The organism is Novosphingobium guangzhouense, assembly GCF_002896965.1.
Lineage (GTDB): Bacteria > Pseudomonadota > Alphaproteobacteria > Sphingomonadales > Sphingomonadaceae > Novosphingobium > Novosphingobium guangzhouense.
In genome coordinates, this window is the sequence record NZ_LYMM01000021.1 from 56,751 (window position 1) to 114,421 (window position 57,671).

The 57,671-nt window shown below is 66.5% G+C and carries 49 protein-coding genes (1 of these 49 only partly in view); 32 read left to right on the top strand and 17 right to left on the bottom strand.

What is annotated here, in order from left to right; translation table 11 throughout:
* From A8V01_RS05220 to A8V01_RS05280, 13 genes are all read left to right on the top strand, one after another.
* Window positions 1–1,163, top strand: the 3' portion of a protein-coding gene (locus tag A8V01_RS05220; RefSeq protein WP_103094872.1) for a M13 family metallopeptidase. The gene continues 1,003 nt to the left of window position 1, outside the view; only the last 1,163 of its 2,166 coding nucleotides appear in the window; the start codon falls outside the window, past its left edge; the stop codon is at window positions 1,161–1,163.
* Between the two features lie 119 nt (window positions 1,164–1,282).
* Window positions 1,283–2,095, top strand: coding sequence for an undecaprenyl-diphosphate phosphatase (locus tag A8V01_RS05225; protein ID WP_103094873.1), 813 nt, complete (start codon window positions 1,283–1,285; stop codon window positions 2,093–2,095).
* A 4-nt stretch (window positions 2,096–2,099) separates the two neighbouring features.
* Entirely contained in the window at window positions 2,100–2,888 is a 789-nt protein-coding gene (gene ppk2 / locus A8V01_RS05230; protein ID WP_103094874.1) for a polyphosphate kinase 2, read from the top strand.
* Window positions 2,889–3,044: 156 nt separating this feature from the next.
* Window positions 3,045–3,212, top strand: a complete 168-nt coding sequence (gene rpmG, locus A8V01_RS05235; protein ID WP_008831595.1) for a 50S ribosomal protein L33 — start codon at window positions 3,045–3,047, stop codon at window positions 3,210–3,212.
* Window positions 3,213–3,254: 42 nt separating this feature from the next.
* On the top strand, window positions 3,255–3,911 hold the full coding sequence (locus A8V01_RS05240; RefSeq protein ID WP_103094875.1) for a LolA family protein: 657 nt from the start codon (window positions 3,255–3,257) through the stop codon (window positions 3,909–3,911).
* A gap of 531 nt (window positions 3,912–4,442) precedes the next feature.
* Window positions 4,443–5,231 carry an exodeoxyribonuclease III gene (gene xth, locus A8V01_RS05245; protein ID WP_103094876.1) on the top strand — a complete coding sequence of 263 codons (789 nt, stop codon included), beginning with the start codon at window positions 4,443–4,445 and terminating at the stop codon, window positions 5,229–5,231.
* Between the two features lie 26 nt (window positions 5,232–5,257).
* A complete protein-coding gene (gene ribA / locus A8V01_RS05250) occupies window positions 5,258–6,301 on the top strand; it encodes a GTP cyclohydrolase II (RefSeq protein ID WP_425437268.1) in 1,044 nt (347 codons plus the stop codon).
* Window positions 6,302–6,338: 37 nt separating this feature from the next.
* On the top strand, window positions 6,339–7,151 hold the full coding sequence (mutM, locus tag A8V01_RS05255; RefSeq protein ID WP_103094877.1) for a bifunctional DNA-formamidopyrimidine glycosylase/DNA-(apurinic or apyrimidinic site) lyase: 813 nt from the start codon (window positions 6,339–6,341) through the stop codon (window positions 7,149–7,151).
* Between the two features lie 143 nt (window positions 7,152–7,294).
* A complete protein-coding gene (rpsT, locus tag A8V01_RS05260; protein ID WP_103094878.1) occupies window positions 7,295–7,555 on the top strand; it encodes a 30S ribosomal protein S20 in 261 nt (86 codons plus the stop codon).
* Between the two features lie 588 nt (window positions 7,556–8,143).
* The gene (gene dnaA, locus A8V01_RS05265; RefSeq protein WP_103094938.1) at window positions 8,144–9,577 is read left to right on the top strand and encodes a chromosomal replication initiator protein DnaA; all 1,434 of its coding nucleotides are present in this window, start codon (window positions 8,144–8,146) and stop codon (window positions 9,575–9,577) included.
* A gap of 220 nt (window positions 9,578–9,797) precedes the next feature.
* Window positions 9,798–10,649: a GGDEF domain-containing protein gene (locus A8V01_RS05270; RefSeq protein ID WP_103094879.1), complete on the top strand. Its 852-nt coding sequence runs from the start codon at window positions 9,798–9,800 to the stop codon at window positions 10,647–10,649.
* Between the two features lie 46 nt (window positions 10,650–10,695).
* Window positions 10,696–11,112 (top strand): DUF983 domain-containing protein, encoded by a 417-nt coding sequence (locus tag A8V01_RS05275; protein WP_103094940.1) that lies wholly within the window; start codon window positions 10,696–10,698, stop codon window positions 11,110–11,112.
* Entirely contained in the window at window positions 11,109–11,888 is a 780-nt protein-coding gene (locus A8V01_RS05280) for a HesA/MoeB/ThiF family protein (RefSeq protein WP_211294962.1), read from the top strand. Before A8V01_RS05275 ends, A8V01_RS05280 begins: the two co-directional genes overlap by 4 nt.
* A gap of 25 nt (window positions 11,889–11,913) precedes the next feature.
* Here the strand turns inward: A8V01_RS05280 and A8V01_RS05285 are convergent, their stop codons facing one another.
* Window positions 11,914–12,627 (bottom strand): NAD-dependent deacylase, encoded by a 714-nt coding sequence (locus tag A8V01_RS05285; protein ID WP_103094941.1) that lies wholly within the window; start codon window positions 12,625–12,627, stop codon window positions 11,914–11,916.
* 94 nt (window positions 12,628–12,721) lie between these two features.
* On the opposite strand from A8V01_RS05285, the gene dapB reads away from it, so the two are divergent.
* The 3 genes from dapB (at window position 12,722) to A8V01_RS05300 (ending at window position 14,591) form a co-directional block, all read left to right on the top strand.
* A complete protein-coding gene (gene dapB / locus A8V01_RS05290; protein WP_103094880.1) occupies window positions 12,722–13,450 on the top strand; it encodes a 4-hydroxy-tetrahydrodipicolinate reductase in 729 nt (242 codons plus the stop codon).
* A gap of 10 nt (window positions 13,451–13,460) precedes the next feature.
* Entirely contained in the window at window positions 13,461–14,120 is a 660-nt protein-coding gene (gene nth / locus A8V01_RS05295; protein WP_103094881.1) for an endonuclease III, read from the top strand.
* 81 nt (window positions 14,121–14,201) lie between these two features.
* Window positions 14,202–14,591 (top strand): hypothetical protein, encoded by a 390-nt coding sequence (locus A8V01_RS05300; RefSeq protein WP_103094882.1) that lies wholly within the window; start codon window positions 14,202–14,204, stop codon window positions 14,589–14,591.
* A 64-nt stretch (window positions 14,592–14,655) separates the two neighbouring features.
* On the opposite strand, the gene A8V01_RS05305 is transcribed toward A8V01_RS05300, so the two are convergent.
* Complete coding sequence (locus A8V01_RS05305; protein ID WP_103094883.1) at window positions 14,656–15,975, bottom strand: dicarboxylate/amino acid:cation symporter; 1,320 nt, start codon at window positions 15,973–15,975, stop codon at window positions 14,656–14,658.
* A 150-nt stretch (window positions 15,976–16,125) separates the two neighbouring features.
* Window positions 16,126–17,295 (bottom strand): succinyl-diaminopimelate desuccinylase, encoded by a 1,170-nt coding sequence (gene dapE / locus A8V01_RS05310; protein ID WP_103094884.1) that lies wholly within the window; start codon window positions 17,293–17,295, stop codon window positions 16,126–16,128.
* A 162-nt stretch (window positions 17,296–17,457) separates the two neighbouring features.
* Between dapE and msrB the strand changes: the two genes are divergently transcribed.
* Window positions 17,458–17,853: a peptide-methionine (R)-S-oxide reductase MsrB gene (gene msrB / locus A8V01_RS05315; protein ID WP_103094885.1), complete on the top strand. Its 396-nt coding sequence runs from the start codon at window positions 17,458–17,460 to the stop codon at window positions 17,851–17,853.
* 117 nt (window positions 17,854–17,970) lie between these two features.
* On the top strand, window positions 17,971–20,226 hold the full coding sequence (locus tag A8V01_RS05320; protein WP_103094886.1) for a transglycosylase domain-containing protein: 2,256 nt from the start codon (window positions 17,971–17,973) through the stop codon (window positions 20,224–20,226).
* 105 nt (window positions 20,227–20,331) lie between these two features.
* On the opposite strand, the gene A8V01_RS05325 is transcribed toward A8V01_RS05320, so the two are convergent.
* From A8V01_RS05325 to hflK, 3 genes are all read right to left on the bottom strand, one after another.
* Window positions 20,332–21,876 carry a Do family serine endopeptidase gene (locus A8V01_RS05325; protein ID WP_103094942.1) on the bottom strand — a complete coding sequence of 515 codons (1,545 nt, stop codon included), beginning with the start codon at window positions 21,874–21,876 and terminating at the stop codon, window positions 20,332–20,334.
* A 184-nt stretch (window positions 21,877–22,060) separates the two neighbouring features.
* The gene (hflC, locus tag A8V01_RS05330; protein WP_103094887.1) at window positions 22,061–22,912 is read right to left on the bottom strand and encodes a protease modulator HflC; all 852 of its coding nucleotides are present in this window, start codon (window positions 22,910–22,912) and stop codon (window positions 22,061–22,063) included.
* Window positions 22,912–24,096, bottom strand: coding sequence for a protease modulator HflK (gene hflK / locus A8V01_RS05335; protein WP_103094888.1), 1,185 nt, complete (start codon window positions 24,094–24,096; stop codon window positions 22,912–22,914). The genes hflC and hflK overlap by 1 nt, the downstream gene beginning before the upstream one ends.
* Window positions 24,097–24,373: 277 nt before the next feature.
* On the opposite strand from hflK, the gene A8V01_RS05340 reads away from it, so the two are divergent.
* The 6 genes from A8V01_RS05340 (at window position 24,374) to A8V01_RS05365 (ending at window position 32,577) form a co-directional block, all read left to right on the top strand.
* Window positions 24,374–25,369, top strand: a complete 996-nt coding sequence (locus A8V01_RS05340; RefSeq protein ID WP_103094943.1) for an Mrp/NBP35 family ATP-binding protein — start codon at window positions 24,374–24,376, stop codon at window positions 25,367–25,369.
* Window positions 25,369–27,651 (top strand): xanthine dehydrogenase family protein molybdopterin-binding subunit, encoded by a 2,283-nt coding sequence (locus tag A8V01_RS05345; protein WP_103094889.1) that lies wholly within the window; start codon window positions 25,369–25,371, stop codon window positions 27,649–27,651. Before A8V01_RS05340 ends, A8V01_RS05345 begins: the two co-directional genes overlap by 1 nt.
* Entirely contained in the window at window positions 27,648–28,664 is a 1,017-nt protein-coding gene (hemH, locus tag A8V01_RS05350; RefSeq protein WP_103094890.1) for a ferrochelatase, read from the top strand. The genes A8V01_RS05345 and hemH overlap by 4 nt, the downstream gene beginning before the upstream one ends.
* A 59-nt stretch (window positions 28,665–28,723) precedes the next feature.
* A complete protein-coding gene (locus A8V01_RS05355) occupies window positions 28,724–29,701 on the top strand; it encodes a helix-turn-helix domain-containing protein (protein ID WP_103094891.1) in 978 nt (325 codons plus the stop codon).
* Window positions 29,702–29,764: 63 nt separating this feature from the next.
* Window positions 29,765–31,405 (top strand): NAD(P)/FAD-dependent oxidoreductase, encoded by a 1,641-nt coding sequence (locus A8V01_RS05360; protein WP_103094892.1) that lies wholly within the window; start codon window positions 29,765–29,767, stop codon window positions 31,403–31,405.
* Entirely contained in the window at window positions 31,402–32,577 is a 1,176-nt protein-coding gene (locus A8V01_RS05365) for a BaiN/RdsA family NAD(P)/FAD-dependent oxidoreductase (RefSeq protein WP_103094893.1), read from the top strand. Before A8V01_RS05360 ends, A8V01_RS05365 begins: the two co-directional genes overlap by 4 nt.
* A 27-nt stretch (window positions 32,578–32,604) precedes the next feature.
* Here the strand turns inward: A8V01_RS05365 and A8V01_RS05370 are convergent, their stop codons facing one another.
* From A8V01_RS05370 to A8V01_RS05385, 4 genes are all read right to left on the bottom strand, one after another.
* Window positions 32,605–34,359 (bottom strand): hypothetical protein, encoded by a 1,755-nt coding sequence (locus tag A8V01_RS05370; protein WP_103094894.1) that lies wholly within the window; start codon window positions 34,357–34,359, stop codon window positions 32,605–32,607.
* Window positions 34,295–36,001: an Hsp70 family protein gene (locus A8V01_RS05375; RefSeq protein ID WP_103094895.1), complete on the bottom strand. Its 1,707-nt coding sequence runs from the start codon at window positions 35,999–36,001 to the stop codon at window positions 34,295–34,297. The genes A8V01_RS05370 and A8V01_RS05375 overlap by 65 nt, the downstream gene beginning before the upstream one ends.
* A gap of 120 nt (window positions 36,002–36,121) precedes the next feature.
* Entirely contained in the window at window positions 36,122–37,177 is a 1,056-nt protein-coding gene (locus tag A8V01_RS05380; RefSeq protein WP_103094896.1) for a LacI family DNA-binding transcriptional regulator, read from the bottom strand.
* A gap of 60 nt (window positions 37,178–37,237) precedes the next feature.
* Complete coding sequence (locus A8V01_RS05385) at window positions 37,238–38,566, bottom strand: MFS transporter (RefSeq protein WP_103094897.1); 1,329 nt, start codon at window positions 38,564–38,566, stop codon at window positions 37,238–37,240.
* 180 nt (window positions 38,567–38,746) lie between these two features.
* Here A8V01_RS05385 and A8V01_RS05390 point away from each other — a divergent pair, with 180 nt between their 5' ends.
* From A8V01_RS05390 to A8V01_RS05400, 3 genes are all read left to right on the top strand, one after another.
* On the top strand, window positions 38,747–39,913 hold the full coding sequence (locus tag A8V01_RS05390; RefSeq protein WP_103094898.1) for a glycoside hydrolase family 68 protein: 1,167 nt from the start codon (window positions 38,747–38,749) through the stop codon (window positions 39,911–39,913).
* 5 nt (window positions 39,914–39,918) lie between these two features.
* On the top strand, window positions 39,919–40,821 hold the full coding sequence (locus tag A8V01_RS05395; RefSeq protein WP_103094899.1) for an ROK family protein: 903 nt from the start codon (window positions 39,919–39,921) through the stop codon (window positions 40,819–40,821).
* A gap of 193 nt (window positions 40,822–41,014) precedes the next feature.
* On the top strand, window positions 41,015–45,781 hold the full coding sequence (locus tag A8V01_RS05400) for an NAD-glutamate dehydrogenase (RefSeq protein ID WP_103094900.1): 4,767 nt from the start codon (window positions 41,015–41,017) through the stop codon (window positions 45,779–45,781).
* A 59-nt stretch (window positions 45,782–45,840) separates the two neighbouring features.
* Here the strand turns inward: A8V01_RS05400 and A8V01_RS05405 are convergent, their stop codons facing one another.
* Complete coding sequence (locus tag A8V01_RS05405) at window positions 45,841–46,302, bottom strand: Lrp/AsnC family transcriptional regulator (RefSeq protein ID WP_103094901.1); 462 nt, start codon at window positions 46,300–46,302, stop codon at window positions 45,841–45,843.
* A 106-nt stretch (window positions 46,303–46,408) separates the two neighbouring features.
* Here A8V01_RS05405 and phhA point away from each other — a divergent pair, with 106 nt between their 5' ends.
* From phhA to maiA, 4 genes are all read left to right on the top strand, one after another.
* On the top strand, window positions 46,409–47,263 hold the full coding sequence (gene phhA / locus A8V01_RS05410) for a phenylalanine 4-monooxygenase (RefSeq protein ID WP_103094944.1): 855 nt from the start codon (window positions 46,409–46,411) through the stop codon (window positions 47,261–47,263).
* A complete protein-coding gene (gene hppD, locus A8V01_RS05415) occupies window positions 47,260–48,360 on the top strand; it encodes a 4-hydroxyphenylpyruvate dioxygenase (RefSeq protein ID WP_103094902.1) in 1,101 nt (366 codons plus the stop codon). Before phhA ends, hppD begins: the two co-directional genes overlap by 4 nt.
* A gap of 104 nt (window positions 48,361–48,464) precedes the next feature.
* Entirely contained in the window at window positions 48,465–49,019 is a 555-nt protein-coding gene (locus tag A8V01_RS05420; RefSeq protein WP_103094903.1) for a VOC family protein, read from the top strand.
* Between the two features lie 5 nt (window positions 49,020–49,024).
* Window positions 49,025–49,675 carry a maleylacetoacetate isomerase gene (gene maiA, locus A8V01_RS05425; RefSeq protein ID WP_342747342.1) on the top strand — a complete coding sequence of 217 codons (651 nt, stop codon included), beginning with the start codon at window positions 49,025–49,027 and terminating at the stop codon, window positions 49,673–49,675.
* Between the two features lie 3 nt (window positions 49,676–49,678).
* On the opposite strand, the gene A8V01_RS05430 is transcribed toward maiA, so the two are convergent.
* The 6 genes from A8V01_RS05430 to A8V01_RS05455 form a co-directional block, all read right to left on the bottom strand.
* The gene (locus tag A8V01_RS05430) at window positions 49,679–50,365 is read right to left on the bottom strand and encodes an HAD family hydrolase (protein WP_170065840.1); all 687 of its coding nucleotides are present in this window, start codon (window positions 50,363–50,365) and stop codon (window positions 49,679–49,681) included.
* Window positions 50,366–50,444: 79 nt separating this feature from the next.
* Window positions 50,445–51,710 (bottom strand): N-succinylarginine dihydrolase, encoded by a 1,266-nt coding sequence (locus A8V01_RS05435; protein ID WP_103094904.1) that lies wholly within the window; start codon window positions 51,708–51,710, stop codon window positions 50,445–50,447.
* A gap of 60 nt (window positions 51,711–51,770) precedes the next feature.
* The gene (locus A8V01_RS05440; RefSeq protein ID WP_103094905.1) at window positions 51,771–52,781 is read right to left on the bottom strand and encodes an arginine N-succinyltransferase; all 1,011 of its coding nucleotides are present in this window, start codon (window positions 52,779–52,781) and stop codon (window positions 51,771–51,773) included.
* Entirely contained in the window at window positions 52,778–53,983 is a 1,206-nt protein-coding gene (locus A8V01_RS05445) for a hydrolase (protein ID WP_103094906.1), read from the bottom strand. Before A8V01_RS05445 ends, A8V01_RS05440 begins: the two co-directional genes overlap by 4 nt.
* The gene (astD, locus tag A8V01_RS05450) at window positions 53,980–55,404 is read right to left on the bottom strand and encodes a succinylglutamate-semialdehyde dehydrogenase (protein WP_103094907.1); all 1,425 of its coding nucleotides are present in this window, start codon (window positions 55,402–55,404) and stop codon (window positions 53,980–53,982) included. The genes A8V01_RS05445 and astD overlap by 4 nt, the downstream gene beginning before the upstream one ends.
* Window positions 55,401–56,435 carry a 2-oxoadipate dioxygenase/decarboxylase family protein gene (locus tag A8V01_RS05455; RefSeq protein ID WP_103094908.1) on the bottom strand — a complete coding sequence of 345 codons (1,035 nt, stop codon included), beginning with the start codon at window positions 56,433–56,435 and terminating at the stop codon, window positions 55,401–55,403. Before A8V01_RS05455 ends, astD begins: the two co-directional genes overlap by 4 nt.
* Before the next feature lie 160 nt (window positions 56,436–56,595).
* Here A8V01_RS05455 and A8V01_RS05460 point away from each other — a divergent pair, with 160 nt between their 5' ends.
* The gene (locus tag A8V01_RS05460; protein WP_103094909.1) at window positions 56,596–57,645 is read left to right on the top strand and encodes an NAD(P)H-dependent flavin oxidoreductase; all 1,050 of its coding nucleotides are present in this window, start codon (window positions 56,596–56,598) and stop codon (window positions 57,643–57,645) included.
* Window positions 57,646–57,671: the final 26 nt, after the last annotated feature.

Sequence of the window (57,671 nt, forward strand, 5' to 3'; positions counted from 1 at the left end):
TCAAGCTGATCGACAGCACCCCGGTCGCCACCTGGCAGGCCTATCTTGCCGCGCATTTTCTGAGCGACAACGCCGCCGTGCTGCCTTCGGACATCGATAACGCGCGCTTCGATTTCTACGGCAAGACGCTGTCCGGCCAGCCGGAGCAGCGCCCCCGCTGGAAGCGCGGCATCGCTGCGGTCGAAGGGATGGCCGGTGAACTTCTCGGCAAGCTTTATGCCGCGAAGTATTTCCCGGCCGAACAGAAGGCGGCGATGACCGATCTGGTCGCCAACTTGCGCAAGGCGATGGCGGCCAATCTCAAGGATCTGGCATGGATGAGCCCGGTCACCCGCGTCGAGGCGGAGAAGAAGCTGGACGCCTTCACCCCCAAGATCGGCCAGCCCGACGTGTTCAAGACTTATGAAGGGCTGACCTTCTCCGCCACCGATCCGCTTGGCAACGGCATCGCCGCGGGCAAGTGGCAGACCGCGTTCGACATGAACCGCATCGGCGGCCCGGTTGACCGCAGCGAATGGGGCATGCTGCCGCAGACGGTGAATGCCTATTACAACCCGCCGATGAACGAGATCGTCTTCCCGGCCGCGATACTGCAGCCGCCGTTCTTCAACCTCTCGGCCGACCCGGCGGTAAACTATGGCGGCATCGGCGCGGTCATCGGCCATGAAATGAGCCACGGCTTCGACGATCAGGGCGCCAAGTACGACGGCACCGGCAACTTGCGCGACTGGTGGACCCCGCAGGATCTGGCCGCGTTCCAGAAGCTGCAGGACGCACTGGCGAAGCAGTATGATGCCTTCTGCCCGTTCGACGACGGCAAGACCTGCGTGAACGGCCGCCTGACCATGGGCGAGAACATCGGCGATATCGGCGGCCTCAGCCTTGCCTACCGTGCGTACAAGCTGTCGCTGAACGGCAAGGAAGCCCCGGTGATCGACGGGTTCACAGGCGACCAGCGCTTCTTCATGGGCTGGGCGCAGGTCTGGCGTTCGAAGGTGCGCGAGGCGCAGGCGCGCCAGTACCTTGTCACCGACCCGCATTCGCCGCCGCAGTACCGCGTCAACGGCATCGTGCGCAACTTCGACGAATGGTACAAGGCGTTCGGCGTGAAGCCGGGCGACAAGCTATACGTCGCGCCCAGGGACCGCGTGCGGATCTGGTGATCGCGCAACTCCTCCCCGAGCCCGTCTCGGGGAGGAATTTGCTCTGCTTACCTCACAATTCCGCAATGCAGCACGTCCCCGGTTGACTTGGCCGCACGGTACGGCATGACCTCCAACCCATGGACCTTACCCTTACCGCGATCCTCCTCGGCATTGTCGAGGGCCTCACCGAGTTCCTGCCCGTCTCATCGACCGGCCATCTCATCCTTGCCACCCGCCTGTTCGGCTATGATTCGGCGCTCTGGTCAACCTTCAACATCGTCATCCAGCTGGGCGCGATCCTGGCCGTGATCGTGCAGTTCTGGCGCACGTTCTGGGCGGTGGGCATGGGGCTGCTCAAGCTCAACCCCACTTCGATCCGCTTCGTGCGCAACGTGCTGCTGGCGTTCATTCCTTCCGCCATCCTCGGCCTGCTGCTCAACGACTTCATCGAGGGACTGCTGGGCGAACCCGGCGTGGTCGCATGGGCGCTGATCATCGGCGGCATCGCGATCCTGGGCATCGAAAAGGTGGCCAAACCCGGCCCGCTTACTGGCGTTGCCGAACTTCCCGCCCGCCAGTGCATCGGCGTCGGTCTGGCGCAGTGCCTGGCGATGGTGCCCGGCGTCAGCCGTTCGGGCGCGACGATCATGGGCGCGCTGTTGATGGGGATCGAACGTCGCACGGCGGCAGAGTTCAGCTTTTTCCTGGCCGTTCCCACCATGATCGGCGCGACGACGCTGGAACTGCTCAAGCATCATGACGCGCTGATGAGCGGCGCCGGCCCGGTCGGCTGGAACGAGATCGCGATCGGCTTCGTTGTGTCGTTCATCGTCGCGCTGGTGGTGATCAAGGCGTTCATGGCCTTTGTCAGCAAGTCCGGTTTCGCCCCCTTCGCATGGTATCGCATTGTCGCCGGCGTCATCGCGCTGGTCCTGCTTTCGAGGGTGTAAGACCATGAGCAACGGGGAGAAACTCGGCCGCAAGGACTACGAGAAACTCCTCGACCCGATGGAGCAGGAGCTTGTCGGCATGGCGCGCTGGGCACAAGTGTCCGGCGCGCGCATCGTGGTCCTGTTCGAAGGACGCGACACGGCGGGCAAGGGTGGCGCCATCAAGGCCGTGTCCGGCCAGCTCAACCCCCGCCAGTGCCGCACCGTGGCCCTTGCCGCGCCGAGCGAGCGTGAAAGGGGGCAGTGGTACTTCCAGCGCTATATCGAACACCTGCCCAGCCGCGGCGAGATCGTGCTGTTCGACCGTTCGTGGTACAATCGCGCGGGCGTGGAACGGGTGATGGGCTATGCCTCTCAGGCAGAAGTAGAGGCGTTCCTGCGCCATGCGCCGACTTTCGAGAAGATGCTGGTTGATGACGGCATCCACTTGTTCAAGTACTGGCTGGCCTGCGATCAGGAGAAGCAGGAAGAACGCCTGCACGAACGGCTGGAAGACCCGCTCAAGCGCTGGAAGCTGTCGCCCGTCGATATCGCCGCGCGGGAGAAGTACGCCGACTACACCCTTGCGCGCGAGGCGATGCTGGAAGCGACGCACACCGCGCATGCCCCCTGGACGCTGGTGGATTTCAACGACCAGCGCCTTGGCCGCCTGACCCTGATTCGCGACCTGCTGGCGCGGCTGCCCGATACGAAGGTGGAGGCGCCCGAACTGGACCTGCCGCCGCTCGACACGGACCCCCGGCACGAGAAATTCGGCGTTCTTGAGCCGTTGAAGCCGTTTCCGATCTCCTGAATTGCAGGCGAATCGGCGGCGCGCGCTTGACTTTGCAGGGCCAATCCAGCAAGGGGCGCAACCTTGAAGGGCGGCGCCTTGGTGTCGCCCCTTTATGATTTGTCGTAACGCCGGCCTGCCAGGGCGGCTGCAACTTAGAAAGTACAGGATACCGCCATGGCGAAGCCCGCAACCGTCAAGATCCGTCTTGTCTCGACCGCCGACACCGGCTTTTTCTACGTGACCAAGAAGAATCCGCGGAACACGACCGAAAAGTTCAGCTTCAAGAAGTATGACCCGGTCGTGCGCAAGCACGTCGAGTTCAAGGAAGCCAAGATCAAGTAAGGTTCACGGTCGGTTCAAGGCTGTGCACCCAACGGGAAAGCCATGAACCACGTGAAGAAAACCTTTCGATCCTGCGTAAGCGCGGCCGCTTTGGCCGCGCTTTCCGTTCCTGCCACACTGATTCCGGTTCAGGCGATCGCTGCCGCTCCGGACGATGCCAAGCAGCTCGACCAGGCGGTCGCGGCGTTGCGCGCCATCGATTCGATGAAGGCGGACTTCGTGCAGACCGACCGCTCGGGCGGGTCGGTCAGCGGCGTGCTGACCCTCAAGCGTCCCGGCAAGATCCGCTTCCAGTACCAGAAAAGCGCCGAGATGCTGATCGTCGGCGACGGCAAGGCGCTTACCTTCATCGACTATTCGGTGCGGCAGGTGCAGCGCTGGCCGATCAAGAACAGCCCGCTCGGCGCCCTGCTCGATCCCAGCCGCGATGTGGCGAAGTACGGCAAGGTGCTGCAGACCGGCAATCCCAACGTCACCAGCATCGAAGTGCGCGATCGCTCGCATCCCGAATATGGGGTGATCACCCTGATCTTCACGCGCAAGCCCTCCGCACCGGGCGGGCTGGAGCTGACCTATTGGGTCGCGCTCGATTCGCAGAACAAGCGCACGACCATCAGCCTGTCCAACCAGCGTTACGGCGTGCCGGTCACCGATAACGACTTCCGCTGGACCGACCCGCGCCCGCGCAATCGTCATTGACGACCCGCGGCGACAATCGTCGACCAAAAGGGGCGCTTTGTCGCTGAATGTGCGCTGCTGGCGACAAACGGCGACAGTTTTCTGAACTTCGTTCACTTGGCAGTCAGGAGACGCACCCCATATAGGTCTTGTCAGAACGGTTTGAGGCGGGTTTCCCCCCTGTTGCCCGCGCCTCCTGAGTGACCGTTCTGATAAACTAGCGTGACGAACGCTTACAGGAACCCTCGAGCCTCTGCCCCCGGCTCGAGGGTTTTCTGTTGGGTGGCCGTATTTTGCCCCATGCCGGGCTGCGAACGGCACCGTTCTGCGCTTCCGGTGCTCACGGCCAGAAGGCCGCTGCGCTCCGGTTCTCGACCGGCACCATTCTCGCTCCGGCCTGAGACAAAATCCGGCCACCCAACCCGCCGCGGCGATTCCCGCTGTCTTGCCGGGACAGGCTTACCGGGGCAGGCTTACCGGCAGCGGGGCACCCTCGGTTTACGCGAGGCCGGGGACTGGCAATTCCCCCAAGCCGTCCCTAAAGCCACGCCCATGAAGATCGCCACCTGGAACATCAATTCCGTCCGCCTGCGCATCGACCAGGTCGAACGTTTCCTTACCGAGCAGGCGCCCGACGTGCTGTGCCTGCAGGAGATCAAGGTCGCGGAGCATCTGTTCCCGCACGAGATGTTCGAGCGCCTCGGCTATACCCACCGCGCGATCCATGGGCAGAAAGGCTACCATGGCGTGGCGACGGTCTCGAAAGTGCCGTTCCGCGATTTCTCGAAGCATGACTGGCAGGACAACGGCGAGGCCCGCCACATCGGCGTGGAGCTGCTGGGGCCGGGGCAGGGCATGGTGCTGGAGAACGTCTATATCCCTGCCGGCGGCGATGTGGCCGACCGCGAGGTGAACCCCAAGTTCGGCCAGAAGCTGGACTTCCTCGAACGCATGACCCGCTGGGCCGACCGGATCGATCGCCCCACGCTGATAGTCGGCGATTTCAACATCGCCCCGCTGGAATGCGATGTCTACGATCACAAGGCCCTGCTCAAGGTCGTCAGCCATACGCCGATCGAGGTGGAGACGCTCAAGCGGCTGCAGGACGCGGCAGGCTTCGACGATCTGGGCCGCCGCTTCATCCCGGCGCCCGAACGCAACTATTCCTGGTGGTCCTACCGCAGCTACTGGCGCCAGAAGGACCAGGGCCGCCGCCTTGACCACATGTGGGCCTCGCCCGATCTGGCCCCGCAGGCACGCGGGCATCACTTCGTCGAAGAAACCCGCCGCTGGGAACAGCCGAGCGATCATATCCCGCTTGTCACCGAGTTCGAACTCTGAACGCGGGTCCTGCCTCCACCCGCCGCGTGGCGCTGGCGCTCGATGCGCTGCGTCATGGCTGGCCGATTCGGGTTGCGGGGCAAGTCCTGCTGCCTGCAGAGACGGCATTCGCCCCCGGCGCCACCGCGCCGCGCATGCTGATTTCCGCCGCGCGCGCCGTCACGCTGAAGCTGGCCAACCAGCGCGAGGCCGCCGTGCCCGAAGCGCCGGTCCTGATTCGCGCCGCCGAGCCTTTCGACCTCGACACCGCGCGCGCGGTGGCCGATCCGGCGCTGGACCTTGCCTATCCGATGAAGGGCCCCTTCGCGGCCGAGCCTATCGAGGATGCAGATGCCGCGCGCACCGCGATGGAACTGGCGCGACTGGCAGGCATCCTGCCCGCCTTCCTGGTAGTGCCGCCTCATGCGGACGAAGTGCAGGACGTATCCGGCGCCGATCTTGCCGCGTGGAAGGACACCGCGCACCTTGCGATCGCATCGCGCGCGCGGTTGCCGGTGGCGGCGGCGGAGAATGCCGAGATCGTCGCCTTCCGTGCGCTCGACGATCTTCGCGAACATGTCGCGCTGGTCATCGGGACGCAGGACGGCGATCGGCCGCCGCTGGTGCGCCTCCATTCCGAATGCCTGACGGGCGACATCCTGGGCAGCCTCAAGTGTGACTGCGGGCCGCAGCTGAACGCGGCGCTGCGGGCCATGGCGGCGGAAGCGTCGGGGGAGTCCGGGCAGGGCGGCTGGGGCATACTGCTGTACTTGCGGCAGGAAGGGCGCGGCATCGGCCTCGTCAACAAGCTGCGCGCCTATGCGCTGCAGGATGTCGGCTATGATACCGTGGACGCCAACAACCGCCTTGGCCTGCCGACCGAGGCACGCGATTTCCCGGTGGCCGCACGAATGCTCGACCTGCTGGGCGTTCCCGCGATTCGCCTGATGACGAACAACCCGGCCAAAGTCGCCGCGTTGCAGGGCGTCGGCGTCGAAGTGGTGGAGCGGGTGCCGCACCAGCTGCCGCCCAACCCGCACAACGCCCGCTACCTGGAAACCAAGCGCGATCGCACGGGGCATATCCTCTGAGATTGCGCAGGGCCGCGAACGCCCTATCTAGCGCCTGATGCCTGAACTTCCCGAAGTCGAAACCACGGTGCGCGGCCTTGAGCGTTTTCTCGATGGCGAACGCATAGCGCGCGTCACGCTCAATCGCGCGGACCTGCGCCGTCCGTTCCCGCCCGATCTTGTGCAGGTGCTGACCGGCGCGCGCGTAACCGGGATGGGGCGGCGCGCGAAATACGGTCTTATCCATACCGACCGCGAACAGACCATGGTGTTCCACCTTGGCATGTCCGGTCGCTGGCGGATCGAGCCCGAGGCGCCTGACAAGCATGATCATCTCGTGCTGGAGACGGGGGCGGGCCACGTACTTGCGCTTAACGACGCGCGGCGGTTCGGTTCGGTGGACCTTGTGCCCACGGCGGGGCTGGATGCCTGGGGCGCCTTCGCGACGCTGGGGCCCGAGCCGCTGGGTGATGACCTGACCCCGGCGCATCTGCGCGCCGCCTTCGCCGGGCGTATCGCGCCGATCAAGCAGATGCTGCTTGATCAGACGATCGTGGCGGGGCTGGGCAACATCTATGTGTGCGAGGCGCTGTTCCGTTCGGGCATTCGGCCGGACAAGGAAGCCGGGCGCGTAAGCGGACCGGCGCTGGGCAGGCTGGTGCCCGCGATCAAGCAGGTGCTGGGCGAATCGATCGCGGCGGGCGGATCGACGATCAAGGACTACGCGCAGCCCAATGGCGAACTCGGCTACTTCGCGGCGTCGTGGCAGGTCTATGGGCGTGAGGGCGACCCTTGCGGCTGCGGGGCGCCGGTGCTGCGCTTCGTGCAGGGCGGCAGGAGCACGTTCTGGTGCCGCAAGTGCCAGAAATAGGCGGTTTCGCGCCAATGCCTCGGGTTGACGGAACCCGGCTTGAACTGTAAGGGGCGCGCTTTCCGGCGAGTCCGTTCGCCGAATAGATTCGTTAGGCAATTGGGGCCGCTCACCGTGTTGGCCGCCCGAACAGAGGAATATCGATGGCCAATACGCCGCAAGCCCGCAAGCGCATCCGTCGCAACGAGCGCCGTGCAGAGATCAACACCAACCGCGTGAGCCGCATCCGCACCTTCCTGAAGAAGGTCGAGAGCGCTCTGGCCGGTGGTGACAAGGATGCCGCTGCTGCTGCCCTCAAGGAAGCCCAGCCCGAGCTGGCTCGTGGCGTTGCGCGTGGCGTGCTTCACAAGAACACCGCAGCGCGCAAGATGTCGCGTCTGACCAAGCGCGTCGCTGCTCTCTGATTCGAAGCACTCTCCTTACTAAAGGGAGAGTGATTCGCAGAGTGAGACAGATGCTGGCCATCTGTCTCAGGACGAAACAAGAACGGAGCCGAGGTCATTCGACCTCGGCTCCGTTCTTGTTTTTGCTGCATCGCAGTATGCTCGAAAGCAAAGGCCCGGAAATACTGCGATTCGGGATGCCGCACTGCGCAACCAACTGATTTTGCAGCGCATTACACTTTGGCTACGGATTTTAGGCACTCCCACGTGAGTCAACCTTCATAATTTTTTTTATTTGGGGAGTGCCGTCTTGCCTGCCCGGCAAACGGGTTTCTAAAAGGGTTCCCGGCCGTTGCGGAACGAGCCGGGGAACACAGCGATTCACAAGTGGAACAATCCCCGCGAACATGCGTTCGCGGCACGGGGAACTTTTCACTCTGCGCGCCGCTGCCTCCCCACGTTTCGCGTCACCAGCGGGATCACGTGAGCAACAAGGGGTTCGAAACGATGTCGAATACATCCGCAGGACAACCCTCCGTGACCCCCCCGGTGAATCCGATGGTCGAAGGAACAAACTTGAACAGGAAGTCGAAGGCGGTGCGAGTGGCGATGGAAGAGGATCAGGAAGCCGTAAATCTGGCGGCGGACTGGGCTGACATCAGCCAGGGCCTGCGCAAGGACCTTGGGCACCAGGCGCACAGCCAGTGGATCAAGCCGATCCAGCCGGGCAACTGGTGCAAGGAAACCGGTACGCTCGACCTGTACCTGCCCACCGAATTCTCGGCGAACTGGGTGAACGATCGTTTTGCCGATCGCCTCTCGCTGGCATGGAAGATCGCGCGCCCTGACGTGCGTCACGTGCGCATCCTCGTGCATCCCGGCCGTCGCCAGCTGCCCGAACTGCGTCTGGGTAACGGCGGTCGTCCGGCCAGCGCGCCTGCCAATGATTCGGCAGTCAGCGCCGCAGACCCGCTTTCGGTCGCGCTTGCAGGCGAATCGTTCGCCTCGCTCGGCCAGGGCCCGGCAGGCATCGACGCCTCGCAGACCTTCACCAGCTTCGTGACCGGCGCGTCGAACGTGCTAGCGTGCAATGCCGCGCAGCGCATGGCCGCAACGGAAACGCCGCAGTTCTCGCCGCTCTATCTCAAGGCCGCCACCGGGCAGGGCAAGACGCACCTGCTGCATGCGATCGGCCACGCCTATCTGGCGGCGCACCCGCATGCGCGCATCTTCTACTGCTCGGCAGAGCGGTTCATGGTGGAATTCGTTCAGGCGCTGCGGCAGAACCAGATGATCGAGTTCAAGGCGCGCCTGCGCGGCTTCGACCTCCTTCTGGTGGACGATATCCAGTTCATCATCGGCAAGGCTTCGGCTCAGGAAGAGCTGCTCTACACGATCGATGCGCTGCTGCAGGAAGGCAAGCGCCTGGTCTTCGCCGCCGATCGTGCGCCCCAGGCGCTGGACGGCGTCGAACCGCGCCTGCTTTCGCGCCTGTCGATGGGCCTTGTCGCCGATATCCAGCCGGCCGATATCGAACTGCGCCGTTCGATCCTTGAGAACCGCCTTGGCCGTTTCGCTTCGATCGAAGTGCCTTCGGACGTCATCGAATTCCTTGCCCGCACCATCAATCGCAACGTGCGTGAACTGGTCGGCGGCCTCAACAAGCTGATCGCCTATGCGCAGCTGACCGGGCAGGCCGTGTCGCTGCAACTGGCCGAAGAACAGCTGACCGACATCCTCTCGGCCAACCGCCGCCGGATCACGATCGACGAGATCCAGCGCACGGTCTGCCAGTTCTACCGCATCGACCGCACCGAAATGAGCTCGAAGCGCCGCGCCCGCGCGGTCGTGCGCCCGCGTCAGGTGGCAATGTATCTTGCCAAGGTTCTGACCCCGCGCTCCTATCCGGAAATCGGCCGCAAGTTCGGCGGGCGCGATCACTCGACGGTGATCCATGCGGTGCGTCTGATCGAGGAACTGCGCACCCGCGATGCCGATATGGACGGCGACGTGCGTTCGCTGCTGCGCCAGCTCGAAAGCTGAACGCTTGCCCGGCAAAATGCCGGGATCCGGGGCTTTTGCACCAGGTTATGAAAAGGGGCCGGAGGCATTGCTTCCGGCCCCTTTTCATTTGGTCGCTGGCGCAGGTTAACTCACCGTTTCATCACGTAATTTAGCTTTCGCAAAAGCTTCCGCTCCGTAAGCGGGTCGGGTACGCAGTCGCGTTTCATTCTCAGATCCAGCAGAAGAGGCATTTCCCCCCATGCGCTTCTACCAGGCTACGACTTTCCTTTTTCCCCGAAGTTACGAGCGGCGGATTCTCTTCGTCTGCTTCGGTGCGGTACACGTCCCCCTGATCGCATGCGTCGCATTCCAGGCGGCGACCGGGCACTGGCACCTTGGCACGTTGTTGACGCTGCTGGTCGCCACGCTGGTCGGCACCGGGCTTGGTCTGGCGGCGATCCATGCGTTGCTGGCGCCGATCGGACAGGCAACGATGATGCTGCAGTCGATCCAGATGGGCGAGCGGGTTGCCGTGATCCCGCAAGGGGCGGATGATCTGGTCGGCCGTCTGCTGAACGGGGTGACCACCGCCGCCCATGAAACCGCAGCCCGGATCGAACGTCTTGTCGATGCGGCCGAGCGCGATCCGCTGACCGGCATCCGCAATCGTCGCGGTTTCCTCGATTCGGCGAAGCAGGTTCTGCGTGGCCGGTCGAATGCGGTGCTGGCGTTGATCGATATCGACCACTTCAAGCGCATCAACGATGATCTTGGCCATGCCGTGGGCGACGTGGTGCTGAAATCACTGGCCCGCCGGATCGAGGACCACTTGCGCCGCAGCGACATTGCCGCACGCTGGGGCGGAGAGGAGTTCGCCGTCCTGCTGCCCGACACTACGCTGGATGAGGCGCGGCTGGTCATGGAAAGGCTGCGCGCCACCGTTGCGCTCGACACCGGGCTTGGCGTGCAGGACCGCGCGGTAACCTTTTCTTGCGGCCTTGCGCCGGTGCGCGATTTCTCGCTGCTGCAGGATGCCACCCGGCAGGCGGACGAGGCGCTCTATGCTGCCAAGCACGGCGGCCGTAATCGCGTCCACGTTCTGGGTTTCTGAGCGCATCCCCTTCACCACGTCGCCTGCATGCTGTAGGCGCTTGGGCATGATTCCCGCCACGTTCTCGCAGGCCCTGCTTCGCGGCCTTCGCAGCCGTTGCCCGCGTTGCGGTGAAGGCAGTCTGTTCCGAAAGTGGCTCAAGCCGCGCGAACGCAGCCCGGTCTGCACGATGGACCTGACCCCGCAGCGCGCGGACGATTTCCCCGCCTACATCGCGATGATCGTGACCGGGCACCTGATGGCGCCGCTGATCATCGCGCTTTCGGTGGATTACGATCTGGGGCCGCTGGCGATGTTTGCGATTCTGGTGCCGCTGGCGATCGCGATGATGATCGGCATGCTCCAGCCCGCCAAGGGCGGCGTGATCGCCACGCAATGGTGGTTCGGCATGCATGGCTTCGTCAAGGAACGGCTGCCCGAAACGCCGGTGCAGGACGCGCCCGGAGACGAGCGCCCGCAATGACCCTGACTGCCGACCGCCTTGGCCGCTTTGCGCGGCATATCGTGCTGCCCGAAGTCGGCGGCGTGGGGCAAGTTGCGCTCAGCGATGCGCATGTGGTGCTGGTCGGCTGCGGCGGGATCGGCAGTCCATCCCTGCAATATCTCGCCGCAGCCGGCATAGGCCGCCTCACGCTGGTGGATGATGACGTGATCGACGTCAGCAACCTGCAACGCCAGACGATTTATACGCCGTCGGATGTCGGCAGGCCCAAGGCGGAAGCGGCAGCCGAGTGGGTGCGGCGTTTTGATCTTGGCCTCAAGGTGGAACCCGTCGTTGCGCGGCTGGGGGATGGCAATACGCATGACGTCCTATCCGGCGCGGACCTCGTACTGGACGGCTGTGACAACTTCGCGACTCGGCTGCTGGTGTCAGATACCTGCGTAAGTCTGGGCATCCCGCTGACGACGGCGGCGATCGGGCGGTTCCAGGGCCAGGTGGCGAATTTCGCCGGGCACCTTGAAGGGCAGGCCTGCTATCGCTGCTTCGTGGGCGATGCCTTCGACGCGGTGGACTGCGATACCTGCGCCGCCGACGGCGTGCTGGGGGCGATGGTGGGCATGGTCGGCACTTTCGCGGCGATGCATGCGATGCGGGTGCTGCTGGCAGGGCACACCGCGCTGGGCGAGCCCCAGTTCGGCACATTGCATCTGATCGACGGGCTGGCGCCATCGATGCGCCCGCTCAGGATCGCGAAGGACCCTGCGTGCCGGGGCTGCAATTCGACGGCGGCGGCCTGACACTTCGAGAAGTTCGGGGCGCGCATTACCGCTCCAGTACTTGCTCCACCCAGGCCGGCACCAGTTCGGTCGCAGGCCCATGCCGCGCCTCGTCGAACCATGCGGTTCCTTGCGAGGGTTCAAGGTTCAGTTCCAGCGTCTCGATCCCCAGTTCGCGGGCATTGCGCACGAAGCCCGCAGCCGGATAGACCGCGCCCGACGTGCCGATCGAGACGAACAGGTCGGCCTGTTCCAGCGCGGCGAAGATTTCCTCCATGCGATAGGGCATTTCCCCGAACCAGACGATATCGGGGCGCAGCGCCGCTTTTCCGCATTCGGGGCAGGCGGGGCGGTCGATCAGCGGGCCGGTCCAGCGCGGGCGGGCGTCGCAGGCCGTGCACCAGGCGTTGAGGTGTTCGCCATGCATGTGGAGCACGCGTTTTGCCCCTGCGCGTTCGTGCAGGTCATCGACGTTCTGGGTGACGATGAGAAGTTCGCCCTCCCATTCGGCATCAAGCTTGGCCAGAGCGCGGTGAGCGGCGTTGGGCGCCTTGGTCTGGATCGCCTCGCGGCGCATGTCGTAGAAGCGCAGGACAAGATCGGGATCGCGCGCGAAGGCTTCCGGGGTGGCGACGTCCTCTACCCGGTGTTGCTCCCACAGCCCGCCGCGCCCGTCGTTGGCGTCACGAAAGGTATCGATGCCGCTTTCGGCGGAAACGCCCGCGCCGGTCAGGATAACGATGTTGCGGATGCTGCTCATGCGGTCACCATAGCCTGCAGCCAGAGGTTGTCGAAGGGCCGCGTTTGCGCCATGCGGCGCCGACAGCATTTTAGGCCCGGACGGAGACAGCAGCGTGGCACGAATCGGTATCATCGGCAGCCAGGGGCGCATGGGGCAGGCGATCGCGGCGGCCATCGCCGATGCGGGTGAGGACTTCGCGGGCGGCGTCGACAAGGGCGGCGACGTTACCGCCATCGCCGGCAACGCCGATATCCTGATCGACTTTTCGAGCCCGGCGGCACTTGAAGGCAATCTTGATGCCGCGATGGCTGCAAAGCTGCCCATCGTCATCGGCACCACCGGACTTGAAGAGCGCCACCACTGGCTGATCGATGCGGCGGCGGAGCATATTCCGGTGCTGCAGACCGGCAACACCTCGCTCGGCGTTACCCTGCTGGCGCATCTGGTGCGCGAGGCAGCGTCGCGGCTGGGCGAGGACTGGGACATCGAGATCGTCGAGACGCACCACCGCATGAAGGTGGACGCGCCTTCGGGCACCGCGCTGCTGCTGGGCGAGGCGGCGGCAAAGGGCCGCGCCGTTGATCTTGCCGCCAATGCCGTGCGCGGCCGCGACGGCATCACCGGCAAGCGCGAAGCGGGCACCATCGGTTTCGCGGCCCTGCGCGGCGGCTCGGTGGCGGGCGATCATACCGTGCACTTCCTGGCCGACAACGAACGGCTCTCGCTCTCCCACCTTGCCGAGAACCGGGGCATCTTCGCGAAGGGTGCGGTGCGCGCGGCGCAGTGGCTGATCGGCAAGGGGGCAGGGCGCTATACCATGCCGGAAGTGCTGGGCCTGTAAGGAGGGGCCTTTGAAGAAGGACCAGATCTTCGAATTCTTCCGCCGTCTGGCCGAGGCCAATCCCTCGCCCGAAACGGAGCTGGAATTCGGCAATACCTATCAGCTGCTGGTGGCGGTGACGCTTTCGGCGCAGGCGACCGACGTGGGCGTCAACAAGGCGACGCGCGCGCTGTTCGCAAAGGTGAAGACGCCCCAGCAGATGGTGGACCTCGGCGAAGATGGGCTGAAGGAGCATATCAAGACCATCGGCCTGTTCAACACCAAGGCGAAGAACGTCATCGCCCTCTCGCAGATCCTTGTCGAGCGTTACGGCGGCGAGGTTCCGGCGAATCGCGATGCCATGGTCGAACTGCCCGGTGTCGGACGCAAGACGGCCAATGTCGTGATGAACTGCGCCTTCGGGGCAGAGACCTTCGCGGTCGACACGCATATCTTCCGCGTCGGCAACCGTACCGGGCTGGCCAAGGGCAAGACCCCGCTGGCGGTGGAAAAGCAGCTGGAGAAGAAGGTGCCGCAGCCGTTTCGCGTCGGTGCGCATCACTGGCTGATCCTTCACGGCCGCTACATCTGCAAGGCGCGCACGCCCGAATGCTGGCGCTGCCCGGAGGTGGACTTGTGCGCCTTCAAGGACAAGGTGCTGGACCGGGGCGGCAGAAAGGCTGCCGCCTGACGGCTACGTCCTCTTGACGAAGGCAGCGTTCGGGGAGCCAATGGGCACCGCCGGACGTTCGCCCAACGAGAGGATGAGCCGATGAAGACACCCGCTGCCCTGCTGTTTTCCGCTTTGACGCTGGCCGCCTGTTCGCAGGAAGGGCCGGGCGAAACGCCGGCGCCCCAGCCTGCCGCCGAAGTGACGGGCGCTGCCGTCGATTGCCTGACGGTGAACCGCTTCAACACCACCCGCATCCGTGACGACAACACCATCGATTTCATCGGCGGTGCAGGGGGGCAGGTCTGGCGTGTGACGCTGCCCAATCGCTGCAACGGGCTGAAGTCGGCCGGGACGTTTACTTATGAAACGTCGCTATCGCAGCTGTGCCGTCAGGATATCATCTACCCCTTGCAGCAGATCGGCGGGGGCTGGCAGCGCATGGGCGGCTGCGGGATGGGGCCGTTCGTGCCGGTGAAGCTGGCGAAGTAACGGAACTCTTCGATCAGCGAATGGTGAAGGGGGCTTCGACAGGCTCGGCCCCCTCGCCCTATCTTTATCCCTCGTACTGCTCGGGATCGATGTTAAGGCCCCGGCGACCGTCGGCAACGGTGTGGTGGGGGGAATGCAGCACTTCCGCGTCCGGGTCGGTCAGCGGCTGGAGCATCCCTTCCGAACGCGTGATGACGGCGGTGGCGACGGCGTTGCCCACCACGTTGGTGGCAGAGCGGCCCATGTCGAGGAACGTATCCACGCCCAGCAGCAGCGCGATGCCTTCCACCGGCAACCCGAACTGGGTGAGGGTGGCCGCGATCACCACAAGGCTGGCGCGCGGCACGCCTGCGATGCCCTTGGAACTGACCATCAGCGTCAGCAGCATCAGGATCTGCGTCATGATCGGCACGTGAATGCCGTAAGCCTGCGCGATGAACATCGACGCGAAGGTCATGTAGATCATCGAGCCGTCGAGGTTGAAGCTGTAGCCCAGCGGCAGGATGAAGCCCGACACGCGGCGCGGAACGCCGAAGCGGTCCAGCTGCTCGAACAGCTTGGGCAGGCTTGCTTCCGAAGACGCGGTGGAGAAGCTCAGCAGCAGCGGTTCGCGGATGTAGCGGAACAGCGTGACCACGCGCTTGCCCAGGAACAGGCCGCCGGCGCAGAACAGGATCACCCACAGCAGCGCCATGGCAAGGTAGAACTCGCTCACCAGCACGCCGTAAGTGACGATGATGCCAAGGCCCTGCGTGCCGATGACGGCGGCGATCGCGCCGAACACCGCGAAGGGCGCAAAGCGCATCACGTAGCCGGTGATCTGCAGCATCAGTTCCGACAGCGCCTCGGTGCCGCGCACGATCGGCGCGCCCTTTTCGCCAATCGCGGTCAGGCCGACGCCGACGAAGACCGAGAAGACCAGGATCTGCAGGATGTTGTTCTCCGCCATGGCCGCAAGCGGGCTAGCGGGGAAGATTTCCAGGATGAAGTGGCGCAGCGTCAGCTCGCCCATCTCAAGGTCGCCCACGCTCTGGCCCGTGTCGAGGCCGACGCCGACGCCGGGCTGGAACAGGTTGACCAGCACCAGCCCGAGGCTGAGTGAGACAAGGCTGGCGGTGATGAACCAGCCCAGCGCCTTGCCGCCGATGCGGCCAAGGGCAGTGCTGTCGCCCATGCCGGCGATGCCGGTCACGATGGTCGCGAAGACCAGCGGCGCAAGGATCATCTTGATCAGCTTGAGGAATACGTCCGGCAGCAGGCGGAAATATTCGGTCCACTGCTTGAGATGCGGATCGTCTGCCGGAAGGCTCGCGTGGAGTACGTACCCCGCCACGATGCCAAGGACCATGCCGATCAGAATATAGAGCGTCAGGCGCCTGCCCATTGCGAACCCCTTGTTAATGGTGGCGTCGTGAAAGCGCCGGAACCTATCAGCGTGGCCGGTGCGGTCAATGACGAGAGCGAAAAGGTTGCGCCCGGATGCAAGACGCAAGGCTTCGCGTTTCGCCCCGCCAGCGCCTGAAACAAATTCGCGTCAGCCCGCCAGCGCCGCCAGCGTCACCCGTTCGAAGATCCGGGCCAGCGCATCAAGGTCGGCCACGGCGACGGCTTCGTCGCGCTTGTGCATGGTGGCATTGCACAGGCCGAATTCGATGACCGGGGACAGATCCTTGAGGAACCGCGCGTCGGACGTGCCGCCGCTGGTCGACAGTTCGGGCTCCACGCCGGTTTCGGCGCGGATCGCGTCGGCCAGCATGGTGGAGAACGCGCCCGGCTGGGTCAGGAACGCCTCGCCCGAGATCACCGGACGGGCCGTGCCGCCGTGCCTTTGCGCGATCTGCGCGACCCGCTCGGACAGGCTTTCGCCGGTGTGCAGGTCGTTGAAGCGGATCGAGATTCGCGCGGCGACCTTGGCCGGGATCACGTTGGTGGCGGGGTTGCCGCAGGAAACGTCGGTGATTTCCAGATTGCTCGCCTGGAACCAGTCGGTCCCTTCGTCGAGGACGATGGCATCCAGTTCGGCCAGCATCGCAACCAGCCGGGTGATCGGATTGTCGGCAAGGTGCGGATAGGCGACGTGGCCTTGCTGCCCTTCGACCTCAAGCCAGATGTTGACCGAACCGCGGCGGCCAACCTTCATCATGTCACCCAGCCGGTTCACCGAAGTCGGTTCGCCCACCAGGCACAAGTCGGGGATATCGCCCCTTTCGCGCATCAGGTCGATCAGGGCGAGGGTGCCGAAGCGGGCGGGGCCTTCCTCGTCGCCGGTGATGATGAAGCTGATGGTGCCTGCGTCCTGCGGCACGCGCCCGGCTGCCGCCACCATGGCCGCGATCGAGCCCTTCATGTCCACCGCGCCGCGCCCGTAGAGCATTTCCTGTCCTTCGGGGCCGCGCCGTTCGGGCAGGAAGGGTGCGCTGGTCCAGCCTTCGCCCGGCGGCACCACGTCAAGGTGCCCGGCATAGGCGAAGTGGCGCGCGCCTGCCGGGCCACGCCGGATCGCGAAGAGGTTCTCGACCGGCCCGTCGGGCGCTTCGCCTGCAAGGAAGCGGGTGACCTCGAAGCCGAGCGGCGCCAGCTGGCCCTCCAGGCAATCGAACACCGACCCGGTGGCGGGCGTGACGCTGGGGCACGCCATCAGCGCTTCGGCAAGATCGGCGACGCTGGCGGAAGGGGCTGCGATGAGAGGGGCGGTCTGGTCCATAAGTGCAGGGCCATCGCAGAAAAGCCCGGCGTTGGCTATAGGTGGGGCTATAGGCGGGGCTGCAGGGTGGGGGCATAGGGCGGGCCATACCTCGGCGCGGACGGGTTCACTGGAAACTTGCCGGGCGATGCCCCATATCCGCGCCGAAGGAGAGCCTCCCCGATGACCGACAAGATCCACCTGACCGACGAAGAATGGCGCGAAAAGCTTAGCCCGGAACAGTACTACGTGTTGCGCCAGGCAGGCACCGAACGGGCTTTCACCGGCAAATACGATGGCAACAAACAGGAAGGGCTCTATACTTGCGCGGGTTGCGGTGCGCCGCTGTTCGAATCCGATGACAAGTTCAATTCGGGTTGCGGCTGGCCAAGCTACACCGCGCCGGTGGACGAAGCCGCGATCGACGAGCACCGCGACACCTCTCACGGGATGATCCGTACCGAAGTGACCTGCGCGAAGTGCGACGGCCATCTTGGTCACGTGTTCCCCGACGGCCCCGCGCCCACCGGCCTGCGTTACTGCATCAACAGCGCCTCGCTGGATTTCGAGCCCAAGTGACCCGCGCCTCCCCGAGCCTGCCTCGGGGAGTATGCGTTCACCTCGGGTTACAAATCGTCATGCAAGGTGTAGGAGCGAGCCCGTACATCCGTCCTCATTGGGGTTTGCATCCTACCCATGGCCAAGAATTCCGGCCCAAAAAGCTCCGGGGGCAACCGTGCCCCGCGTGCAGCTTCATCTTCCGCCGCCAAGAAGCCCCTGTGGCGCCGCATCGTGCGCGGCGTTTTCATATGGGGCGGCGCGCTGGCGCTGCTTGGCGCGATCTTCCTGGGCACCGCCGTCTTCTTCACGATGCGCGAACTGCCCGATTACAGCGCGCTCAAGAGCAGCCAGAACGGCCAGATGATCGTAGTGCGCGCGCGCGACGGGCGTGAACTTGTCTCGCTGGGGCCAAGCTACGGCAGGTGGCTGCCTTATGACCAGATTCCCCAGATCATGCGTGATGCCATCGTCTCGGTCGAGGATCGCCGCTTCCGCGAGCATCCCGGCGTCGATCCGATCGGCCTGGCTCGCGCGGTCTACGTTTCGCTGACCACCGACAGCCGCGCCAAGGCGACCTCGACGCTGACGCAGCAGCTGGCGCGCAACATCTTCCTCAGCAATGCGCGTTCGTGGAACCGCAAGGCGCGCGAGATGGTGCTGGCGCTGGCGCTGGAGCGCAAGTTCAGCAAGGACCAGATCCTCGAACTCTATCTCAACAAGGTGTATTTCGGCGGCGGCGCCTATGGCATCGACGCGGCCAGCCGCAAGTTCTTCGGCCACCCGGCCACCGAGCTGTCGACCGCGGAATCGGCGATCATCGCAGGTCTTGTGAAGGCGCCGTCGAACTACTCCCCCACCGCGGACGTCGAGGCTGCCAAGGGGCGCGGCAAGGTCGTGCTTGGCCTCATGGCGCGCGAAGGCGTGATTTCGCAGAGCGAGGCCGACAGCGTCGACTTCTCGGACGTTAAGGTCGCCAAGGAAAAGGGCCAGAATTCGGTCCGCTACTTCACCGACTGGGCGCTGCCGCAGCTCGACATGCTGCTGCCCGAGAACAACGAGCCGATCGAGGTCTGGACCACGCTTGACCCTGCGATGCAGGATGCGGCGACGAAGTCGATCGATCGCAACGTTCCCGCAGGGGCGCAGGGCGCACTCGTCAGCCTCGACCGCGACGGCGCGGTGCTGGCGATGGTCGGCGGCACCGATTACGTGAATTCGAACTATAACCGCGCCACGTCGGCGCTGCGCCAGCCGGGTTCGGCGTGGAAGCTGTTCGTCTACCTTTCCGCGCTTGAGGCAGGCTATACGCCTGACGATGCGGTGGTCGACCAGCCGGTGACGATCCAGGGATGGAGCCCGCAGAACGATGGCCGCAACTTCGCGGGCCAGATCGACGTGCGCACCGCCTTCGCCTATTCCAAGAACACCATCGCGGCCCAGCTGGGCAACGAGGTGGGCTTTGGAACCGTGGCCAGCATGGCCAAGCGCTTCGGCATCACCACGCAGATCAACACCAAGCCCGCGATGGTGCTGGGCACGTCCGAAGTGCGCGTGATCGACATGACGCGCGCCTTCGCGGCGGTTTCGGCGGGCGGGACTTCGGTGGAGCCTTATGGCATCACCAAGGTCACCACGACTTCGGGCGAACTGCTCTACGAACACAAGTCCGTGCAGGGGCAGGTGCTGGTGCCGCATTACGTGGCCGCCGGGATCACCGACCTGTTGCAGACCGCCGTGGCCATCGGCACCGGCCGCGCCGCGCAGATCGGCCGTCCGGTGGCGGGCAAGACCGGCACCACCAGTTCCAACAAGGACGGCTGGTTCCTGGGCTTCTCCAGCGGCATCACCACCGGCGTGTGGATGGGCCGCGACGACGCCAAGCGGGTCGGCGGTCTGTCGGGCGGCCATGCCCCGGCACGCGCCTTCGCGGATTACATGAAGGTTGCCGTCGCCAAGCGCCCGGTCGAACAGTTCGACACCCAGCTGACCCTGCCCGAATGGCAGCTTGAGCCGGACGACGAGGCCATGCAGGGCAATCCGGAGGACTATTACTACACCGACGAGAACGGCAATCTGGTCCACCCGGACAGCGCCGCGCCCGATCAGCCGCCTTATGGCGAAGGGCAGGGCGTACCGCCTCCTAACGGCGGCATGGTTCCGCCCGATTACGCCCCGCAGGGCGGTGGGCAGGGCGGTGGGCAGGGGGCGCCGCCTCCGGCCGCCGGCACCGACTTCCTTGATCGCGCCACCGGGCGTGAGCGGGAAGAGCAGGGGCTGCGTTCACCGGGGCAGGTGCAGGGCGCCTATCCGGGCGCGCGGCCCACGCCGACCCCGCGCGTCACGCCTGCGCCCCGTCCGCTGCCGACCCGCACACCGGGGCTGCAGCAGTAGTTTGGCCAGTCCCTCGGCTGTTCGGTCCGGGGGGCGCAAGCACACACGAAAAGGCCCGCCGGATCGCTCCGGCGGGCCTTTTCCTTTTACGCCTTCAGCGTCGTGTCAGCGCAGGCGCACCGGCACGAAAGTCGCCTGCTGGCCGCGCGGCTGGACGCGCAGGAGCAGGGCCGAGCGACCTTCCGCCTTGGCGGCGTTGATCGCTGCGGTCAGGTCGGCGGCGGTGGTCACCGGACGGCCGTTTGCCTGCAGGATGATGAAGCCGCGCTGGAAGCCCTTCTGGCCCGCATCCGAGTTCGGATCGACGGCCACGATGACCACGCCCTTGGTGCCTTCCGCCGCGCCCAGCTGGCGTGCGATGGTGGCGGTCAGCGGGGTCACGGTCAGGCCCAGCGAGTTCTCGATGACGCCCTTTTCCTGCTTCTGGGGCGGGTTGTTGAAGGCATCGCCGTCTTCATCGCCATCGGGGGTGAAGGACTGCGAAAGTTCATCCTCGCTCGGGCGCTTGCCGACCGTGGCGGTGACCGTCTGGCGCTTGCCGCCACGGATCACCTCGACCGGGATACGCGCGCCGGGCTTGGTGTTGGCAACGATGAAGGACAGCGTCTGGTCCTTGGTGACTTCCTTGCCGTCGACAGAGACGACGACGTCGCCCGCCTGCAGACCGGCCTTGGCTGCCGGGCCGTCCGGCTCGACCAGCTGGATGAATTCACCCTTGTTGTGAGCGATGCCCAGCGAATCGGCGATGTCTTCGGTCACCGGCTGGATGCGCACGCCAAGGTAGCCGCGCTCGATCGCTTCGCCCTTGATCAGCTTCTGGACGAGCGGGGCCGCGATTTCCGCCGGAATGGCAAAGCCGATGCCGACGCTGCCGCCGGTGGGCGAGAAGATCGCGTTGTTGATGCCGATCACCTGACCGCTCATGTCGAACATCGGGCCACCCGAGTTGCCCCGGTTGATCGCGGCGTCGGTCTGGAGATAGCGGTCATAGGCGCCCGCGCCCGAGCCGGTCGATCGGTACACGGCCGATACGATGCCCGAAGTCACCGTGCCGCCAAGTCCGAAGGGGTTGCCGATCGCGATGATCCAGTCGCCCACGCGGGCCTTGCGGCTATCGCCGAACTTCACGAAGGGCAGACTCTTGCCCGCGTCGATCTTGAGCACGGCAAGGTCGGATGCGGCGTCCTTGCCGATCAGCTTGGCCGGGTACTCCGTGCCGTCGGGCATGGTGACGGTGATCGATTCGACCTGTCCCTTGCCCTCGGCGGTGATGACGTGGTTGTTCGTCACGACATAGCCGTCGGCCGAGACGATGAAGCCCGAACCGAGCGACTGCGCCTCACGCGTCTGGGGCGCGCCGCCACCGCCGCCCTGTCCGCCGAACAGCCCCTCGAACGGGGTGCCCGCGAAGGGGTTGTTGCCGGCGCCCGCGACCTGCACCTTCTGGCGGGTCGAGATGTTGACGACGGCAGGCTGCAGCTGTGCGGTCAGATCCGCAAAGCTGGCGGGGGCCCCGGCACGCGGCACCACCTTCGAGATTTCGCTGGCCTCGTTCTGGGCCACCTGCGCGCCTGCGGGGTAGCCGGTGACGAGCGATGCGGTTGCGCCTCCAAGCAGGAGCGCTGTGGTCAGTCCATAAGCATATCGCACGGGCTTCACGTCCTTTGATTCCTCCGTTTGGCGGCTTGCGCCTAGATCCGACTGGTAACCCCGGAGCGGTTTCACGCCCCGCGAGCTTAACCGGATTTGAATGATGCGGAAATCCGCCACTTTTACGCAATTCCGGCCAGAACTTTCTGAAGCGTAACTTCCGAAGCGCAACGGCCGAAACCGCTTACGGCTCCCTGAAATGGTTCAGATAGGCATTGTCGGGCGAAAGCAGGATGGTCTTGGCGCCGTTCGGGCTGCCGGGCTGGCCCTTGCCGAACGAGACCGCGTAGCTCTGCATCGCGCGGTAGAAATCGTAGAACTGCGCGTCCTTGCCGAAGCTGTCGGCGTAGATCCTGGCGGCCTGCGCCTCGGCCTCGGCGCGGATGATCTGCGCATCGCGCTGGCCCTGTGCCGCGATCGTCTTGGCTTCTTCCTGTCGGCCCGCTTCCATGCGCACGAAGGCGGCTGCCAGTGCACCTTCGGGCAGGTCGGCGCGCTTGATCCTGACGTCCACCACCTGCGCGCCGTATTCCTGCGCTTCGCGGTCAAGCAGCTTGCGGATGTTCTCCATCGCCGCGCCGCGTTCGGCGGTCAGCAGCGACTGGAAGGTACGCTTGCCCAGTTCCTGACGCACGACCGATGACAGGATCGGCTCAAGCTGCTGGGTCACCCGTTCGGTCGTGCCGGCGGAGCGGACCATCTTCACCGGATCGACGATGCGATAGCGTGCATAGGCGTCCACGTTCAGCCGCTGCTGGTCGGTGGACAGCACCTGCTGCTGCTGCATGTCCACCGAAAGCAGGCGCTTGTCGATGCGGATCACCTGTTCCACCAGCGGGATGCGCCAGTGGACGCCCGCGCCGGTCTGCCCATAAGCCGCATTGGCGACATAGGGGTTGTAGACGCGCACCGGGCGGCCGGTCTGGACCACCACGGCCTGTTCGTCCTCGGGCACGACGATGGTGCTCATCATCAGGCCCACGACGACGGCGCCCGCGGCGATCAGCACGCCCTTGTAGTCGTTCAGGATGCCCATCACTGTTCTCCCGTGCTGGTCGGCGCGCTGGCCGAAGTGTCAGGAGAGGGAGCGGCGCGGCGCTGCATTTCAGGCAGGGGAAGGACGGTGTTCACGCCCTTTTCACCCACCACCGTGTCATTGTCGCGCAGGACGCGTTCCATGGTTTCGTAGTACATGCGACGCTTGGTCACCTCGGGGGCGAGCCTGTATTCCTCATAGACCTTGTCGAAGGCGGTGGCATCGCCCTGGGCGCGGGCGATCACCTGCTGCGCCCACGCGCGCGCTTCCGAACGATCGCGCTCGGCTTCCTGCTGGGCGACATTGACGTTGTCGAACGCGCTCTTGGTCTTGGCCGGCGGGTCGGCCTTCTTGATTTCCACGCCCTGGATGGCGATGCCGGAGTGGTAGAAGTCGAGGATGCGCTGCATCCGTTCGCCCACGTCCTGCTCTACCTGAGCGCGTCCGGCGCCGGACAGCGCCTGCCCGAGCGAGACTTGCGCGATAGAGGCGCGCATCGCGGCTTCGGCCACTTCCTGCACGGTTTCCTTCGGATCGGCGAGGCGGAAGGTGTAATCCTTCAGGCCCTTGATGTTCCAGCGGACAAGGTAGCTGAGATCGACCAGGCTCTTGTCGCTGGTCAGCATCAGCTTTTCGTTCTCGTTATCGGGAACGGTGACGACCTGGAACGAGCTGACGTCTTCCACATGCACCTGTTCGACCGGCCAGGGCAGGGTCAGGCTGACGCCGGAATCGATCGTGCGCGAATACTGGCCCAGCGTGGTGACGATGCCCTGTTCCTTGGGGCCGAGCATGTGCACGCTGGAGAAGCCGAGAACGACCACCACGGCAGCCGCGATGCCGAGCGGCAGCCACGATTTGCCGTCCGGACGGCGCGGCAGGTTGGGGAAGCCGCCGGGTACGCGCGGTCCGCCGCCACCGCCGCCGGTGCGGCGCTGTTCGCCGCGATTGCGGAAGATGTCCTCGATGCTGGCCGAGCGGCGCGGCGGGGTGCCGTCTCCACTGGGCAGCCAGGGATTGCGGGGCCCGCTGGGTTTTTCGGGGCGTTCAGGCGTGTCGGAGCGGGGTTCGTCAGGCTGGCCGCCATCCGGTGCGCCGTCGGGACCGTTGCCTCCATCGGAGCCGTCCCCGCCGCTGCCGCCGTCATTGCCGCCGCCGCCCCATGGGCTGTTGCGTCCCGCCATCTGGGAAATTCCTGATCTGTCCCCCGGCACGCCGTGAGGAGGCGTGTCTGCACCACCGATAGCTTTCATGATGCTATCTATAAGAACCCCTCTGGCAAATAACAGTGCCTCTCTTGCCCTTTTTCCCCGCGTACTCCACCTGAGCGGCGAACGCGGGGCCTTGGGCCCGGCAGACGCACACGCCGGAAACGAACCGGCAATCTACTGGAGAAGACAAGTGAGCAGCGCCGAAGGCATCGAGGGCAGCACCGGGGCGGGGACCGAAGGGTCGGGGGCCGTGGGCGAAGACCTCAAGGCGCTGTTGCGGCCCGATGCGGCGGCGCGTGTCCAGTCGCTGCGCGTGGCGGAAGGCCGCGCGACGCTGGTTCTCGACGCGACCGGGCTTGATGCGGCGGCGCGCGCGGCGATGGAAGCGGGCGTGAGAGAGGCGCTGGCGGGCAAGGTCGGCGAAGTGCGCGTGGCGATGATGGCCGACAAGGCAGAGCCGTCCACTACCACTAACGGGCCCGCCGCAGCGCCGAAGGGGCCGCGCATCATCGCGGTCGGATCGGGCAAGGGCGGCGTCGGCAAGTCCACGCTTTCGGCCAATCTTGCCGTTGCTCTGGCGCGGATGGGGCGCCGCGTCGGGCTGGTCGATGCGGATATCTACGGCCCTTCGCAGGCGCGGCTGCTGGGCACCGAGGGCCAGCGGGCGACGGCGCACGAAGGCAGGCTGGTGCCGGTCGAAAGCCGCTGGGGCGTGCCTGCGCTGTCGATGGCGCACCTGTCGAACGCGGGGCAGGCGATCGCGTGGCGCGGACCGAAGATTTCCGGCGCGCTTCTCCAGCTGGTCGAGGGGCACTGGGACGGCGCCGAAGTGCTTATCGTCGATCTGCCGCCCGGCACCGGCGACGTGCAGCTGACGATGCTGCAGCGCTGCAAGCCGGCGGGCGCGGTGATCGTCTCCACCCCGCAGGATCTGGCGCTGATCGATGCAACCCGCGCGGTGGAGCTGTTCGAAAAGGGCGGCGTGCCGGTCATCGGCGTGGTCGAGAACATGGCGGGCTATGCCTGCCCCCATTGCGGCGAGGTGAGCGACCCGTTCGGCTGTGGCGGCGCAGAAGCGTCCGCGCAGGAGATGGGCGTGCCCTTCCTGGGCCGCATCCCGCTGGACATCGCGATACGCCGGGAAGGAGATGCGGGCACGCCCACGGCTGCCGGGACCGGCCCGCAAGCCGATGCCTTCACCGCGCTTGCGGCCGGGGTCGCCGCCTGGCTGGATGCCAATCCCTGATGGCGGTGACCCGCCGCGGCGTGCTTGTCGGAGCGCTGGCGGGCGGTGGGCTTGCGCTCGGCTACATGCTGCGGCCGCGCAGTTATCCGCTGCCGCTGCACCCGCACGAGGGGGAGTTCGCCTTCGATGCGTGGATCAGGATCGGCGCGGACGGCGTCGTTACCGTTTCGGTCCCTCAAGTGGAGATGGGGCAGGGCGTCACCACGCTGATCCCGCAGATCGTCGCGCATGAACTGGGCGCGGACTGGCGGCAGATCGCGGCCGAGCCTGCCCCGGTCAGCGCCCGCTATGCCAACCTTGCGCTTGCCGCGAAATGGGCGCCGCTCTGGATGCCGCTGGTGCCTTCGCTTGCGGATGACCCGGACGATCTGCTGACCCGCCGCTGGGCGCAGGACGAGGTTTTCGACGTGACGGCGGACGGCACCGCGATCGCCGCTTACGAGGCGGCAGCGCGTGCCGCCGCCGCTTCTGCCCGCGCGATGCTGGCGCAGGCTGCTGCGGCCCGCTGGAACGTGGGCTGGGAAGAGTGCGAAGTGGCGAACGGCTTCGTCACCCACGAAAACAGGAAGCTGCCCTTCGGCCCGCTTGCCGCCGAGGCCGCGCGCTATTCCCCGCCCTCGACACCGCCGCTGCGAGCGGAGCCGATGTCCGAGCGTGCCGGCGAATTTCCGCCCGGCGCGCCCTTGCGCTACCCCCGGCTGGACCTGCCCTCCAAGATCGACGGCTCGTGGACCTTCGCGGGTGATGTGCGCCTGCCCGGCATGGTATTCGCCGCGATCCGCCACGGTCCCATCGGTCGCAGGACGTTCCTTTCCGATCTGGACGAGGGCGCCGCGAAAGGCGTGCCCGGCTTCCTGCGCACCGTGCGCAGCCCGGAAGGGCAAGCCGCCTGGGTGGCCGCCGTCGCCACCAACGGCTGGGCGGCCGAGCAGGCGCTGGCCCGTATGGAGCCCGGTTTTCGGGTGGCCGCCGGGGCCGACTCCGATGCCGTCGACACGGCGATGGACGAAGCGCTGCATAATGCCCGTGCGCATCGCATCCACTCGGCAGGCGACATGGCGCTGGTTCGGGACCGTCTGCCGATCCAGATCGGATACGAAGTCTCGCCCGCGATCCATGCCGGCATCGAGACTGCTGCGGCAACGGCATGGCTTCATGACGGCAAGCTGGAGCTGTGGATCGGCACGCAGGCGCCGCAGGCGGTGCGCAAGACGGTGGCCGCGGCGCTGGACATGCACCTGCGTGACGTGGTGCTCTATCCCGTGGCGATCGGCGGCAGCTTCGATCGCAGGCTTGAGCATGGCCAGGCCGTGGAAGCCGCGCTGATCGCCAGGGCCGTGAGCAAGCCCGTCCAGCTTACCTGGTCCCGGCGTGAGGAGTTCCGCGCGGGCCTGCCCCGTGCGCCGGTATCCGCCGTCATGGCCGCGCGTCCCGATAGCGAAGGGCAGATCGCCGGATGGCGCGCACGCATCACCGTGCCCGCCACCGCGCGCGAATTCGGCCGCCGCCTGCTCCATGGTGATGCGCCTTACGATGCGCTCGAAGCCGTCGCGCTCGATGCCGATCCCATGGCGCTGGAAGGCGCGGTGCCGCCTTACGCCATTCCCAACCTGGCGATCGACCACGTTCCCGTGCGCATCGGCCTGCCCACGGCAAGGATGCGCGGCAATGCCCATGGCTGGACCGCCTTCTTCAACGAAAGTTTCATCGACGAACTGGCGCACAAGGCCGGGCGCGAGCCTCTGTCCTATCGCATGGCGATGCTGGGCCACGACCCGCGCCTTGCCGCCTGCCTTCAGCGGGTGGCGGCCCTGTCGCAATGGGGCGGCGGTTCGGACGCCAGCGGGCAGGGGCTGGCCTGCCATGTGATCGATGCTGGCGGCATCGGGGGCCGCATCGCTGTGGTCGCCAGCGCCCGGCGCGAAGCCGAAGGGGTGCGCGTGGACCGCCTGAGCGCGGTCGTTGACGTGGGGCGCATCGTCAATCTGGATATCGCGCGCCAGCAGGTGGAGGGCGGGCTGGTCTTTGGCCTCGGCCTCGCGCTGGGCTGCGCGGTGCGCTATGCCGGTGGACGGCCGGACAGCGAAAGCCTTGCCGCGATGGGGCTGCCGACGCTGGCCGATTGCCCCGCGATCGAGGTGGATTTCATCGAAAGCCGCGAAGACCCCGCCGATCCGGGCGAACTGGGCGTGGCCGCCGTGGCCCCGGCCGTTGCCAACGCGCTTTTCTCGGCGACGGGCCTGCGCCTGCGCCGCCTTCCCTTCTTTGCCGAGGACGTATGACGCCAGACCTTTCACCCGCCGCGAACGGAGGCGTCGGTGTCCTCCTCGTCAATCTTGGCACGCCCGACGCGCCGACGCCGGATGCGGTCCGCCGCTACCTTGCCGAGTTCCTGTCCGACCCGCGCGTGGTGGAAATCCCGGCGATCGCGTGGAAGCCGATCCTGCATGGGGTGATCCTGCGCACGCGCCCGGCCAAGTCGGCCCATGCCTACAGCCAGGTCTGGACTGCGGCAGGCTCGCCCCTTGCCGCGATCACCGCAGGACAGGCCGGTGCTCTGCAGCAGCGGCTTGGCGATGCCGTCACGGTCGACTGGGCGATGCGCTACGGCAATCCCTCGCTGCCTTCGCGGTTGCAGGCGATGAAGGATGCGGGCTGCGAGCGTATCCTTGTCGCCCCGCTCTACCCGCAATATTCGGGCGCGACGACCGCATCGGTGATGGACAAGCTGGGCGATGCCCTGCGCGCCATGCGCTGGCAGCCCGCGCTGCGCACGCTGCCGCCCTATTACGACGACGCGGCCTATATCGCCGCACTGGAAGAGGATGTCGTCGCGCAAGTCGCCGCGCTGGAATTCACGCCCGAAGTGCTGCTGCTGTCCTATCACGGCATGCCCGAGCGCACGCGGAAGCTGGGCGATCCGTACCACGATCACTGCCGCGAAACCTCCCGCCTGCTGAGCGCTCGGCTGGCGCAGCGGCTGCCGTCGCTGCGGGTCGAAACCAGCTTCCAGTCCCGCTTCGGCCGCGCGAAATGGCTTGAACCTGCGACCGAGACGGTGCTGGCGGAAGAAGCGAAGTCCGGAACCCGCCGGCTTGCCATCCTGGCGCCGGGCTTCTCGGCGGACTGCGTGGAAACGCTGGAGGAACTGGCGATCCGTGGCCGCGAGGTGTTCGAGGAGGCGGGCGGCGAACGCCTTGCGGTGCTGGCCTGCCTGAACGACCGCGCGCCCGGCATGGCGATGCTCGAAGGGCTGGTCCGGCGCGAATTGTCGGGGTGGCTTTCAGGAATTTAACTGTCCGGAAAGTCCCGTATGTTCCAACTCTGTTCCCTGCAGAACGGAAGGATCGGATCATGCGTGACGGGGACCACCTCCAGCCCGACTTCGCATATGGCGGGTCGGTTGCAACAGCCGCGCCGTTCGCCGGTGACGGGACGGGCGCGGGCGTGGCGCTGTCGATCTACGCCAACCGCGCCCATTTGCGCGCCACCTTGCGGGAAGACGGCGATGCGGCGGGCATGCGCCTTGTCGCGGCGGCGCCGCTTGCCGATCTTGTGCTCATGGGGGACGCGCTGGCGCAGGCTTCGCTGCCCGATGTGATCCTGGTGGATTGCCCGCAGGTCGATGCCGGAGTGCTGGCGGCGCTGGCGCGGCTGGATATGCGCGCGGCGGGCGGGGCCACCCGCCTTATCGTCTCTACCGGGGTCGATGCGCTGGATGAAGTCTTCGCCTGCATGGACCAGTCCTCGCCCGTGCTGCTGGTCGATCCCGATCGGGCGGAACGCGTTCTGGCGCTGGGCCGCACCTTGGCGACGATGCCGTCAGGGCGCGTGCGCGAACTGTCGGAAGATGACCGGCTGATGCTGCTGCGGCTGACCGAACAGGTCGGCAAGATCGCGGGCCGGATGGACCGTCTCGAACCGCAGGGCGGGGTGCCGCAGCCGCCGCCGGTCGCGCCGGTGTCTTCCCCGGCGCCGGGGCAGCTTCCCGATGCCCGGCTGGTGCGCCGCATCATCCGCCAGCGCCAGCTGCGCGCGCGCTTCGTGGACAAGGATTTCTTCGCCGATCCTGCCTGGGACATGCTGCTGGACCTCACCGCATCGCGGCTGGAGGGCAAGCGGGTGTCGGTGACGTCGCTTTGCATTGCGGCGGGCGTGCCGCCCACCACGGCGCTGCGCTGGATCGGCCAGATGGTCGAAGCGGGCTTCTTCGTGCGCCTCAATGACGGTACGGACAAGCGCCGCGCCTTCATCGACCTCAGCGACAAGGCGGTGGACGCCATGTCCCGGTACTTCGCGGAAATCGCGCTGACGGGGCCTGCGCCGATCTGAGAAGGCGCACCCTGCCGAACGCGGCCATGGCGTTCGGGCGCATCACGGTATAAAGGCGCGCGGATGCTTCGCCTCACCGACATTGCCCTGCCGCTTGACCATACGCCCGCCGATCTCGACGCGGCGGTGGTGCAGCGCCTTGCCATCGCGCCCGCCGATCTTGAGCGCGTGACCGTGTTCCGCCGGGGCAACGATGCGCGGCGCAAGAACGCGATCAAGCTGGTCTATGCCCTCGATGTGGCTGTGAAGGACGAAGCCGAAGTGCTGGCCCGCTTTACCGGCGACCAGCATGTGCGGCCGACGCCGGACATTTCCTACAAGTTCCCCGTCCGTGCGCCTGCCGGTTGGGAAGGGCCGCGTCCGGTCGTCATCGGCGCCGGTCCCTGCGGCCTGCTCGCCGCGCTGATCCTTGCGCAGATGGGCCTGAAGCCCATCATCATCGAACGCGGCAAGGCAGTGCGTGAACGCACCAAGGATACCTGGGGGCTGTGGCGTCGTTCCGAACTCAACCCGGAAAGCAACGTCCAGTTCGGCGAAGGCGGGGCGGGCACGTTCTCGGACGGCAAGCTCTACAGCCGCATCAAGGACCCGCGCCACCTTGGCCGCAAGGTGCTGACCGAATTCGTCAAGGCCGGCGCGCCCGAGGATATCCTTACCGAAGCGCATCCGCACATCGGCACCTTCCGCCTCGTCACCATGGTCATGTCCATGCGCGAAACGATCGAGCAGCTGGGCGGGGAATACCGTTTCAGCACCCGTGTCGAGGATTTCGAGATCGCCGAGGAAGACGGCGAGCGTCGCCTCAAGGGCCTGCACCTGTCGACCGGCGAATACCTTGCGGCAGAGCATGTGATCATGGCGGTGGGCCACTCTGCGCGCGATACGTTCGAGGTACTTCACGGTCGCGGCGTCCAGATAGAGGCGAAGCCCTTCGCGATCGGCGTGCGCATCGAACACCCGCAAAGCTGGGTCGACAAGGCGCGCTACGGTGCCTGTGCGGGCAACCCGATCCTGGGCGCGGCGGCCTACGCCATTTCGCACAAGGCGAAGAACGGGCGCACCGTCTATTCGTTCTGCATGTGCCCCGGCGGCCGCGTGGTCGCGGCGACAAGCGAGGAAGGCCGCGTCGTCACCAACGGCATGAGCCAGTATTCGCGCGCCGAATTCAACGCCAACTCCGGCCTCGTCGTCGATATCAGTCCGGAGCGTGACTTTCCCGGCGATCCGCTGGCGGGGATCGAACTGCAGCGCAGGCTGGAGGAACTGGCCTATGTCGCGGGTGGATCCAACTACAAGGCGCCCGGTCAGAAGGTCGGCGATTTCATGGCGGGCCGCGCCTCGACCGAACTTGGCGAAGTGAACCCCAGCTATCAGCCGGGCGTCCACCTGACCGACCTTCGCGAATGCCTGCCCGACTACGTGGTCGAGGCGATCCGCGAAGCGCTGCCGGTGTTCGGCCGTCAGGTGCCCGGTTACGATCACCCCGATGTCATCATGACCGGCGTGGAAACGCGCAGTTCGTCGCCGGTGCGGATCGGGCGCGGCAAGGATTGCCAGAGCCTAAACACGCGCGGCCTCTACCCCGCGGGCGAGGGTGCGGGCTATGCGGGTGGCATCCTCTCTGCCGCCGTGGACGGCATCCGCGTGGCCGAAGCGCTGGCGCTGGAACTGGTGGGGCCGGAACTGGTCGGTACGCCGGAATGACCACGCAATATGATGCTATCGTGCTCGGCGCCGGGGCTGCCGGGTTGTTCTGCGCCGCCACCGCCGGGCAGCGCGGCCGCCGGGTGCTGCTGATCGATCACGCGCCCGAGCCGGGGCGCAAGATCGTCATTTCCGGGGGCGGACGGTGCAACTTCACCAACGTCCACACCGCGCCTGATCGCTACCTGTCAGGCAACCCGCACTTCGCCAAGTCCGCGCTCAGCCGCTACACGGCAGCCGATTTCCTGGCGCTTGTCGAAAGCCATGGCATCGCCTGGCATGAAAAGACCCTCGGCCAGCTGTTCTGCGACGGGTCGGCAAGGCAGATCGTCACCATGCTGCTGGAGGAATGCGCGAAAGGCGGCGTCACCCTGCGTTGCGGCGAGGCGGTGGGCGAGGTCGAACATGTGGACGGCCTCTACCGCGTGCGCCACGGCGCGCATGAGGCGAGCGCGCCGGCGCTGGTGATTGCCACCGGCGGCCCGTCGATCCCCAAGATGGGCGCGACCGGGTTCGCCTATGACCTTGCGCGCAAGTTCGGGCTCAAGGTGGTGCAGCCGCGCCCGGCGCTGGTGCCGCTGACCCTGCCCGGCGACGAGGCACTGTTCCGCGAGCTTTCCGGCGTTTCGACCGAGATCGTCGCACGATGCGGCAAGACGGCCTTCCGCGAGGCGGCGCTGTTCACCCATCGCGGCCTGTCCGGTCCTGCGATCCTGCAGATTTCCAGCTACTGGAAGCGGGGCGATACGGTGACCGCGCAGTTCCTTCCCGACCGCGCCGACGGCTGGCTGCGCGAACTGAAGCGCGAACGCCCGAGGCTGTCGTTTCGCAAGGCGCTGGGCGATGGTCTGCCGGAACGACTGGCAGAGGCTTTGTGCGCCCGGCTGGGGCTGGAAGGCGAACTGGGCGCGCTGACCGACAAGGCGCTTGGCGCGGCAGAAGCGCGGCTGGCGCGCTGGCCGTTCGTGCCTGACGGCTCGGAAGGGTTCGCCAAGGCCGAAGTGACGGCGGGCGGCATCGATACGGCCGAACTTTCGTCCAAGACCATGGAGGCGAAGCGCGCGCCGGGGCTCTATGCGATCGGCGAGGCGGTGGACGTCACCGGCTGGCTGGGCGGCTACAATTTCCAGTGGGCCTGGGCCAGCGCGCGCGCGGCGGGCCAGGCGATCTGAGTGGTATGACGCGCCAAGGGTGGCGCTTTAAAGCGTCATCAGGATATCGTGGCGGCCTTCGCCCTGCCAGTCCAGCGTGGCCTTCAGCAGTGCGATGGTGGCGGCGCAGCGGTTGGGATCGTTTTCCCCGGTCATTGCAGCCGAGACCTGATCCTTGCTGAGCCCGGTATCCGCCATCACCTTGCGTACCAGTTCGGGCGGCACGCGGGCAGAGCGCGCTGCGGCCTTTGCGGGAGCCTTGAGCATCCCGCGCTGGACCAGAGCGGCAGCGAAGCGGCGTTCATCCTCGCGCACTTGCAAAGGGACGGCGGTGGTCGCGGGCGGGGAGCCGCGCTTCATCATCACGTGGCAGGCGTCGAGGCTGTCGGCACGGGCCGCCTGTAGCAGCGCAAGGCGAAGGCGCATGGTTGTCTCAAAGTCTTCGCCGTCAAGCATGCGGCCATCAAGATAGGTTCGCGCACGCACCAATTCGATGCCTGTGTCGATCGTGGTCTGCCGATCCACCGCGCCTTCTCCGGTGATGCGGACTGCATTGGCCAGCAGAGTTGCAAGGTCGGGCTGGTGTCCGCTTAGCCAGACCGGATCATGCTCCTCCCCGAACACTTCCGTAACGGTCGCCTCGAAGGCGTCCTGCCGGGCCTGTGGGGATTTGGGATCGTCGCCGATCGTAAGCAGGAAGGCCAGCAGGATCATCCCGCCCAGCACGATCAGGCCGGTTGGCCATGTCTTCGCTTCTTCCCACGACGCCACCCGCTGGGGATCGAAATGGTCTTCCAGTTCGGGGAAGGTCTTGCGCACGCCCGCCAGCAACCCGCGCACGTCGGCGCCGCTGACGCGCAGGAAGCGGAAAGGTCCTGCACGGCCGGGGCGGTGGAGTTCCTTCCACGCCTTGTGATAGCGGTGGCCCGGCTCCTGCACCTTGCGCTGGAAGCGATACCCGCGCAGGCGCGCGCCGAGATAGTCCACCGCGGCGCGCGCATCGAGGCGGCCCCATTCCTGTTCCCAGCCGAACGCCTCTGTCGCCTTTTCGAGCAGGGGGGCACTGCGCGGCCAGCCCTGCGCGAGCAGGTTGGCCAGCCAGTCCTCCATCTCCGCCTGCTGCGCCAGCGGCGACCAGTGGACGGCATCCAGCACCGCATCGAGCGCGACCAGCGCCTGCGCCTCTTCCCCGTCATCCAGCGGTGTTGCGGCAAGTTCGGGGGCCAGCGCGGCGGCGAGCGCGGCAAAGGGCGACTGGCGCGGCGCGCCGTCAAGCGTGGGCGCTGCCTCGTATCCTTCCACCAGCGGCGGGACGAGCGAGGGGCCGGCGCAGGCCAGCAGCATCGTGCCCTGCGGTTCGGCCCCGGCGGGCGCGAAGTCGGCGCAGAGGGATGTGAAATCCGTGGCCGCGTCCGCAGCCGGGTCAGGGACCGTCAGGGCAGGATCGATGGACCATGTCCCGTCAAGCAGCGGCGCGGCGTGCGGCCATGCGGCTGGCGTTGGCGCATCTTCGCCCGGCGCTTGCGGTTCTGGCGCCGGGCTGACCGGCAGGTTGCCTGCCTTCGCCATCCGCAGCGCTTCGTCGCGGGCCTGCCGCAAGCGGGCATAGCCTTCGACGTCGGCGTCGAGGTCCATGGTCTTGATCTGCGCGGCATAGGCGCCGCGGATCGCCCTGGCATCGCCAGTGGGCTCGATCCCCAGCAGGGACCACGGGAATGCCGCCGTCACCGGATCGCGCTCAAAGCGGGCTGACGCGGTCGAGTTCGTCGAGCCGCTCGGCCAGAAAACCGCGCGCGTCGGCAATGCGGCGCGGATCCTGCGTTTCCAGCGCGCCGACGAATTCGGTGATCCAGTGGCCGATCGCCTGCCGCAGATCGCCGACGTGATCTTCATAGCAGCGTTCGGCGCGCGCGATCAGGGCGACGTTGGCCGCATCCTCGCGCGGGTGGAATTTGAGCTTTGCCAGCGCGGCGCGGCGCTTTTCGATCTCCTTCGGATCGGGTCGGTCCTCTTCATCGACGATGACGAGGTTGCGCGTGGTGCCGTTGAGCGGCACGTGAACGTCGATCTCCAGCAGGCCGGAACTGTCGTAGGAAAAGCGCACTTCCGCGCTGACTTCGCCTGCCGGGCGCGGGGGTACGGGCACTTGCAGCTGGCCAAGCCGGACATTGCCCGAAACTTCGCGCGCTTCGCCCTGGTAGATACCGAATTCGATCTGCTTCTGCCCGTCGCCCATCGTGTGATACGTGCTGACGCGGCTGACGGGCACGGGCGTGTTGCGTTCGATGATGGGGGAGAACAGCCCGCGTTGCAGGCCGCCGTAGCGGTCATGCTCGGCCACTTCGACGCCCAGCGTGAACGGGCACACGTCCGTGATGCGGATCTCCTCCAGCGCCGCATCGCGTCCGACAAGGCCCGCCTGTATCGATGCGCCCAGCGCCACCGCATGGTCGGGATGGACCGAGGAATTGGGGAAGCGGCCGAACAGGCGGGTGATGGCCTTGCGCACCACGGGCATGCGCGTAGCCCCGCCGACCAGCACGACGTCCGAGAGTTCCGCCGCCTCTATCGAGGAATCGCGCAATGCCCGCACCACCGGATCGCGCAGGCGGCGCACCAGCGGCTCGCACGCGGTTTCGAATTCGCTGTCGGTGACCGTGGTGGACAGGCGCGTTTCATCGACGGTCAGCGTGAATTCGGCCTCGTTCGCGCTGCTGAGCGCGCGGCGGCAGGCTTCTGCGGCGCGTTTGAGAAGGGCGCTGCGGCGTTCTTCCGGCAGGGCGTCGAGCAGGCCGTCAGGGTCAACCCGCCCCCGCACGAAACCGGCCAGCGCATCGTCGAAATCATCGCCGCCCAGCCGGTTGTCGCCGGCCGAGGCGCGCACTTCGACGATGCCGTCGAACATTTCCACGATCGAAACGTCGAACGTGCCGCCGCCAAGGTCGAAGACCAGGAACGGTTCGCGGTCGCCCTTGTCCTGCAGGCCAAAGGCGAGCGCGGCGGCGGTGGGCTCGTTGATCAGACGGCGCACGGTGAGGCCCGCCAGTTCGCCCGCGCGGCGGGTGGCCTTGCGCTGGCGGTCGTTGAAATAGGCAGGGACGGTGATCACCGCCTCGGTCGGCGCCACGCCGGTCAGCGCTTCCACATCGCGGGCGAGGGCGGATAGCACGAGGGCGGAGAGGTCTTCGGCCTTGTAGTCCTTTCCACCCAGTTTCGCGCTGCGCTGGGTGCCCATCATCCGCTTGAAACTGGTGGCGGTGTCGGCCGGATGCGTCGCCATGCGGTCAAGCGCGGGGGTGCCGATCCAGACCTGCCCGTCCTTCGCGATGCTGACGGCCGAAGGGGTGAGCATTTCGCCCAGCGCATTGGGCACAAGCTGTGCTTCACCGCCCTGCCAGATGGCGACGGCGCTGTTGGTGGTGCCAAGGTCTATTCCGATCAGCATCCCGGCCCGGCCCGTCCGTTCAGAAGCACGCTATTCCCCGAAGATTCAACACGAGATGTGAGTGGTAGCGGGATCGCGGGCGGCGGGTAAAGGGCGAAGTGCCGCCACTCCGGTTCCGGTTCAGGAGCGTGTGGTTTCGCGGACGATCAGCGTGGGGGGCATGACCTTGCTGATGCGGGTTTCGCCTTCGATCAGTGCCCGGATCTTTTCGACCATGACCTTGGCGCCCTGCCCGATCTCCTGCCGCACGGTGGTGAGCGGGGGCGAGGTCAGCCGGGCAAGGGGCAGGTCGTCGAAGCCGACGATCTGGACGTCGCCGGGGATCTTGCGGCCCATTTCGTGCAGCACGTGAAGCGCCGACATGGCGATCAGGTCGGATGCGGTGACGATGCCGTCGTAATCGGCATCCGGAGCGGCGAAGGCAGCTTCCAGTTGCGGCCCCATTTCCGCGTCGGCCAGCTTGATCGGGACATGGGTGATGTGCAGCCCCGCAGCCTCTGCCGCCGCGCGGGCGCCGCGCAGGCGCGTGGCGATCTCGATCCCGCCGGTGTCGCCGAAGAAGGCAAGGCGCCGGGCTCCGCAGGCGATCAGGTGTTCGGCGGCAAGGCGGCCGCCCAGTTCGTTGTCGGTGCCGACGACGATGTGCTTCTGCCCTTCGCGGTGGTTGCCCCAGGCGACGAGCGGGCGATAGTGCGACACCACCTGATCGATCACTTCCGACTGGTCGGACTGGCCAATCAGCAGGACGCCGTCGACCATTCCCGACCCGGTGATGCGTTCCAGCCAGTCCGGCGTGCCGTCAGGGATGGCGCGGCTGAGCATGAGGTCATAGCCCGCCTCGGTCAGCTGGTCGGCAAGGTGCCCCAGCAGGGTGAGGAAGAACGGGTCGGAAATCTGCTGCCGTTTTTCATGGCCCAGCGGGATGACCACGCCGATGACGCCCGTGCGGCGCGAGCGCAGCTTGCTGGCCATCTGGTTCGGACGAAAGCCATATTGCCGGGCAAGGGCCTGAATGCGTTCACGCGTTTCCGCGTTGACGAGCGACTTGCCCGCCAGCGCCCGTGACACCGTGCCTGCGGAAACGCCGGCCACGCGGGCCAGATCGGCGAGCGTGCGCACTTCCACATCCGGGCCGGACGTGTCTGTGTCGTCGTTCCCCAAGTCGCTATCTTCCATCCCTGCGCCCATATCGCACAGAGCCTTAGCACCCGGATCGACCCGCCGGAAGTAACTTGTTCAGTTGGCTGCCAGTTTCGGTTCCGGTCGACCGCCAGCCTCGACGAAGAGGGTGGCAATTGCGCCCGCGATCATCAGCAATCCGGCAAGTATCAGCGCGTTGCGCGGGTCGTTGCCCAGAATGGGACCATAGATGAGGGGCATCGTCACGCCCTCGATCAGCATCGGGATGACGATGAACAAGTTGAAAACCCCCATGTAGATACCGTTGCGCGCGGCGGGAATCGAATCGGCAAGAATGACGTAGGTATTGCCCATCATGCCCGCCCAGCCGAACCCGATACCCACCATCAGCAGGCCCAGCAGCGGCAGTTCGCTGGTTGAGGGAATCGCCAGCATCGACAGCCCTGAAGCCGCCAGGCAGGCCACATGGACGGCCCGCGCGCCGAAGCGCCCGACCACCGGGATCAGCCCGATCGCGGCGACGAAAGCCACCGCATTGTACAGCGCGCCCAGTTGCTGTTCGGTCAGCACGGCCTCGCGGAAGCGGGCGGAATGCACGTTTCCGGTGCCGAAGAGCGAGCGTGAGATCGCAAAGGCGATATACTGCCAGTAGATCATCATCGCATACCACTGGCACAGCATCGCCACGGCCAGCTGGCGCATCGGTCGCGGCATTTCGGCCACCGCGTCGCGCACTTCACGCAAGGTGGCTTTCAGGGTGAGGGGGGATGCGGCGATCCGCGCCTGTTCCTCTGGCGTAAGCGGCAGTTCGGGCACGCGCAGGGCGGACCAGACCACGGTGGAGATAGACAGCACCGCGCCGATCATGAAGGCGATCCGCACGATCACCGGAATGCCGTTCGCGCCCAACAGGTCGCGGTCGATGAACGTGGCCATGATCGAGGGGGCAAGGTAGGACAGCGTATGCGCCAGCCCGGTAAAGGCGCTCTGCACCATGAACCCGGTCGGCCGCTGGTGCGGGGCCAGCCGGTCGGCCACATAGGCTCGGTAGGGTTCCAGCGTGATATTGTTGCCCGCGTCCAGCACCCAGAGCAGCCCCGCCGCCATCCACAGGGTCGAGGAATCGGGCATGGCCAGCAGGCTGAGCGAACACAGGATCGCGCCGATCAGGAAATAGGGCGTGCGCCTGCCGAGGCGCGACCGGGTGCGGTCGCTCATCGCGCCGATCAGCGGCTGGATCACCAGACCCGTCACCGGCCCGGCCAGCCACAGCAGCGGCATGCGGCCTTCGCTGGCGCCAAGGTAGCCGTAGATCGGCCCCATGTTCGCTTGCTGCAGTCCGAAGCTGAACTGCAGGCCAAAGAAGCCCACGTTCATCTCGACGATGCGGGCCAGCGAAAGATGCGGCTTGAGGCCGTAGGGCATCCGCTTCTCCGATTGCGGTTGTATCGCTTTACGCCAACCGCTTTGGCAGGGAAACCCGGTGAATACCGTAAGTTATCCGGCATGGCCACGATAGCGCCCAGTGCGCTGTCCGTGCTGCGACTGCGAAAATGGAGCAATTATCATTTGCAGATACTGCAAACGTTTGTACGTCAGCCTTCCATGAACCCTTTGCCTGCGACGCTCGAGTCATTCCACACCTTGCAATGGACGGCTCGGGATCTGGCCCGGCTGGCTGATGGGCCGGTTCCACGCGCGCCCGTTCTCGCCGCCGCCGATCTGCGCCGCGTTGCCCCCCGGCTTGACGTCTGGGACGCCTGGCCGCTTGCCGATCCGGGCGGCGCACCAACTCCGTGGCGTGGTGGCGAACTGTGGTTCGCGCTGGCGGCCCCCGCCTTCGATGATCCGGAAGAACGGCATGGCGCTGCGCGCATCCATCACTTCCACCGCACCGATGGGCGGTTCCGGCACCTTGGCGTGACCTTCCCGGACGGGTTCACGCCCGGCAGCCGAGAATGGTCGGGCTCCGCGGTGCTGGAGGACGGGTGCGTCACCCTCTACTTCACCGCGGCCGGGAAGCGGGAAGAGGCAGAGCCAAGCTTCCGGCAACGCATCTTTGCCAGCACCGCCCGGCTGGTGGAGGAAGGGGGGGCGGTCTTCACCCCCTGGTCGCCGCCGGTCGAACAGGTGATCCCGGCCAATGTCGTCTACATGAGCCATCACGATGGCACCGGCGAACTGGGAGAGATCAAGGCGTTCCGCGATCCCGCACCGTGGCGCAGCCCGGCGGGGGAGGACCACCTGCTGTTCACTGCATCCTCGGCGCGGCATCTGGGCTTCTACAACGGCGTCATCGGCTGTTCGCGGCGCGGGGATGCCGACCCGCAGGGCGGCACGTTCGAAAAGTTGCCGCCGCTGGTCGATGCTTCTGGCGTCAACAACGAGCTTGAACGGCCGCACATCGTCGCGCACGGCGGGCTGCTGTACCTGTTCTGGTCGACGCAGGCGAAAGTCTTCGCGCCCGGTGTGGATGCGCCGACCGGGCTTTATGGCGCCGTGGCGAAGAGGCTTGAAGGGCCGTGGCGGTTGCTCAACGGGCATGGGCTGGTCTTTGCCAATCCGGAAAAGGAGCCGTTCCAGGCCTATAGCTGGTGGGTGCTGCCCGACCTGTCGGTGGCCAGCTTCGTGGACTATTGGGGGATCGACGATGCGGCGGCTGATCGCAAACCCCATGGCCGCGCGCACTTCGGCGGAACCTTCGCGCCGTTCCTGCACTTGCGTCTGGAAGGCGATGCCGCCACGTTGCGAGGCAGCCTGAAGAACGGATAACGACCATGCACAAGCTCGCGGGGATCGAACTGGGCGGCACCAAGACCATCGTGGTCCTTGGCGCGCCGGGCCGCATCGATGAGCGGCTGGAATTTCCCACCACCGACCCGGCAGAAACGCTTGGCCGCGCGGTGGAGGCAATCGCGGGCTGGCGTGATGACAAACCGGTGGACGCCGTGGGCATCGCCAGCTTCGGCCCGATCCGCGTTTCGCGCGAAGCGGCGGATTACGGCACGATGCTGGATACGCCCAAGCAGGGCTGGGCCGGGGCAGAGGTGCGCGCCGCCGTGGCGCAGGCGCTGGGCTGCCCGGTCGCGATCGATACCGACGTTAACGGGGCTGCCATGGCAGAGCACCGCTTCGGCGCGGGTCAGGGCTGCGAGAATATGGTCTACCTGACCATCGGCACCGGCCTTGGCGGCGGTGTGCTGGTTGGCGGGGTCCCCGCACACGGGTTGCTGCACCCGGAGATCGGCCATGTGCGCCTGCGTCGCGCCGCTGCCGACCGGTTCGCGGGTGCCTGCGCTTTTCATGGCGATTGCGTTGAGGGACTGCTGAGCGGTCCGGCGCTTGCCGCGCGCTTCGGCACCCATCCATCGCGCGTCGACCCGGAAAACCCGATGTGGGAACCTGTCGCCCACGACCTTGCCGAACTGCTGGCGACGCTGGTGCTGACGGTTTCTCCGCAGCGGATCGTCATCGGGGGCGGGGTTGCCAATCGGCAGCCGCATCTGCTGCCGATGGCGGTGGCGCGCATGCCCGCACTGCTTGGCGGCTACTTGCGCGATTGCACGCGCGAACGGCTGGCCGGCATGGTCGTCCCGCCGCTGCTGGGCGACGACGCCGGACCGATGGGCGCGCTGGTGCTGGCCGCGAAAGCCTTCGAAGGGCATGTCGTCGCAGCGTGATGGTGCAGCGTCCTGAAAACGGGCGCGAACGAATATTGCGCGGGTAAGAAATCGTGTTACACCGACGCACCGTTGAAAATCCTGTGATCACCCGGATGCAGGATCGGTTCTATCGGCCTATATGGTCAAAAGGCCGCAGTCCTGACGCGCAAGAAGCAGGCACGGCACACGTTGGAAGATCGCGGAGAAAGCAATGAGCGCAGGCGAACTGACCGTCCCCCAGAAGTCTTCGGATAAGAAGACCTCGAAGAAGCGGGGGGCTCTCTCGCCCGCCGCCTTGCACAAGGCGCTGGCCGGGGAGGTCTGCGACGCATTGCTTCCCGGAGATGACCCTGAAGGGAACTGGATCGACGAGGCCGTGCGCTTCCTGCTCGCCACCGCGCAAGTGCGCGAGGCCGGCGAATCCGTCATCGACCTGACATCCGCCAGCGAAGAGCGCCGCATCCTGCGCATCGCGCTGATCAACGACGATATGCCCTTCCTTGTCGATTCCGCCGCTGCCGTGCTGGCGGAGGCCGGGCTGGTGATCGACCGTCTGGCTCACCCCGTCGTCCCCGTGCGCCGCGACGACAAGGGCAGGCTGATCGATATTCCGTCTGACCCGGCCGAGGCGACGGGGCGGGAATCGATGATCTACATCGAGACGCCGCGCGGCGATGCCCGCCAGCGCCGCGAATTGCTGCGCGCGCTGGAAAGCACGATGGCCGATGTGCGCATCGCCGTCAGCGACTGGCCCCAGATGGTCGAGGCCATGCGCGCCGATGCCTCGCGCATCGAAGAGGCGCCCGAGATCGACGATGCGGAGGGCGCGGAATTGCTGCGCTGGTTCGCGGGCGACATGCTGACGCAGCTGGGCCATGTCACGCGCGGTCGCGACGGCAGTCGCAAGCAGCGCCTTGGCATCTGCCGCCGCCGTCAGGAGGACGTGCTGTCCGATGCCAGCTACGACCGGGCCTTCGAAGCTTTCGACGAGGCGCTGGCGGCGGGCAAGATGCAAGCGCCGCTGGTGGTCAAGGCCAACCGGATGGCCACTGTCCACCGCCGGGTGCCGATGGACCTGTTCCTTGTCCCCGTGATCGAGGGCGGCAAGGTCACCGCGCTGTCGGTTCATGCGGGCATCTGGACAAGCGCCGCGCTTGCCACCCCGCCCGATCGCGTGCCGCGCCTGCGCCGCCACTTTGCCGCCTTTGCAGAACGGCTGGACTTCGATCCCAAGGGCCACACCGGCAAGGCGCTGGCTCACGCGCTGACCAGTCTGCCGCACGATCTTGTGCTGGGACTGGGCGAGGCCGACGTTGAACGTCTGGCGATGACGATGACGGGCCTTGTGGATCGCCCGCGCCCGCGTCTGCTGCTGACGCGCTCGCCGTTGATGCGCCACCTCTTCGCCTTCGTGTGGCTGCCGCGCGATCTGCTGTCCACGCAGATGCAGCGCCGCATCCAGACCATGATCGAAGAAGCCGCGCAGGCCCCGACGCTGGACTGGAGCATGCAGGTGGAGGCGGGCAACCTGGCGATGCTGCGCTATACCCTCGACATTCGCGAGGGCGTGCACGAACCGTCCGAAGACGAACTGGATCACAACCTGCAGACCCTGCTGCGCGGCTGGACCGAAGCGGTCGAGGCGGCGCTGGCGACGATGCTGGAGCCGGGCCGCGCCGCTGCCGTCGCAGGCCGTTATGCCGAAGCGTTCCCGATCGGTTACCGCACCGACTTCGGCCCGCACGAAGCCGCGACCGACATTGCCGTGCTGCGCCGCATCGCGGTTGGCGAAGGCACCGAGGGCGTGGCCGCTGCCCACCGCGACGTGCGCTTTCACAAGCGCGAAGGCGATCCGGAAACCTGGGTTCACCTCAAGATCTACCAGTCCGAAGGCGGATTGCCGCTGTCCGACGCGGTGCCCGCGCTGGAGAATTTCGGCTTCCGCGTCATGGCCGAAGTGCCCACCGCTCTGGAAAAGGGCAAGCTGGGCGTGATCCATGACTTCCTGCTGGAACCGCTTGACGGTCGCGCCCCGCAGGAGGTGCTGGATCAGGCCGCCTCGATCGAGGAGGCGCTGCGTGCAGTGCTCAACGGCGCGGGGGAGAACGATGCGTTCAACCGCCTTGTCCCCGGCCTTGGGCTGGACAGCGGGGAAGCGAACTGGCTGCGCGCGTGGTATCGCTACTTGCGGCAGGCGGGCACGCACTTCGGCATCCCCACCGTGGTCGATGCACTGCAGGGCGCGCCGTCCGTCACCACCGCGATCATCGCGCTGTTCCGTGCCCTTCACGACCCCGCGTTCGAGGGTGACCGGGCAGAGGCGCGCGCTACTGCCGAAGACGCGATCCGTGCCGGGCTGGCCAATGTCAGCGCCATCAACGACGACCGTTTGCTGCGCGCCTACCGCGATATCGTGCTGGCCATGCTGCGTACAAACGCCTTCGCCGCAGCGGGCGAGACGGCACTGGCCTTCAAGTTCGATTCCGCGCTTGTCCCCGGCCTGCCCAAGCCGGTGCCGTGGCGCGAGATTTTCGTCTATTCGCGCCGGGTGGAGGGTATCCACTTGCGCGCCGGCCCGGTCGCGCGCGGCGGCCTGCGCTGGTCGGACCGTCGCGACGACTTCCGCGTGGAGATCCTGGGCCTGATGAAAGCGCAGCGGGTCAAGAACGCCGTCATCGTGCCGACCGGCGCCAAGGGCGGCTTCTATCCCAAGCAGTTGCCCGATCCCTCGCGCGATCGCGCCGCATGGGCGGCCGAAGGGCAGGCAAGCTACGAAGTCTTCATCGATACGCTGCTGTCGATCACCGACAACATCGTGGGCGACCGGGTCGTCCATCCCGAAGGCGTGGTCATCCGTGACGGAGAGGATCCCTACTTCGTCGTCGCCGCGGACAAGGGCACGGCCAAGTTCTCCGACGTCGCCAACGGCATTGCCGACCGGCGCGACTTCTGGCTGGACGATGCCTTCGCCAGCGGCGGCTCGAACGGCTATGACCACAAGGCGATGGGCATCACCGCCAAGGGCGCGTGGCTTTCGGTGCAGCGCCACTTCCTGGAAATGGGCGTGGACGTGCAGACCCAGCCGGTGCGCGTGGTCGGTTGCGGCGACATGTCGGGTGACGTGTTCGGTAACGGCATGCTGCTGTCCAGGGCTTTGAAGCTGGTCGCGGCATTCGACCATCGCCACATCTTCCTTGACCCCGATCCCGACCCGGCCAAGGCGTGGACAGAGCGCCAGCGCCTGTTCGACCTGCCGGTGTCCAGCTGGAACGATTACGACAAGGCCCTGATTTCAAAGGGCGGCGGCGTCTTCCCGCGCAGCCTGAAGTCCATCCCGCTGAGCGATGAAGTGCGCGCTGCGCTGGATATCTCGGCGACCGAGATCGATCCGGATGCGCTGATCACCGCGATCCTTTCCGCCCCTGTCGACCTGCTGTGGTTCGGCGGCATCGGGACTTACGTGAAGTCCTCCGCCGAAAACAATGTGCAGGTGGGCGATCCCACCAACGACGGCCTGCGCGTCAGCGGCAACGAACTGCGCGTGAAGGTGATCGGCGAGGGCGCGAACCTTGGCGTCACGCAGGCGGGGCGCATCGAGTTTGCGTCGAAGGGCGGGCGCATCAACGCCGACTTCATCGACAATTCGGCCGGGGTCGATTGTTCGGACAACGAGGTCAACATCAAGATCGCCCTTGCTGCCGCCAAGCGCGCCGGCAAGCTGGCCGAAAAGAAGCGCGTCGAACTGCTGCGCTCGATGACCGACGAGGTCGCGCGGCTGGTGCTGGAAGACAACCGCCTTCAGGCCCTCGCGCTCTCCATTGCGGAGCGCGGCGGGGCACAGGCGATCCCCTCGCACATCCGCCTGATCGAGACGATGGAGGAAAGCGGCCACCTTGATCGCAAGACCGAAGGGCTGGCCGACAACGATGTGCTCAGCCGCCGTGCGCAGGATGGGCGCGGATTGACCCGGCCGGAACTGGCGGTGCTGCTTTCCAGCGGCAAGCTGCAGTTGCAGGCCGCGATCGAGGACAGCGCGCTGCCCGCCGATCCGGCGCTGACGGGCCTGTTGCTCTCCGCCTTCCCGCAGCCGATGCAGGACAAGTTCGGCAAGTTCATCAAGGGCCACCGGCTTGCGAAGGAGATCATCGCGACGAAGCTGGCCAACCGCATCGTCAATCGCCTGGGCATCGCTACCCCCTTCGAACTGGCGGAAGAGGAGGGCGCGCATCTGTCGCAGGTAGCGGCGGCCTTTGCCCTGGCGGATGGGCTGCTGGGCCTGACCGCGTTGTGGGAGAGGCTGGAAACCGCGCCCATGGCAGAACCCGCGCGCGTGGCGATGTTCGATACGGTCGCGGTCGCGGTGCGCGGGCACATGGCCGATCTGCTGCGCGCAGGCGCGGGCCAGATTGCCCCATCGGAACTTGCCGCAAGGCTGGAGAAGGGCATTGCGGCGCTTTCCACCGACACCGCCGAACTGCTGGGAGAACGCATCGCGGCGCATTCACGCAAGTTGCGTGACGGGCTGGTCGAACTTGGCGCGCCCGAAGATGTGGCGGCCGAAGTGGCGCATCTGTTCGACCTTGACGGCGCAGTGGGCATCGCATCGCTTTCGGCCGAGACGGGGATCGCGCCGCGCCGTCTGGTCACCGCCTTCTCACGCGTGGGCGCAGGGCTTGGCCTTGACTGGGCGCAGGCTTCGGCGGCGATGATGAGCCCGTCCGACCCGTGGGAGCGCCTGCTGGTGGCGGGTCTCGCGCGCGATTTCCAACAGATGCGGCTGGACTTCCTGCGCGGCCTTGCCCGGACCAAGGCAGGCAAGAGCGATCCGCTTGCCGCGACCGAGGAATGGGGCCGCCAGCACAAGAGCGCGATCGACGCATTCCGCGGCATCGTCCACCGCGCCGAGAATGCGGTGGCGATCACGCCCGCCATGCTGGCGCAGATCGCCAGCCAGGCGCGCCACCTGCTGGGGCGGTGATGCACTTGCGGTCCCGGACCTGATCCGGGACCGCAAGCACCTTGAAACTATCGGCCGGATCACTCCACCGGCACTGCCCGATCTTCCTTGATCGTCTCCAGCACGATGATCGACTTCACGTCGCGCACCCCCGGTATCCGCAGCAGGGTGCGCAGCGTGATTTGCGACAAGTGCTCCACGTTGCGGGCAATTACCCGCACCAGATAGTCCATGTCGCCGGTCACCGCATGGCAGGCGATCACGTGCGGATTGTCGGCGATGGCCTGTTCGAAGCGGGCGATATTCTCGTCCACATGCGCCACGAGGTTGATGAGCACGTAGGCTTCCAGTTCGAAGCCCAGTCTGCGCGGGTCGAGCACGGGGGCGTAGCCGCGGATCACGCCTTCGTCCTCCAGCCGCTTGATGCGGCGGCTGACGGGCGTGGCTGAAAGCGCCACCCGCTCGGCTACCTGCGCCACCGGCATGCGCGCATCTTCCTGCAAGGCGGCGATGATGCCGCGATCGAATTCGTCCAGTTGCACGGATCACCTCTCCTGTCCGGCCTTCTTGGGTGTTTCCACCAATAGCATGCCCGATCGGCCCTGCAATCGCACGGAACTGAAGCAGGCCCTCTGGTATTGTATCTGCATGAAGAAGCCGTCGACGATCACGTCAAACAGCGGCCTTCGGGGAGAGTATGACCGCGCCGCCGACGACTATACCGTCGCGCAGGACTGGCATGCCTATACCCCGGAGATGCATGAGCGCTGGCGCCGCCTGTTTTCGCGCCAGTCCGCGCTGGTCCGTACCCATGCCTGCGCCTCGTTCCGCGACGGTCTTGCGCGGCTGGACTGCGCGGGCGGCATCCCTCGCTTCGACGATGCCAACCGTGTGCTGCAGGCGGCGACGGGATGGCGGCTTGTAGCGGTGCCGGGCTTCATTCCCGACGCGGTGTTCTTCAATCACCTTGCCCATCGCCGCTTCCCGGTGACCCGCTGGCTGCGTGACGAGCATGAGCTGGATTACCTTGTCGAGCCTGATGTCTTTCACGATTTCTTCGGCCATGTGCCGATGCTGCTCGACCCGACCATCGCCGATTTCCTTGAGCTTTACGGCAAGGCCGGGGCGCGGGCGATGGCGACGGGCGCTCTGGACATGCTGGCGCGGATCTACTGGTACACGATCGAGTTCGGACTGGTGCGCGAAGACGGCGCGCTGAAGGTCTTCGGCGCGGGGATCATCTCATCCTCGGGCGAGACGCGCTTTGCGATCGAGGATCGCGACGTGCTGCGCCTGCCGTTCGATCCGGTGCGGGTGATGCGCACAGGCTACATGATCGACAGCTTCCAGAAGACCTACTTCGTCCAGGACAGCCTGCCGCAACTGATCGACGCGCTCGTCAGCCTCGATTTCGGCCCCGTCTACGAAACCTGGCGGCACGAACCGCCGCTCCCCGCCGGAGAAGCGCTGGCGGGAGAGACACCTGTGGGAGCACATGCATGACCGATCTTTTCGACAATCCCATCGGACTTGACGGGTTCGAGTTCGTGGAATTCTCCGCACCGGAAAAGGGTGTGCTGGAACCGGTGTTCACGGCCATGGGCTTCACCCGGATCGCGCGCCATCGTTCCAAGGACGTGGAGTTGTGGCGGCAGGGTTCGATCAACTTCATCACCAACTACGAACCCGGCAGCCCCGCATGGTTCTTCAGCCGCGAGCATGGCCCGTCCGCCTGCGGCATGGGCTTTCGCGTACGTGATGCGCGGGCCGCCTATGCCGAACTGCTGGCCCGGTCGGCCGAGCCGGTGCAGGTGGCGACCGGGCCGATGGAACTGCACCTTCCGGGCATTCGCGGCATCGGCAATTCGATCATCTACCTGATCGACCGCTACGAGCGCGACGGCGACGGGGCGCTGTCGATCTACGATATCGACTTCGATTATCTGCCCGGCATCGATCGCCACCCGGCGGGCACAGGCTTTGCACAGATCGATCACCTGACCCACAACGTCTATGGCGGGCGCATGGCCTATTGGGCCGATTTCTACGAGAAGCTCTTCAACTTCCGCGAGATCCGCTACTTCGATATCAAGGGCGAATACACCGGCCTCACCAGCCGCGCGCTGACTGCGCCCGACGGCAAGATCCGCATCCCGCTCAACGAGGAAGCGGAAGGCGGGAAGGGCCAGATCGACGAGTTCCTGCGCGCCTTCAACGGCGAGGGCATCCAGCATATCGCCCTGATCTGCGACGATCTGCTGACCGCGTGGGACAAGCTTCAGGCGCTGGGCGTACCCTTCATGACCGCGCCGCCGGAAACCTATTACGAGATGCTGGAAGAGCGCCTTCCCGGTCACGGCCAGCCGACCGAGGCGCTGAAGATGCGCGGCATCCTGCTCGACGGGACGACAGAGGGAGGCACCCCGCGCCTGCTGCTGCAGATATTCGCCGAGGCGCGCGTGGGGCCGGTGTTCTTCGAATTCATCGAACGGCGCGGCGACGACGGCTTCGGCAACGGCAACTTCAAGGCGCTGTTCGAAAGCATGGAGCGCGACCAGATCCGGCGCGGCGTACTGAAAGTCAGCGAACCGGCGGAGTAGTTCTTCCGCCGATAGTTTCGGGAGAGACGGGCGGGGCCACGTAGCCTCGCCCGCAAACTCCGGGCCACAAAAACAGCGGGCCAGGAAGCTTTGGGAGAGAACCAATGACCAGTAAAGCCCCCGCCCTTGGCGGCATCCATCACGTGGCCTACCGCTGCAAGGACGCCAAACAGACGGTGGAGTTCTACCGCGATGTGATGGGCATGGATTTCATGCTGGCGATCGCGGAGGACACCGTGCCCTCGACCGGTGCGCCCGATCCCTACATGCACGTGTTCCTCGATTGCGGCGGCGGCAACGTGCTGGCTTTCTTCGAACTGCCCAACGCGCCCGAAATGGGGCGTGACGAGGCAACCCCCGCATGGGTGCAGCACATCGCCTTCAAGGTTGAGAGCGAGGGCGACCTGCTTGCCGCCAAGGCCCGTGCCGAGGGCGCCGGGCTGGAGGTGATCGGGCCGACGCATCACGGCGTCTTCAAGTCGATCTACTTCTTCGACCCCAACGGCCATCGGCTGGAACTGGCCTGGCAGTTCGGCACCGTAGACCAGATGGAGGCCCTGCGCGCGGTCGCCGACGACATGCTCGACGAATGGGCCCGTACCCGCAAGGCGCCGCGTCACGCGGCCTGGCTGCACGAAAAGATCGCGGCGGAAAGCTGAACGCCATGCTGCGGCTTTACGGTTACTGGCGCAGTTCGACGAGCTACCGGGTCCGCATCGCGCTGAACCTCAAGCGGCTGGATTATGAGAACCTGCCGGTGAACCTTCTTGCGGGTGAGCAGCGGGGCGAAGGCTACCGGGCGCTCAATCCTTTCGCGGGGGTGCCGGTTCTGCAGGCGGACGGCGTGACGCGGGCGCAGTCCATGGCAATCCTCGAATGGCTGGACGAACGCTTTCCCGAACGCCCGCTGCTGCCCGAAGGGATCGAGCAGCGCTTCGTGGCGCGCGAACTGGCCATGGCCATCGCCACCGAACTGCACGCGCCCCTCAACCTGTCTGTGCTGCAGTATCTGAAGCACGATCTTGGCCATACGCAGGCGGAAGTGGACTTGTGGTACTGGCGCTGGCTCGAAAAGACCCTGACCGGCGTGGAGGCGCGGCTGGCGCAGCGTCGTTCGGGAACGGGCGCGGGCGACTTCCTGTTCGATGCGCCGGGCTACTTCGAATGCGTGGCCCTGCCGCAGCTGTACAACGCACGGCGCTTTGCCTTCGACCTGTCCGGCTATCCCCATCTCACACGGATCGAGGCGGCCTGTCTGGAGCTTCCCGAGTTCGCGGCCGCGCATCCGGACAGTCAGCCGGAGGCGGCGCGGTAACGATCAGCTATCGACCGGCGCCATAAGCAGGTCGCGCAGCGCGTCGAGGCTGGGCAGGACCAGCGCGCCCGCCGCGGCCATCTCGTCTGTCGCGGGCAACAGGTCCGGCACCATGACGGTGGGGATTCCGGCCGATGTGGCGGAAAGTACGCCCGCGTAGCTGTCCTCCACCGCCAGGCAGTGCGCCGGATCGATGCCCAGGCGGCTGGCGGCCAGCAGGTAGGGTTCGGGGCTGGGCTTGGGCTCGATAACGTCGCTGCGGGTGACGATGACGTCGAAGTAGTCGATCAGCCCGGCCTTCTCCAGCCGCCGCTCTGCCAGTCCGCCGTTAGTCGAGGTGCACAGCGCCATGGGAATGCCCGAGGCGCGGAAATGCTCAAGGATCAGCACCGCGCCGGGGCGCAGTTCGACGCCCCGGTCCAGCATGGCCATGAACAGCGCGTCGGCCTCGTCGTAGAAGCGGGCCAGCGGGAATTCGGGGCCGAGCCGTTCGGCAAGCATCTTTTCGTTAAGGTCGCGGCTGATGCCCACCATCGCATCGAGCACGTCTTCCCCCAGCGGCCAGCCGATCGCCTCGGCCGTCAGCGCATAGCTGCGGTGATGCGCGGCTTCGGTGGCGATGAGGGTGCCGTCCATGTCGAAGATGGCGGCCCTGACGGGATCGGGGATGGAATTGGGAATGGTGGCCATGTTCTCACTATGGCGATGCTGCGCGCAGGTGCCATTGCAAAGAGCGGAACGCTGCGCAGCTTTTGCGCAAGTTGCCGCCTTATCCCGCCAGCTCGTCCAGCCCCAGTTCCGCGCAGAGGGCAGAGCGTGCCTCGACGCAGGCGGCCCATAGCGCCGGGCTCGACAAGTCCTCCACCGCTATCCGTTCCGGCCAGAGCCGCGCGACCAGCGCCTCGATCCGGTCCAGCTTTTCGGGGCTGGCGATGAAGCGCGGATCGACCGTTGCGGGGTCTGCCACCACGCGAAGGCGCAGGCACGCGGGGCCACCGCCGTTTGCCATGCTTTCGCGCAGGTCATGCACGAAGAGATGGCGGATGGGCCCCCCATTATGGCCGGTTCCGGCGACGTGCGCCTCCAGCCAGCGCCAGACCGAAGGCGTTTCGCGCGCCTCGCCGGGAAGAACCAGCGCGGATTCCCCGGAAGGCAGCGTCACCAACTGGGCGTTGAACAAGTAGGACGTGATCGCGTCCGACAGGCTGACCTCGGCAGCGGGAACCTCGACGATCTCGATCTCGGGCAGCTTCTCGCGCAGCTGTGCATAGAGCGCATCGCGGTCGGCGAAGGCGAGTTCGTGAGTGAACAGCACCCGTTCGTTGGCCACGGCGACGACATCGTTGTGGAACGCCCCCGCCGCGATCGCCGCGTCCGACTGGCGCGCGAAGATGGTGCGCGCCGGGTCAAGGCCGTGGATGCGGGCTACGGCTTCGGACGCCTCGCGGTGCTGGCGGGCGGGGTAGGGGCCTCCGGTCACGCCATAGACGAACACCTCGACCCCCGGCGCATCATGGTCCGCGCAGAGCCGCATGTGGTTGGCCGCGCCTTCATCTCCGAAGGGCGCGGGGACCGGCGGGTGCACGGCGAAGTGCGCTTCGTTCGCGAAGGCGATCCGCAGCTGCGCCAGCGTTTCGCGCCATTCGTGGCTGCGGTGCGGCATCGTCACGAGGTTGGCGACGGTCAGGTGGCAGCGCCCGTCCGCCGTGTCCGCGCCGGGCGATACGGTGGCCGCGTTCGCCGCCCACATCGAGGAGGCCGACAGAGCATTGGCGCGCAGCGTGTCGCTTGCGGCTTCGACCGAGGTGCCCAGCTGGCCCAGCCACTCCGCATCCGGGCGGCGCTGCGGCAGGAAGAAGCCCTGCGCCAGCCCACGCTGCAGATTGGCGCGCATCTTCGCCAGCCCCTGCAACGCGGCGGCGCGTGGGGCGGAAACCTTGCCGAAATTCCTGGTCGAGGCGAGGTTGCCGAGGCTCAGCCCCGCGTAATTGTGGCTGGGGCCGACGATGCCGTCGAAATTGATCTCTGTGCGCATGGGATGGAACCTAGCGTTAGGGGGCAGGGCAGGACAGTGGTTTCGAGGGGGCTTGCCCGGTCACGCCGGAGCGACCGTAACGGTATCCCCCACGCCGACGCCCAGCAGCGCGGCCGCCGCTTCGTCCAGCGTGCCGTGCTGATCCACGCTGCCAAGGCAGGCGCGGAAATCGGCCAGCCTGCCGGTGGCGACAAGGTGAGTCTGCTCGCCCTGCGCAGGGGGCGCCAGCGCCGATATTTGCACCGTCCGGGCCTGCTTCACGGTGCGGATCTGGTCGGTTTTCGCGATCATCGTCGGGCCGCCGTCGAAGATATCGATGTAGTTCTGGAAGGCAAAACCTTCGCTTTCCAGCATCCGCATCGCCGGGCGGCCGGAATAGTGCGGCTGGCCCATCACCTGCCGCGCCGCTTCGGACAGCAGGGCGGTGTAGATCGGGTGCTTGGGCATCAGGTCGGCGATGAACTGGTTGCCGTGCGTAGCGTTGAATTCGTCGGCGTCGCGGAAACTCATGTCGAAGAAGCGCCCGGCAAGGCCGTCCCAGAACGGCGAATTGCCTGCATCGTCGATGGCGCCGCGCAATTCGGCCAGCATGGTTTCGCCAAAGCGTTCGCGGTGCATGGCCACGAACAGGTAGCGGCTGCGTGCCAGCAGCTTGCCCACGCCCGCCGATCGCTCGGTAGCATCAAGGTAGAGCCCGCCCACTTCGCTGGCGCCGTCCAGATCAGTGGAAAGCGTCAGCATCTCTGCACGGAAGGTGCGGTCCAGTTCCTTGGAATGCTGGGTGATGCGGCCGATGCGATAGGAATAGAACGGCAGTTCGGTGCCGACTTGCGAGAACGCCTGGCAGGTGCCGCGCACTTTGCCGGTTTCGGTGTCTTCGAGGATGAAGGCGAACAGGTCGTTGGCGATCTGCCCGTCGTCCCTCGCGAAGCACTTCGCCGCGCGCTCCAGCTTGCCCTTCAGGGTCGGCTTGTCGGGCGGCAGGTTGGTGAAGCCGCCGCCGGTGCCCTTGGCCATGCGGTAGAGTGCCTCAAGATCGCCTTCGCGGGCGGTGCGCAACAGGAACGTCACAGGTGCAATCCTCCCCGGTCGAGGCGATGCATCACAAGCGCCGTAAGGCGGGCGCGGGCGTCTAGCGAACTGGCGATCATGAACTCCTGCGGTGAATGGATAGAGCCCCCCAGCGCGCCCATCGTGTCCAGCACGGGAACGCCGCAAGCAGCGATGTTGTTGCCGTCGCACACCCCGCCGGTGTCCTGCCAGCGCATAGGCTGGCCCAGATCGGCAGCGGCCTTGCTGACGAGGCCGAACAACGCCTCGGTCCGTGGGGTGATCGGCTTGGGCGGGCGCGATACATGGCCGTGAAGGTGGATATGCACGTCATGCGCGGCGCTGACCTGCGCCACTGCTTCATCGACCAGCACGCGGGCGATCTGCGCCAGTTCGGGCGAGCGGGGGCGCAAGTTGAAGTGCAGGATCGCAAGGTCGGGCACGGTGTTGTTGGGGGCGCCGCCCTCGATCCGGGCGGGGTTGATCGTCAATCCGTCACGGATACCCGCGGCAAGGCGCAGCGCAAGGTCGCTGGCGGCAAGCAGGGCATTGCGCCCATCCTGCGGGTTGCGTCCGGCATGGGCGGAGCGGCCGGTAACCACGGCGGCGTAATTGCCCGAACCGGGCCGCGCGCGGGCCATCGATCCATCGGGCAGGCCGGGTTCATAAGTCAGCGCCGCCAGCTTGCCTTGCGCCAGTTGTGCGATCAGCGCGGCGGAGGACAGCGAACCCGTTTCCTCGTCGCTGTTGATCAGCACGTCGTAACCCAGCATCGGCATGCCCCGTTCAAAGGCTGAGAGGCCCGCAAGCATCAGCGCAAGGCCGCCCTTCATGTCGGCGGTGCCGGGACCGTTCACGGTGTCCGCGTCCAGCCAGGTGCAGGTCTGGAAGGGATGATCGTGCGGGTAGACGGTGTCCATGTGCCCGGTCAGAATGACCCGGTGCTCGGCCTCGGGCCGGACGGAGAGGACAAGGTGGCGGCCGTGGCCGACTTCGCGCAGCTGGCCCTTGCCGTCCACTTTCTCGACCGGCGCGGGATCGACGAGGCGCACTTCGCCCGGCAGCGCGGCAAAGGCGTGGGCCAGCCGGTCGGCCATCGCGGCAAGCCCATCGAGGTTGCCGGTGCCGCTGTTGATCGCGGCCCAGTCCAGCGTGCGGTCAAGGATCGGCGCGCGCTCTACGGGGTCGAGCAGGTCCAGTTCCTCGCCCGTCAGCGCGCTCATGGTCTGATCTTGCCGTTCAGCGCGCCTGCGTTGCCGCCCGCGTCGGCGGCTTCGAAGCTGGCGATCGGGTAGGCGCAGTAATCCGCGGCGTAGTAGGCGCTGGGCCGGTGGTTGCCGCTTTCGCCAAGCCCACCGAAGGGCATCGATCCCGCCGCGCCGGTGGTCGGCCGATTGCGGTTGACCACGCCAGCCCGGCACTCGACAAGGAAGCGCTGCCACAGGACATCGTCAGCGCTGATCAGCCCGGCGGAAAGGCCGAAGCGGGTGTTGTTCGCAGCTTCGATCGCTGCGTCGAAGTCCGGCACGCGGCTGACTTGCAGGACGGGGGCGAAGATTTCCTCGTCCGGCACGAACACGCCGGTCACGTCGAGAATGCCGGGGGTGACGAAGGCGGCGGAGCGGCCCTCGATCCCGGTGAAGGGCCGGATTACCCTTGCGCCGCTTGTAACAAGTCCGTCGAAGCGGGCCTTTGCGGCGGCAGCGGCGGCATCGGAGATCAGCGGACCGAACCACGGCTCGGGCGTCTCGTCCCAGGCGCCGATGACGATGCGGTCTGCCAGCGCGGCCACGGCATCGACCAGCGCGGAGCCGAAGGCGTTGTCCGGCACGATCAGGCGCCGCGCGCAGGAACAGCGCTGGCCGGTGGTGATGAAGGCCGATTGCACGACGACAGAGGCGGCTTCCTGGATATCGTCCGCATCCCATGCGACCAGCGGATTGTTGCCACCCAGCTCCAGCGCCAGGATCACGTCGGGCCGGTCTGCAAAGACGCGGCGGAAATGTGCGCCCGCTCCTGCAGAGCCGGTGAACAGCAGGCCGTCGACCCGCCCGGCAACCAGCGCTTCGCCGGTTTCGCGCGCCCCCTGTATGCACTGGAAGACGTGCGGATGATCCGCCAGCGCCTCGGCCCAGCACTCGGCCATCAGCGCACCGGTGGCAGGCGTCATCTCGGACGGCTTGAAGACGACCGTGTTGCCCGCAAGCAGGGCGGGGATGATGTGGCCGTTGGGCAGGTGGCCGGGAAAGTTGAACGGCCCCAGCACCGCCATGACGCCATGCGGGCGGTGGCGCAGCACCGCCTGCCCGAACGGCATGTCGGTGCGCTTTTCGCCCGCGCGCTCGGCCTGTGCCCGGATCGAGATGTCGACCTTGCCGATCATCGAGGCGACTTCGCTGCGGGTTTCCCACAGCGGCTTGCCGGTTTCGCGCGCGATGGTTTCTGCCAGCGCGTCCTTGCGGGCCTCAAGCGCCTGCTTGTAGCGCTGCACCGCCTCTACGCGTTGCTGCGTGCCTTGTGCGGCCCAGCCGGCAAACGCCTTGCGCGCCCGCATCAGCGCGGCGGAAACGTCATGGGTATCAGCGACTTGCCCTTCCCAGACAAGCGTGCCGTCGGCGGGATTGAAGGATTGCAGCGTGGTCATGTCTGTTCTCTCGTCACGGCGAAGATGCCGGTCGCGTTGCCGCTGTCGAACGTCAGGTCGATGAGGCCGGTTTCGGGATCGATATCGCGCGAAATGAACTCGTAGAACGACCCCGGCACGTCGCGCGTCAATTCGGTGCCGTCAGGCAGGCGGAACGGGCGGACGACCTTGTCGGCCAGGATCGCGGTCTGCCGCACGCGGCCGTTGCGGGATATCTCTACAGCGGGCTTCAGGGGGTAACCCTCTGTTTTCAAATCCTGTGCGTGGGCTTCTACATCGGGCACGCGGGTGGTCGCGTGGTTGAAGGCATTGCCTTCGGTGGCGATCCAGGCGCCTTCCTTGCTGTGTTCCAGCAGGGCCTCATAATCCGCAAGGGCAGGTGCAGGGTGGCGCCGGGTGAATGCGGCAAGAGCGCCGCGAAGGATGGTGACGCCGTCCGCGATGCTGCATTCGCCGCTCTTCGCAAGCGCATCCAGCGCGGCCTGCTCGACCGGGCCGATCGGATCGCTCGAACTCCGGAAAATGGCGGCGGCCGCGGCCTGCGCGGGTTCCGGCAGCTGGGACACGTGCAGCTCTGACACGAAGAACTGCGGCACGCTGGCGGGCAGGTCCACCTGCACATAGGCGCGCCCGGTCATGGTCAGCGCGGGCAGCGGGTAAAGCCCGCGCACTTCGTAGCCGAGCGGGGCCAGGAACCGGCCGAAACCTTCATGGCCCGAAGGCAATGCGCCGGTTTCCCCGTCGATGGTGCGCAAGGCGCCATGGTCGAACACGATCGGCTCGCCAGAGGCGCGCATCCGCTGGACGTAGCGCGCGGCAGTGGGCACGCGGTCCAGCAGGTCGACGAACAGCGCAGCGTTCAGCGCCATCGACACTTGCGCGCGGCTGGCGCGATCGCCCGTGCCGGCCAGCTTCGGGTCGATTTCCAAGGTGTCGAGCGCCCACTGCCCCTTGTCCGCGCCGATGATCGGCACCAGCAGGGCGTGCAGCGTTGCAAGGTCAGGCGAGGCGTCATGCGCGGCAGAAGCCATCAATCCCCCGTTGTTCGTTTATTGCGTGAAGCGGCAACATAGGAAACCGCCTCAAGGAAGTCCATGCCGCGTCTGGGCGCGGGCTTCCTTGAGGCGTTCTGCGGTGTAGGGTACTGACGCAAAACACAATCGAGGCGCTGACGGCCTCGAAGGAGCAGGTATGACATTGATCGAAAGGCTGGGCCTTCGCCTGCCGCTGATCCAGGCACCGATGGCGGGAACCAGCACGCCGCTGCTGGCCGCGCAGGTATGCGAGGCCGGAGGGCTTGGTTCCATCGCGGTCGGGGCTACCGACGCTGCGGGTGCGCGTGCGATGATCGCGCAACTGCGCGCGCTGACGGCGCGACCGTTCAACGTCAACCTCTTCGTCCATCCCACCCCGACGGCCGATCCGGTGCGGGAGGCGGGCTGGACCGACTGGCTGCGTTCCCTGTTCGTAGAGTTCGGGGCAGAGCCGCCGCAGGCCCTGCAATCGCCCTACACCAGCTTCCTTGATGACGCCGCGATGCTGGCGATGCTGCTGGAAGAGGCGCCGCCGGTCGTCAGTTTCCATTTCGGCCTGCCGGGAGCCGACGCGATTGCGGCGCTGCGCGAACGCGGCGTGCTCTTGCTGGCCACCGCGACCAATCTGGAAGAGGCGCGCGCGGTGGAGGCGGCGGGGATCGACGCCGTGGTGGCGCAAGGTATCGAGGCCGGCGGGCATCGCGGCATGTTCGATCCCGCCGCGCCCGATCCGCAACTGGGCACGATGGTACTGACCCGGCTGCTGGCGCGCGAGGTGGCACTGCCGGTGATCGCGGCGGGGGGTATCATGGACGGCGCCGGGATCGCCGCCGCGCTGGACCTTGGCGCGGTCGCGGCGCAGCTGGGCACGGCCTTCGTCGGCTGCCCGGAATCGGCGGCGGACGATGCCTATCGTGCGGCGCTGGCAGGGCCGGGGGCATGGCACACCACGTTGACCTCACGCGTGTCGGGACGCCCGGCGCGGGCGCTGGCGAACCGTTTCACGGCGCTGGAATCGGATCTTGCGGTGCCCGACTATCCGATCGCCTATCACGCCGGAAAAGCGCTTAACGCGGCGGCCAAGGCGAAGGGAGAACACGGCTATGGCGCGCAATGGGCGGGGCAGGGCGCGCCGCTGGCAAGGGCGATGCCCGCCGCCGAACTTGTGGCGGTGCTGGAGCAGGAACTGGCCGCCGCGCGCGCCTGAACCGGAATTGCGGCCCCGGACCACCA

Bases quoted from the DNA above. Each gene is read 5' to 3' on its own strand.
- A8V01_RS05285 (WP_103094941.1), bottom strand. From the start codon at position 12,627: ATGAGCAGCATCCGCAACATCGTTATCCTGACCGGCGCGGGCGTTTCC.
- hemH (WP_103094890.1), top strand. From the start codon at position 27,648: ATGACGCCAGACCTTTCACCCGCCGCGAACGGAGGCGTCGGTGTCCTC.
- A8V01_RS05305 (WP_103094883.1), bottom strand. From the start codon at position 15,975: ATGGGCAGGCGCCTGACGCTCTATATTCTGATCGGCATGGTCCTTGGC.
- A8V01_RS05385 (WP_103094897.1), bottom strand. From the start codon at position 38,566: ATGCCCTACGGCCTCAAGCCGCATCTTTCGCTGGCCCGCATCGTCGAG.
- A8V01_RS05455 (WP_103094908.1), bottom strand. From the start codon at position 56,435: ATGGCTTCTGCCGCGCATGACGCCTCGCCTGACCTTGCAACGCTGCAC.
- A8V01_RS05355 (WP_103094891.1), top strand. From the start codon at position 28,724: ATGCGTGACGGGGACCACCTCCAGCCCGACTTCGCATATGGCGGGTCG.
- mutM (WP_103094877.1), top strand. From the start codon at position 6,339: ATGCCTGAACTTCCCGAAGTCGAAACCACGGTGCGCGGCCTTGAGCGT.
- xth (WP_103094876.1), top strand. From the start codon at position 4,443: ATGAAGATCGCCACCTGGAACATCAATTCCGTCCGCCTGCGCATCGAC.
- rpmG (WP_008831595.1), top strand. From the start codon at position 3,045: ATGGCGAAGCCCGCAACCGTCAAGATCCGTCTTGTCTCGACCGCCGAC.
- A8V01_RS05375 (WP_103094895.1), bottom strand. From the start codon at position 36,001: ATGCTGATCGGAATAGACCTTGGCACCACCAACAGCGCCGTCGCCATC.
- A8V01_RS05270 (WP_103094879.1), top strand. From the start codon at position 9,798: ATGCGCTTCTACCAGGCTACGACTTTCCTTTTTCCCCGAAGTTACGAG.
- A8V01_RS05430 (WP_170065840.1), bottom strand. From the start codon at position 50,365: ATGGCCACCATTCCCAATTCCATCCCCGATCCCGTCAGGGCCGCCATC.
- A8V01_RS05280 (WP_211294962.1), top strand. From the start codon at position 11,109: ATGACCCTGACTGCCGACCGCCTTGGCCGCTTTGCGCGGCATATCGTG.
- maiA (WP_342747342.1), top strand. From the start codon at position 49,025: ATGCTGCGGCTTTACGGTTACTGGCGCAGTTCGACGAGCTACCGGGTC.
- A8V01_RS05360 (WP_103094892.1), top strand. From the start codon at position 29,765: ATGCTTCGCCTCACCGACATTGCCCTGCCGCTTGACCATACGCCCGCC.
- A8V01_RS05275 (WP_103094940.1), top strand. From the start codon at position 10,696: ATGATTCCCGCCACGTTCTCGCAGGCCCTGCTTCGCGGCCTTCGCAGC.
- phhA (WP_103094944.1), top strand. From the start codon at position 46,409: ATGAAGAAGCCGTCGACGATCACGTCAAACAGCGGCCTTCGGGGAGAG.
- A8V01_RS05460 (WP_103094909.1), top strand. From the start codon at position 56,596: ATGACATTGATCGAAAGGCTGGGCCTTCGCCTGCCGCTGATCCAGGCA.
- A8V01_RS05345 (WP_103094889.1), top strand. From the start codon at position 25,369: ATGGCGGTGACCCGCCGCGGCGTGCTTGTCGGAGCGCTGGCGGGCGGT.
- A8V01_RS05445 (WP_103094906.1), bottom strand. From the start codon at position 53,983: ATGAGCGCGCTGACGGGCGAGGAACTGGACCTGCTCGACCCCGTAGAG.
- msrB (WP_103094885.1), top strand. From the start codon at position 17,458: ATGACCGACAAGATCCACCTGACCGACGAAGAATGGCGCGAAAAGCTT.
- rpsT (WP_103094878.1), top strand. From the start codon at position 7,295: ATGGCCAATACGCCGCAAGCCCGCAAGCGCATCCGTCGCAACGAGCGC.
- hppD (WP_103094902.1), top strand. From the start codon at position 47,260: ATGACCGATCTTTTCGACAATCCCATCGGACTTGACGGGTTCGAGTTC.
- A8V01_RS05420 (WP_103094903.1), top strand. From the start codon at position 48,465: ATGACCAGTAAAGCCCCCGCCCTTGGCGGCATCCATCACGTGGCCTAC.
- A8V01_RS05300 (WP_103094882.1), top strand. From the start codon at position 14,202: ATGAAGACACCCGCTGCCCTGCTGTTTTCCGCTTTGACGCTGGCCGCC.
- A8V01_RS05320 (WP_103094886.1), top strand. From the start codon at position 17,971: ATGGCCAAGAATTCCGGCCCAAAAAGCTCCGGGGGCAACCGTGCCCCG.
- A8V01_RS05240 (WP_103094875.1), top strand. From the start codon at position 3,255: ATGAACCACGTGAAGAAAACCTTTCGATCCTGCGTAAGCGCGGCCGCT.
- A8V01_RS05365 (WP_103094893.1), top strand. From the start codon at position 31,402: ATGACCACGCAATATGATGCTATCGTGCTCGGCGCCGGGGCTGCCGGG.
- hflC (WP_103094887.1), bottom strand. From the start codon at position 22,912: ATGGGCATCCTGAACGACTACAAGGGCGTGCTGATCGCCGCGGGCGCC.
- astD (WP_103094907.1), bottom strand. From the start codon at position 55,404: ATGACCACGCTGCAATCCTTCAATCCCGCCGACGGCACGCTTGTCTGG.
- A8V01_RS05390 (WP_103094898.1), top strand. From the start codon at position 38,747: ATGAACCCTTTGCCTGCGACGCTCGAGTCATTCCACACCTTGCAATGG.
- A8V01_RS05435 (WP_103094904.1), bottom strand. From the start codon at position 51,710: ATGCGCACAGAGATCAATTTCGACGGCATCGTCGGCCCCAGCCACAAT.
- dnaA (WP_103094938.1), top strand. From the start codon at position 8,144: ATGGAAGAGGATCAGGAAGCCGTAAATCTGGCGGCGGACTGGGCTGAC.
- A8V01_RS05395 (WP_103094899.1), top strand. From the start codon at position 39,919: ATGCACAAGCTCGCGGGGATCGAACTGGGCGGCACCAAGACCATCGTG.
- A8V01_RS05380 (WP_103094896.1), bottom strand. From the start codon at position 37,177: ATGGAAGATAGCGACTTGGGGAACGACGACACAGACACGTCCGGCCCG.
- A8V01_RS05225 (WP_103094873.1), top strand. From the start codon at position 1,283: ATGGACCTTACCCTTACCGCGATCCTCCTCGGCATTGTCGAGGGCCTC.
- A8V01_RS05400 (WP_103094900.1), top strand. From the start codon at position 41,015: ATGAGCGCAGGCGAACTGACCGTCCCCCAGAAGTCTTCGGATAAGAAG.
- dapE (WP_103094884.1), bottom strand. From the start codon at position 17,295: ATGGACCAGACCGCCCCTCTCATCGCAGCCCCTTCCGCCAGCGTCGCC.
- ppk2 (WP_103094874.1), top strand. From the start codon at position 2,100: ATGAGCAACGGGGAGAAACTCGGCCGCAAGGACTACGAGAAACTCCTC.
- hflK (WP_103094888.1), bottom strand. From the start codon at position 24,096: ATGGCGGGACGCAACAGCCCATGGGGCGGCGGCGGCAATGACGGCGGC.